The sequence below is a fragment of the Nostoc cycadae WK-1 genome (assembly GCF_002897135.1).
GTDB lineage: Bacteria > Cyanobacteriota > Cyanobacteriia > Cyanobacteriales > Nostocaceae > Nostoc_B.
In genome coordinates this window covers 242,261-299,931 of sequence record NZ_DF978425.1, presented here as the reverse complement: position 1 = coordinate 299,931, position 57,671 = coordinate 242,261, and the positions used below count along the sequence as shown (strand labels likewise).

Sequence of the window (57,671 nt, the reverse complement as noted above, 5' to 3'; positions counted from 1 at the left end):
GGCATTAATTTCAACAAGAATTTAGATATAACTGTAGTCGCATAGACTAGGACATCCTGAAAGCTTGAATAACAGGAGTAGTAATATTTTACTTCCTGCCTTCTGCCTCCTGCCTTCTGCCTTCTGCCTCCTGCCTCCTGCGATAAAATAAATTGCTGAAACTTAGGTCGCTATATGAGTGAATGGTATAAAGAAGACCTCGCCTTTATCCATGATGATGGTTTTCGGGATTATGCGCTCAAATCAGCCCCAGGTATTTTAGAAATTTTACGGCAAAACAAAATTAACTCAGGTTTAGTTGTGGACTTGGGTTGTGGTAGTGGATTATGGGCAAACGAACTCGTCAAGTCTAATTATCAGGTATTAGGCGTTGATATTTCCGAGGCGATGATTGCGATCGCTCAAAACAGAGTTCCCCAAGCCAAATTTTATGTTGGTTCAGTATTTAAAATTGCCATTCCCCCATGTCACGCTGTTACTTCCATTAGTGAATGTTTGAGTTACTTGTTTGACGCTGACAACAACCGCCAAAACCTGATTCAGCTTTTTCGACGCATATATCAAGCATTAACGCCTGGTGGTGTGTTTATCTTCGATATTGTGGAAGCAGGACAAATTGCAATCGGAAATAAAACTAAAAATTTTACTGAAGGTAAAAATTGGCTGGTATTAGTTGAAAAAGAAGAACTGCGATCGCAAAACATTTTAACCCGCCGCATCATCACTTTCCGCCAAGTCGGAGAATATTACAGACGAGATGAAGAAATACATTATGTGCAATTATACCGAGCCACCCAAATAGCCACAGACTTACGAAAAATTGGCTTTCGCGTGCAAACAACTCGTAATTATGGCAGTTACTATTTACCCAAAGGTAATGCTGCATTTATCGCCCGTAAACCCTTTCCTGATTAAAGGGATAATATCTACTACAAAAACTGTTGTAATATGACTTATAAATTTGTTGACACTCTCACAGAAAAGCAAATTTCTGAACTAGTACAGTTATATAAAAATGAATTCTGGAGCAAACAGCGTACATATCAAGATGTTGCCAAAATGCTCAAAGCTTCAAATATTGTTTTAGGTTTGATAGATAATAATGAACAGTTAATTGGGTTTACTCGCGTTCTCACAGACTTTGTGTATCGAGCAACTATTTACGATGTCATAATTAAACCAGACTATAGAAAACAGGGGCTTGGTGTAAAGTTACTAGATGCAATTGTCAATCATCCTCAATTAAATCAAGTCGAGCATATCGCCCTTTACTGTTTACCAGAAATGATACCATTTTATCAGCGTTGGGGCTTTACCCCAGAAGTTGGCAATCTTAAATTGATGTATCGATATCACCAATCACATAAGGATAAACTACATGATTATTAATCCAGATAATATTCCCAGCCGCACAACTTCAATTTACCCAGAAAAATTCCAACATATCGTTGCTGGGAGAGTTAAAAAAGCGTTAGGAAATGCCGCCGGATTAAAAAATTATGGGGTAAATTTAGTCACCCTAGCACCAGGAAGTTGCTCGGCTTTAAGACATTGGCATACTCGGCAAGACGAGTTTATTTATATCATTGAAGGTGAAGCAACCCTAGTCACCAACGCCGGAGAGCAAATTCTCACACCAGGAATGATGGCGGGTTTTCCCGCTGGCGAAGAAAACGGACATCACCTAGTAAATCGCTCTGAGACAATAGTAATTTATTTAGAAGTTGGGGATAGAACACCGGATGATGAAGGTTACTATCCAGACGATGATTTAATTGCCAAAGCAGGTGTAAATGGTGAGCGAATTTTTACGCGAAAAGATGGAACTCTGTATTAGATTTGAGGTTACTTATAATATGCGATCGCATCCAAATTACCACAACATTTTAGCTAAATCATCAGGTAATTCTCATGGTTTACAGTGATTTCAGCTTAACTAAGTTTAAAAAAGATTTCCAGATTAATATTCATGAAAAAATGATTTGTTCATGAATATTTTACCTATACAAATAAGTGATATATTAATAAATACTTTAGAAGAAACAACAGAGTTAGCATTAGCTATTAATACAGAAAAAGCTCGCTCAGAAATGATTATTACCCCTATTTTATTAGAGGTAAGACGTAGTGCTGATTGCCAGATAAGTTTATTTTCTGGCACAGATTTTAATGTTGATACTGACAAAGGTCTGAATGGTTATTGTGATTTTGTCATCAGCCGTTCTAAAGAACAGTTAACAATTAATGCACCTGTAATTATTATTGTTGAAGCCAAGAATGAAAACATTAAAAATGGATTAGGTCAATGTATGGCAGCCATGTTAGCGGCTCAGATATTTAATGAACGAGAAGGCAATAATATTAAAACCATTTATGGAGCAGTTACAACAGGAGATATTTGGAAATTTTTGCAGCTAGAAGGTACAAATTTATTTGTTGATTTATATAACTACTATATTAAAGAATTAAATAAGATTTTAGGGATTTTAATTCAAGGAATTCAATGTTAAAAGCAAGCGATCGCCTCTAGTTATAATTTAACGACAGATCTACCAGTTAGTTTAATACTGAGATGAAAAGCGATCGCTTCACCAGTTATTTCCTACCTGTTGTGTGATCAGCATCACACAAAAACCAGATCTACATCATTGAGTCTTAAGTAAGTCTGACATAGCCTTTGGGGTAACTATAACCTATACTTACTGTAAGTATAAGTTTAGATTATTATGTGGCGGAGTGGGGGAGAGGATAATGCTAGAGAAACTCTTACTTGCAACTATTTTAACCTTGGTCTTACGTTTAATTGCAGAGATAGGTTGGTCTACTCCCAGCAATACAAGCCAAAAAATTGATTTTTATCAGCCAGGAGAATTTGCTGTTATGCAAATTCATTAACTAATCTAGGCATCTACTGAGGGCAAACTGCTCAAACTCTTCATATCATAGGCTGAAGTATAAATTTATAGCCTAATTTTGAGTTTTGAGCAGCAAATATTGCAAAACCGAGTATGAAAAGCCCAACTTTAGCCACCATCATATTTATAGCCACTATCAGTTTAAGCTCAACTGCCCAAGCAGCTAATTCAGAACATCTAAGACAGTTATTAGCAACCAAACAATGTCAGAACTGCGATTTGACTGGTGCAGGGTTAGTATTGGCTGATTTATCTGGGGCAAATTTGAGTGGTGCGAATCTCACCGGTGCAAATCTCAGTCGTGCTAATTTAACGGGTGCTGATTTACGTGGTGCAAACTTAGCTGGTGCAGGATTATTTGGCGCTAACTTAACAGAGGCGAAATTCAACGGGGCGAATCTTGCCGGTGCAGATTTAAGAAACACTTATTTAGGTAATGCAGAATTTACCAAGGCTTACCTACAAGGAGTTAACTTTCAAGGTGCTATTGGTATCCCATTACAAATTGCTACCCCAGAAGAGTTTTATGCTTGGGGTATAGCAGAAGGGCAGAAAGGCAATCACCAACAAGCAATTAGTTACTTTAATCAAGCGATCGCCGCTAAACCAGAATACGCAGGCGCATACTTGGCTCGTGGTATTGCTAAATACCAATTATTTGACCGTCAAGGTGCGTTTGAAGATGCCCAAATAGCTGACAAGCTGTTTACTAACCAACAAAACGGCACTGGAACCCAAACAGCCCAGGCTTTTATCAAAGAACTGCAAACACCTTACAAAGAAAATGTCACTACAGGCAAAGCTAGTTTCTTTGATTTTGTCAGTGGTCTTGGCTCAGTTCTGCTTCAGTTCTTACCCTTCTAATTTATCAACTAATAACCAATTACCAGAGTGATTTCGCCTTCCCCACACAGTAATCAATTGTTCATGTACAGTAACTTGTAGCTGTTCATCTATGTGCGATCGCAAAGTTACTAGTTGCCAAGTTTGTCCTTGTTCAGCAGTTGGTTCAGTAATTAAAAGTTTGTAATTTTGCTGATCTATGCGTTGGAAAATACCTGTAAAACATTCACAATTTTGGGTTGATACTTGCTCAACCAATGATATTTTAGGGCAATAACCACTTACAGGATAATCTTCAGGATGATTTAAATAATCTAGTTGCGTCGATAACCATTGTGAATGATTGGGAGAAAAATCTAGATTAAATAAAGGTGCGATCGCCGCAGGTGCTTGTTTATCCTGCAATAATGCTTCTTGTAAAGCCCTAACTGGTAAATCTCGCGGCTGTAAACCCAACTCAACACACATAGCAGCAGCCATCCCTGCGGCTTGACCGATACCCATCACCACAGGTTGCAATCTTGTTGCACCATTAGCTATATGGGATACAGATATATTTTTTTCACAAACCAATAGACCATCTGTAGTAGCAGGAACTAAACAACGGTAAGGAATAGTGAACGGTGTTCCCGTCCAGCGTCCCCCCCAGCGAATTGATTTTGGTTGTAACGGTAAATCGAAGCCTGGATAATGATGGTCGTTGGCGTAGTTCCCAATAGCAACTGCATCTGGAAACAAAGATGCAACTCTACCTTCGGCTACAGGTAAAATATCCTGTTCTCGAATTGTGGTGAGTCCTACCAAGCGGCGACTTTCTCGGTAATAGGGATGTAATGCAAAAGCTGTGTCATTCCAAGGGAAAACCTTCTTTGCTAAACCATAGCGACAACCTAACTGATTTTGGATGAAATGAGCGAAATTCTGGCTATGCCAGCGACATTCTTGGAGAAACTCAGCTTTAGATATTTCCGACTCTACCAAACGCCCGACACCTTCACCGTAGTCATTCCCGTTGATTGGCCAGTTAATCATAAAGCGATCGCCCGGCAAGCGTCCATAATTCAAAAATTTCTCTGCACCATAGTTTTCCCAAGCACCAACAAACAGCGCAGAATCATAACTAGGCGCAGCTGGAATTTCGGGTGCAACGCTATCACCAAAATCTTGCATAATTACTACCCAAGTTGGTGACTGTACTGGATATTTTTCAGTGATGGCATTATAACTAGTTAACGCGCTGGGTTCTCTCCATTCAGACTGCAACTCCCAACCCCAACGGTAAGGTATTTCCGCCAACGCCAATAAATCACCCAATTCTGTACCGTCGAGAATTACCTTGGCTTGAACAGTAAAATCCGCAAACCGCACCCCAGTAATACAATTTTCCTGTTGTAAAACTTCTAACGGTACGTATCCAGAAATCCATTGCAGATTTGCCAACTCCTTCACCCAATCAGCAAAAATTTCCGCACCCACACCAGGATCATAACTAAAAAAACTTACCCAACTATTATCTAATCCTCCCGGTTGGCGTTGTCGTAATTCTTGTAAAAACGCTCCCCATAACCCCGTTTGCCAAGCAACTAATTCATTCCCATCTGGTGCAGATACTCCAGCGGAAGTCAGCATTCCTCCCAACCAAGCAAACTCACTCACCAAAAGCGTTTTTACTCCCCTTCTGGCTGCTTGAATGGCCGCAGCAGTTCCACCAGTTCCCCCGCCCACAACTAAGATATCAGTTGTATATATTTGATGAGTCATAGTTTATATTTGTATCTTGTTATAATTATTTTTTGCTACAAAGGTGAAAAGAGCAATAAAATAAATGCTGAACAACATAGATGTAAATAAAATTATTATTAATTTATCTCTAATTTTTCAACCAGTTTTCTAACTGTAAATTAGGAATATTAATAAAATCTTTGATGTTATTAGTTACGAGAATATCATTACGAGAACGAGCAACATCAGCAATCAAAGCATCTACTTCGCCAGTTGGTTTCGCGATTGTTTTGAGTTCGCTGTGAATTTTACCAAATTCACAAGCTGCGTCTATATCGAATGGTTCTATTAGTAATAATTCAAGAAACTGCTGCAAATTTTCTTGATTTTTGGCTAATTGTTGAGAATAATAAACACCTTTATAAAGTTCTGCAACTATAATTGTGGATAGATAACATTGACTAAAGTAGAGATTAAATTTCCTCACGGCTTGGGTATCTGCTTTGAGCAATACAATGCAAATGTTAGTGTCTAACAGATACATTAGCCTTTATCCTGATTATCAATTGAGTCTAGGCTTCTACCTTGGTAGACATGACGTTGCTGGTCAATTTCTGCAAATATTTCTGTTAAGTCTGGTTGATTTTTCCACGCCCCAAATAATTTATTTAATTTAGCTAATTTCTCTTCTTCTGTTAAATCTAATTGTGGTTTAGCTATTAGCTTTTCAACATTCTGTAATTGACGTAAACGTTTTTGCTTCCACTCGCGCAGTGCTTCACGAATTACCTCACTGCTACTAGCATATTCCCCTGACTCTACAGCATTACGAACCAAAGCTGCCATTTCTGGAGTCAGAGCAACACTGATTTTTTCGACGTTAGGCATAGCAATACGTCCTTTTCGCTCTATAGTAGCAATTTTTCCTACCGTCTTGCATACTTGCAGCGATGTCTCTCAACAAGTCCTTCCGTCTACGCATCAGAGCAAGAAATCGTCAAGGCAAAGCTAAAATAGTAATTTACGTTTAAATTGGTCGAACTTTTAATCTTATGACTTCTGCTACTCCAGTCAAAACTGAGTACGAAGCGATTATTGGTCTAGAAACCCATTGTCAGCTAAGTACGAATACAAAAATTTTCTCTAGTAGCTCTACAGCGTTCGGTGCTGATCCAAATACTAACATTGACCCCGTGTGTATGGGATTACCTGGGGTTTTACCCGTACTCAACGAAAAAGTTCTAGAGTATGCAGTGAAAGCAGGTTTAGCATTGAATTGCCAAATCGCTAAATATAGCAAATTTGACCGTAAACAGTATTTTTACCCTGATTTACCGAAAAATTACCAAATTTCTCAATATGACTTACCCATTGCTGAACATGGTTGGTTAGAAATTGAGTTGGTAGATGCTGAAGGAAATCCTGTTCGTAAACGCATTGGTATTACCCGCCTGCACATGGAAGAAGATGCAGGTAAGTTAGTTCATGCGGGAAGCGATCGCCTTTCTGGTTCCAGCTATTCTTTAGTAGACTATAACCGTGCAGGTGTACCGTTAGTCGAAATTGTCTCGGAACCCGATATTCGTTCTGGACAAGAAGCTGCGGAATACGCCCAAGAGTTACGCCGAATTATGCGTTATCTCGGTGTGAGTGACGGGAATATGCAGGAAGGATCGTTGCGTTGCGATGTTAACATCTCTGTGCGCCCCGTCGGACAAGAAAAATTTGGCACGAAGGTAGAAATTAAAAATATGAACTCCTTCAACGCCATTCAACGGGCGATTGAATACGAAATTGAACGCCAAATCGCCGCAGTTGAAGCCGGAGAACGCATCATTCAAGAAACCCGGTTGTGGGAAGAAGGCGCACAACGCACAATTAGTATGCGGACTAAAGAAGGTTCTAGTGATTATCGCTACTTCCCCGAACCAGATTTAGCACCCATTGAAGTATCTGATACTCAACTAGAGAACTGGCGTAGCGAACTACCAGAACTCCCCGCCCAAAAGCGTCATCGTTATGAAACCCAATTGGGACTGTCAGCTTATGATGCGCGAGTCTTGACAGAAGAGCGCTACGTATCAGAATATTTTGAAGCAGCGATCGCATCTGGGGCAAATCCCAAAGCAGCCGCAAACTGGATTACTCAGGATATCGCCGCATATCTCAACAAGCAAAAACTCAATATTGCTGATATTGCTTTAACCCCTGCTAACCTGGCTGAAGTCATTACCCGCATTGAAACTGGCAAAATTAGCAACGCTCAAGCTAAAGAAAAATTGCCAGATTTACTCCAAGGTGTGACCCCCGAAAAAGCTTTTGCAGGTCAAGAACTCATCACCGACCCCAGTGTTCTAGAACCAATTGTCGATGAAGTGATTGCAGCGAACCCCAAAGAACTAGAAAAATACCGTAATGGTAACACCAATCTCAAAGGCTTCTTTGTCGGGCAAGTGCTGAAAAAGACTAGCAAACGTGCTGATCCGAAGTTAACTAACGAACTGGTGGATAAAAAGCTGAATGCTTAATTTGATTGACAGTAAATTCTTGACAATCAGATATTTTTACCAGTTTTCGTTCAGTAGTATCTTCACAGTATATTTACTAAAATCACATCTTACTAAGTAATAACCCTCACAAATAAAAGGCTATTATTTGCTTAGTAGATGCACCCTAATGATTCGGAGAGTTGCCCCAGCTTCTCTCCTTATTTTTTAGCTAAGAAGTTATGTTTCTATCACATTTGCAATCTTGATTTGGTAAGCAAAATAGTTGACTTAGCAAATTTATTTGCTCAAGCAAGTAATTCAACCTATCAAAGCAATCAAAAGTGATTAAAGGTAACCATAAATGTCAATGTGCATTTTTAGATGTGACACAGACTAGTAACCAAATTTACCATTTTCATTTAAAATTTTATGTCTAAGTAGTCTACGGATAAATTCTTAATAATATTTATACAAAAAAACAAATAATGGGTGATACTCCTCATGGCAAAAATGATATGCTGTGTTAAGTAGATGCACCCTGATGATCTGGAGAGCTGCTCAAGTGGCTCTCCTTTTTCAATAGATGTAGGCAGTAGGGAATGCACAAATGACAATTGACTATTGACTGTGGACTATTGGTATAATCGCCAGTCAAGCCGCTAATTTTGTGGGGGAACGTAAAAATGGCAGACTGGCAAGAAATTACTGGTGGTGTGACTGCTCCTAAAGGATATCGAGCCGCAGGAATCACCGCAGGATTAAAACCATCGGGATTGCCAGATTTAGCTTTGATAGTCTCTGATGTAGAGGCGATCGCATCTGGTGTATTTACCACTTCTCAAGTTAAAGCCGCCTGTGTAGATTATTGCCGTCAAATTTTACAAGCCAAACCTAGCGCTCGTGCCATTCTTTGCAACGCCGGACAAGCCAACGCCGCCACAGGTAGTCAAGGTATACATGATGCTAATGAAAGTGCGGAGTTGTTAGCCAAAGAATTGAATATTTCTCCAGAATTGATTTTGTTAGCTTCTACTGGTGTAATTGGTCAACGCATCAAGATGGATGCCTTACGCAGCGGTATTCCTAAATTAGTAGCAGCACTTTCCGAAACAGGTTCAGATGCTGCTGCTGGCGCAATTATCACCACAGATTTAGTACCAAAATCTATAGCGCTAGAAACAACTATAAGCGATCGCCCAGTCCGGATTGGTGGTATTGCCAAAGGTTCCGGGATGATTCACCCCAACATGGCAACTATGCTGGCATTTGTCACCTGTGATGCAGCCGTTTCCCCCCACCTTTGGCAACAAATGTTGAATAGAGCCGCAGATAAAAGCTTTAATTCCATTACTGTAGATGGTGATACTAGCACCAACGACAGCTTAATTGCCTTGGCAAATGGTCAATCTCGCACCCCAGCAATTACCGAGATGGGTGCAGAAGCCGAAAAATTAGAGGCGATGTTAACAGCAGTATGCCAGCATTTAGCCAAAGCGATCGCACGGGATGGTGAAGGTGCAACCTGCCTCATTGAAGTGCAAGTTACAGGAACTCATGATGACCTCGCCGCACGACAAATCGCCAAAACCATTGCAGGTTCATCCTTAGTTAAATCTGCAATCTTTGGTCGTGACCCCAACTGGGGACGCATCGCCGCCGCCGCCGGACGCGCAGGTGTACCCTTTGAACAAGATAATTTGCAAATTAAATTAGGCGATTTCTTACTGTTAGAAAATGGTCAACCTCTGCAATTTGACCGCGCCGCCGCCAGCACATATTTAAAACAAGCAGCCACCGATTATCCCGTTGCTGATGTAGTGGCTACTAATAATAGTAATGATTTATCAGGCGAGCGTAGTAATATCAAAACTCAACGATTAGATACTCCCGTAATTATTGCCGTCAGTGTTGGTAATGGTCATGGTACAGGTAAAGCTTGGGGTTGTGATTTAAGTTACGACTACGTGAAAATTAACGCCGAGTACACAACTTAGGTAAACCAGCAGATATTGGTGGTAAGCATTTGCAGAATTTTATTAGTGAGATAGGTTCAGTGTGCTGCATAGCTTGATTGCGATGAGGATTATTAAATAATGGGCAAGAGTTTAAGCGATAAGATTAAAGAACTTCCGTTAGAGCGTCAAAAGAAAATTGAGGCACGCGCTCAAGAGTTTATAGCTCAAGAAATATACAGAAACAGAACAAGACAAAGGATGTAAATAATTAGAAAACTGGGGGTTTTCTCAAAGCAAGAAGTAGCAGTTCTTAGAAGAAATAAAGGACAGGTATTAGAGGATGTTTGAAAAGTATGTTTATTAACATCAAAGTCTAAAAAACCTAACCCCCCTAGCCCCCATTCCCTCGTAGGGAATGGGGGTTTAAAAGCCTCTTCCCGAAACGGAGAGAGGAATGGAAGAGGGGTTTGTAGTATACTTTAAGACTTTTCAAACAACCTCTTAGTTTAATACTTAAGAATAAAGAAATATGCGATCGCACTTCTGCATCGTTGTACGACTAGGCGCGATCGCATTTATTCTAAAACTCTATATTATGTCTGGCTAAATGCTTATAATTTTGGCACTTTTTATTAAATCATCGATGAATCTTGACCCTGCATTATCAACCCGTCAGATCCTACTCCTTAATACTAATCACATCCGATAAAGTATTTAATAAATCTGTCGCAGTATAGGGCTTAGACAGGAATTTGTTGGCACCAAAGGCAATAGCCTTCTGTTCATTAGAGGGTAAGCCACTGACAGCAATAATCTTAACTTTGGGGTTGAGAGTTCGCAGGGTGCGGATGGCTGTTAATCCGTCCATATTGGGCATGAATATATCTAACAAAATGGCGCTGATTTCTGGCTGATGTTCCACGTAGAAAGCGATCGCCTCAATGCCATCGTTAGCCACAAGGGTTTTGTAGTTATAATCTGTTAGGGTTTCCTGAGTAGTTTGTCGAACAACCGCTTCATCATCTACAACTAAAATTAACTCACCCTTACCTCTAGGTAAATCAGTCTCATTTGTTGTCTCGATTACTATTCCTTCTCCTCTGGGCAAAAACACCTGGAATTGTGTTCCTTTATCTACCTGACTTGATACTTCCAAAAAACCACCACAGTTTTTGACGATACCTAAAACCGTTGATAACCCTAGCCCTGTACCTTTCCCAACTTCTTTAGTAGTAAAAAAGGGATCAAATATGCGCTCTAAAATTTCTGGAGGAATTCCTGTGCCTGTATCTGAGACTGTCACTAAGATGTAGCCTCCTGCTTTCGCCTCCGGGCGCATTCGGGAGTATGTTTCGTCAATTACCCGATTTTCGGCAGTGATAGTGAGCATACCACCATTAGGCATAGCATCACGGGCATTGACTGCCAAATTCATGAACACCTGTTCGAGTTGGGTGGGATCTCCTTGCACCATCCACAAAGTTTTTGTGGGAATGTTCTTGACAATTTCAATGGACTTAGGAAATGTTTGTTGGATGACTTTGGCTAATTCTTGGAGCAAATGTCCAGGTTGCAATAGAATTGTTTTCCCTTCTGTACCACGGGCAAAGGTGAGAATTTGTTTAACTAAGTCAGCCCCATGCTTCGAGCTAGTTTCTAGTGTTTTGAATAGTTGTTGTGTCTGTGCATCCACATTTTTGCATCTGCTAGGCAGCAACTGGGAAATCATCATAATAGGTGCAAAAACATTGTTCAAGTCGTGAGCAATGCCACTGGCTAAAGTTCCCAAACTTTCTAGGCGTTGAGCGCGGTAAAATTGTTGCTCTAGTTGCTTTTTGTCAGTGATGTCGGTGTTGACTGATAAGATAGATTGGCTTTGTCCAAATTGATTGTGTACCAGTGTCCACCGACTCGCAACGATAATTTTTCTGCCAGTTTTGGTGGTTTTTTCTAACTCCCCTTGCCAAAAACCTTGTTCGAGAGTGGTTTTTACACCTGCTGCCATTTGAGACAAGGATTCTACGTGGAAAAGTTCATAGGTTAATTTCCCCACACTTTCCTCTGCTGTCCAACCGTACAAATTTTCCGCACCTCGACTCCAGAACAGAATGCGGTTTTCTAAATCGCGGACAAAAATGGCATCGGTAGCAATATCAATTAAAGCTGCTTGTTCACGGATTTTTTGTTGTGCCTGTTTGCGCTCAGTAATATTGCGGCTGATGGTTGCTAAACCAATTAGCTGGTCGTTCATGTCTTTGACAGAAAAAACGCTGTAAATCATCCATAATGCTTCTTCCGTCTTGAAATGACGGAAACGAATTTCTACTTCCGCCCGTCCCTCATGCAAAACACGCGGAAAAAATTCATTGATGATAAAGTCCTGATCTTCGGGAAAGAAAAATTCCCTGACTGGAGTTTCCTTGTATTGCTGTAAGTCTTCTAACCCGACTATTTGCTTGCCCGCTTCATTGACATAAAACGGCACAAAATTCATATCACACATACCGATAAATTCTGTGCTGTTATCGGCTAGAGAAACAAATTTACGGATTTCAAGTTCCGATTGTTTACGCTCAGTGATATCTATATTCACCCCAATCATCTGGAGTGGCTGATTGGTGGTGTTATCGTATAATATTTGACCTTTGCATACTGACCAACCAACTGTGCCATCTGGGTAAATAAACCGGAATTCAAGATTATGGGGTACTTGCTGGTCAATCGCTCGCAAAACGGATTGATGCAACAATTCGCGGTCTTCAGGGTAGACAATGAGATTTATAAAATTTTCATAGCTGACATCAAAGGTATCAGGAGTTACACCAAATAAAGTAAACAAACTCTCAGACCAGATAACCTGATTGGTTTTGAAATTCCATTCCCAAGTGCCAATGTTACCAATACTCAGTGCCAGTTGTAACCGTTGCTCACTTTCTCTCAGAGTTTCCTCAGTCTGTTGACGATCGCGCAACATAGCTTGGCGATCGCTCACATCCCGCAGTATTGAAAGATGACGATGGGATATAAAATTGGCAACTGCCGCAAATTCAGTTTCTCGCACTGTGCCATCGGGACGATGTAATTTAAACTCACCAAACATTTGTCCTTGTTCACAGAACTGTTGCCAAGCTTGGGTAAAATCAAATCCGGGTTCGGCAAAATCCGCAATTGTAGAACCTAAAAGTTCTTCCCTAGATATACCAAACAAGTCACAGGCTGCCGGATTGACATTTACATACCGTCCCTCGTCATCCGCAATGGCGATCGCATCAAGAGCATGATCAAACAGGGCTTGCCACTGATATTCCCGCTGCTGGAGTCTGGCTTCGATCTGTTTGCGCTCCTCAATTTCCTGTTGTAAACGTGCATTTGTTACTACCAGTTCGGCTGTTCGTTCCGCTACCCGCAACTCTAACTCTTGTTGAGTTTGGCGTAGTGATTTCTCGGCTTGGCGGCGTTGTCTTACTTCCTGTTCTAACTGCTGGTTGGTTTGTCTGAGTTGAAATGTTTGCTCCTCAACTTTGGCTTGTAAAACTTGAATAACCCTGACTATTTCTAAAGGATCAAGCACTTGTAGGAGATTGGTTTGTGTCACTAGTCCTTGCAGTTGTCCTTGTTCACCCACTACGGCTAACCGCCGCACCTGTCGCTCTTGCATCAACTGGTGAACAGTCCACAAAGATTCAGTGGGACTGATACTTAATACAGGGGTACTCATCATGGCTTGTGCCTGGGTTCGGGCGATATCTAGTCCCTGTAACTGAACTTGAATAATATCTTTCTCAGTGATCATGCCCACTGGAATCAGCGTTGTCTCTTGTGGGGCGATAATTACCACACAACTAATCTGGCGATCGCTCATTATCTGGGATAATTCCAAGACAGATGTAGTTGGTAGCGCATGAATAACTTCCGTTACCATTACCTCTGTTACATATCGCAGTTTCAGCAGGTGAACTGGTTGGATCACCAGACGAATTCTGTCTTGAGTAATCAAACCTACCAATTGCCCTTGCTTATCTACTACCGGCAAATGGCGAATACAATGCTGGCGCATGAATGATAAAGCTGTGAGGGCATTTTGATCACAAGTCAGCGTCAGGCTCATCACTGGCTGCGTCATCACCTCTAAAATTTTTATCCTGGATAAATCTACCCCCTCCCCAGTCAACCGGACTACATCCCGTAAAGTTAATATACCTACTAATTTTTTTTCTTTAACTACTAAAACACAACTACTAAAACCAGATGCAGATTTTACTTTACTATTGCTTACCGGATTCATTAAAGCGATCGCATCAATGAGTAGAGTATCTGGTAATACAGTTAAAGGAAAATATTCAATTACTTGCTCTAAATTCGGCAAATTTAAAGGATAAAGTGATTGCATTAGTTCAGTTTGTCAGTTAAAGCAATAAAGAATTTATTTCAACAGTCTTAACAGCACGAAAATAGCTTGAACAATCATGAAGCTTCAAAACCGATGGTAAACTTTAGCTTTCTTGTCAAATCAAAGTTCTATGTACTTAGATAATCTTTTGTAATACTAATAACTTTTTTTGTTGAATATCCTCGGTTAATTATATAAGTATTTTTACAACTAATGACTATCTTACCTTGAAGTTTCTATTCACATTTGGCCTTTATTAATCAAATATCTATTAAACGATAGCATTGCGATAAATTAATCAATTTAATTTTCATTTGGACTGGATTATCAGCTAAATCAGCAAATTCTACAAACCCACATAACTCTTTTCTTAACAAACTGCACTTCTATGGTTTTATTATGTAAACTATTTACACTCATCGCTGGCGAGAGGTTAAATTTTATTGAAAATTACAAAAGGCATACTAAAAACTATTGAATTAGCGGAAATGCTAATTATTGCTAATGAAATTAGTGCAAAAGATGCGATCGCTTTAGAAAATTTTGACGAACTAGAAGACTCAATTCAATGCAACGCATTTCTGTAGTCGGAACCAGTGGTTCAGGAAAGACAACATTGGCGCGGCAAATATCCCAACGCCTCGCCATCCCACACATAGAACTAGACTATCTGCACTGGGAACCTAATTGGGTAGAAGTACCAAACGATGTGATGCGCGATCGCGTTTCCCAATCTTTAGCCGGCGATCGCTGGGTGGTAGATGGTAATTACAGCATAGTACGCGATATTGTTTGGCCCAGAGCAGATACAGTTGTTTGGCTAGACTACTCTTGGCTAGTGGTGATGCGTCGAATATTATGGCGAACACTGTCGCGGGTAGTCACACAACAGGAAGTCTGCAATGGTAATTATGAAACCTGGCAAAAGTCTTTCTTAAGTCGGGATTCTATTTTGTTATGGGCAATTCAAACTTACGGTAAAAATCGCCAAAAGTATCAGGCTTTACTTCAAGAATCTGATTGTACTCATCTGAACTTCATACGTTTGACATCGCCCGCAGTTACCAAAGATTGGTTATTGTCGTTGTGAGAAACATAGATAAACTACGGCTTATCTATCAAGATATAGATGTATTGATAAATTTTTTGATGATAAAATTTTATGTGTAGTTAATACTTCTAGGGATAGATGAGTAACCAAACTCGACACTCAGGCTACAATTGGGTGCAATCTCACAATCCTGCAAAGCTAGATTTGAAACTGCAACAAGAGTTCCAAAAAGAGCCAACTTTCTATTATTTCGCGTATGGCTCGTGTATGTGTCCCGTAGATTTAAAGCGATCGCTTGGGGAAAATACTCACCCCTACGTCATCGGCCCTGGAGTATTAAAAGGATATAGGCTGGGATTTTATCTCTATTCGCCCAGCCGTAAATGTGGTGTTTTGGATGTAGTCAAAGACCCAAAAGCCAGTGTGAAAGGTGTACTTTATCAGCTACCCTGGAGACTAAGTGAATATTTAGATAAACGTGAAGGTGTTTCTCAAGGGCTATATCAACACGAAGCTGTAGAGATTCACAGCCACAATTCCATATATAAAGATGTGCGTACCTATGTAGTTGTAAGCAAATTATCAGAAGAAGCCGCACCTAACGACTGGTATTTTAACGTAGTCTTGCGAGGTGCGGTTACTTGCGGTTTGCCAGAAGAATATTGCTGGCATTTGTTTAACCACATGTATAACTTGCAACAGCAACATCAAGCACAACTAATCAGGCGATCGGCATAGAAAAAGATCATAAACTTTGTAAAAATACTGATAACTATTAATCACTTCCCATCGATTCGACATACAGCTGAATGGCTGTGATATTATGGGAGACTGCTGCATATATTTAGAAAAATTAGAAATTAATCGATCATGGCTCTGACGCAACAGCGCAAACAAGAAATAATTACCAATTTCCAAGTTCACGAAACCGATACAGGTTCCGCTGATGTGCAAATTGCAATGCTGACCGAGCGAATTAATCGCCTCAGCGAACACCTCCAAGCTAATAAAAAAGACCATTCTTCCCGCCGTGGCTTATTAAAGCTCATTGGACATCGTAAGCGCCTGCTTGCTTATCTCCAACAAGAAAATCGGGAAAAATATCAAGCTTTGATTGCTCGTCTGGGTATTCGTGGATAGGGACTACCGCTTATGTCTGCTGAAGAATCTGAACGCAGTCGTTTGCCTTTTGAACCGAACAAAAAACGCCAAAAACCTGTAAAAGTTCAAAAAACTCCCATCAAGTCCAATACCTTAGAAACGTCAGCCAGCCAGAAGCCGCCATTTTCCAAAGAAGAGATGGCTATTCCCCAAGTGGTGAGCCAGCGGATGATTCGGCGAGTAGCTTTTTTTTGTGGTGTCCCCACAGCTTTGGGGATTACTACATTAATAGTTAGCTATCTACTGGCTACCCAAACCCAAATTAAGTTAGCACCTATTGCCGTTTTGCTGGTAAATATGGGGTTATTTGGTTTAGGGGTATTAGGCATTACTTACGGCGTTCTTTCTGCCTCTTGGGATGAAGAACGACCAGGAGGTTTAATCGGACTCAGCGAATTTACCACTAATTGGGGTCGGATGGTAGCGGTTTGGCGCGAAACTCGGCAAAAGAACGTCTGATAATTAGCGCTCAGGTATTCAGATGACTCCGATATTGGGTAATTTGACAGTAAATGTTGAAGTTAAAGTTATATAACTTCAACATTGCTAATTAAAAAAAATATACCATCTAATTAAACCCAATATTTTGTAGCTCTATGACTGAGCGCTTGATTTTTTTATACTTATAAATGTTAATATCTCATCATTAAAAATTACGCTAAATACTGAGAAGTACGACAATATAGTTAGGCTTATTTGTTTGATATTTCACTCAACTAATCAGGTAATTTAAAATGATCGTAGTCATGAAGATTGGTTCCCCAGAAGCGGAAATCAACCGCATTGACGAGGAACTAACAAGCTGGGGACTGACACCAGAAAAAATTATTGGTAAACACAAAGTCGTAATTGGTTTAGTAGGTGATACTGCCGATTTAGATCCCCTGCAAATTCAAGAAGTTAGCCCGTGGATTGAGCAAGTATTACGGGTAGAGCAACCTTATAAACGCGCCAGCCGTCAATTCCGTCATGGCGAAGCTTCGGAAGTATTGGTCAATACCCCTGATGGCGCAGTCTTATTTGGCGAACAACATCCTTTAGTAGTTGTGGCTGGCCCTTGCTCTGTAGAAAATGAAGAAATGATTGTGGAAACAGCACAGCGAGTCAAAGCCGCAGGTGCTAAATTTTTGCGTGGTGGTGCATACAAACCCCGAACTTCACCTTATGCCTTTCAAGGACATGGTGAAAGTGCTTTGGATTTACTGGCTAAGGCGCGGGAAGTCAGCGGGTTGGGAGTGATTACAGAAGTAATGGATGCGGCAGAACTCGATAAAATTGCCGCAGTTGCTGATGTTATCCAAGTAGGGGCGAGAAATATGCAGAATTTCTCCCTGCTGAAAAAAGTCGGCGCACAACAAAAGCCAGTGCTGCTGAAGCGGGGAATGTCATCCACTATTGAAGAGTGGTTAATGGCGGCTGAATATATTTTGGCAGGGGGAAACCCAAATGTGATTTTGTGTGAACGAGGAATTCGCACATTTGACCGCCAGTATACTCGCAACACACTAGATTTATCAGTAGTGCCAGTATTGCGAAAACTCACACACCTGCCAATTATGATTGATCCGAGTCATGGTGTCGGCTGGGCAGAATTCGTACCAGCTATGGCGATGGCTGCGATCGCAGCTGGCACTGATTCTCTGATGATTGAGGTGCATCCCAACCCCAAAAAAGCCCTCTCAGATGGGCCACAATCTTTAACACCAGAGCGTTTTGACCGCTTAATGCAAGAATTGGCTGTTGTTGGCAAAGCTGTAGGACGCTGGCCACAACCAGCAGTAGCTTTGGCTTGAAGCAGAATTTAGGAGTCAGTATTGTAGGGTGGACAGGATCATGTCCATCCTACTAATTTGGAAGGTTTTTGTATCGCTGGATAGAGTTATGCAACATATTTGACATGGTATCGTGCCAACAGTAAAAATTGCGATCGCTTATTTTTCTAAGACACAGAAATTACGTAGAAAAATTTTCTGTTGAGATTGGGTGTCTGGTGATTAAAAATAGCAATGTTTTTCTCACCTAAACCCCTTGTCCACAAAGTTTTTTGATCACGGCGTTAGTTGTAAAAATTTCAGATTTTAGATTTTGGTGCAGAATTTATGTGTAGATAGCCAAACGAAATCATAATGCGCTCTTGGTTAAATAGCACACTTCGCATTCGCCTAGTATTTCTTGTCCTTTTAGCTGTTGTTCCAGCACTAGGATTAATTCTGCACACAGCTTCCGAACAACGGCGTACCGCTATAACAGAGGCGCGAGAACAAACACTACGGCTGGCGAGATTAGCAGCTAATAACCAACAGCAGATAGTTGAAAGCAGTCGTCAACTGCTGATGATATTGGCACAGATACCCGTTGTGCGTCAGGGCAATTCAGTAGAGTGTAATCAATTATTAGCTGATATCCTTAAACAACATTCAGCTTATGCTAACTTTGCGGTACTTGATGCTCAAGGCAATATCACTTGTAGCGGGATTCCCTACTCTGGCTCAGTGAATGCAAAAGACCGCAGTTATTTTCAACGTGCTTTACAAACGCGGAAATTTGCCGTTGGAGAATATCAAATCGGTCGTAGTACTAAAAAAGCTACTCTGAATTTTGCTTATCCCATTTTAGACAAGACAGGGCGAGTGCAAACATTGGTTGTGGCTGCACTGAATTTAGATCAGTTAAATCAGTTGGCGGCGCAAGTCAAAATGCCTAAAGACTCAGTACTGAGTGTGGTTGACCAAACAGGAAAACTTTTAGTCCGCTATCCCCATCCAGAAACTTGGGTAGGCAAATCTATATCGCCAGATGCTCTGAGTAGCATTAAAAATGCTCAGGGTGAGGGTATTAATGAGGTGAAGAGCCTCGATGGAATACCAAGAATCTTCGCCTTTGTGCCTTTGGGAAATGATCCACTCAATCCCGATGTATATATCAGGATTGGGATTCCGAAGTTGGCAGTTCTGGCTGATGCTAATCAATTATTAGTGAGAAATTTAATTAGTTTAGGTGCAGTAACTTTTTTAGCGATCGCCGCTGCTTGGGTAGGCGGAGATGTTTTTTTTATCCGACAGATAAAATCATTGGTGGAAACAGCCAAGACCTTGGGTAGTGGGCAACTCAACACACGTACTGGACTTTTTTATCTATCGGGAGAACTGGGCGAACTAGCGCAAGCAATTGACGAAATGGCCGCAGCACTCCAAACACGGGAAATGGCGATCGCATCTTTGAGCCAAAATGTGCAAGAACAAGCCAATATCTTAAATGCGATTCTCTCGGCTTCGGTAGATCATATTTTTATTTTTGATCGGCATGGTCGTTATCAATATGTCAGTGCTGATGGTGCTGCGGTTTTTGGCAGGAAACCAGAAGAAATGCTAGGTAAGACTTGGCAAGAACTTGGTTTTACCCCAGAAATTTTAGTCACGATGGGTCAGGTAGATGAGCAAAGGGAAAAAGTCATCGCCACAGGCCAACCTATCAGGATAGAAATAGAGTATCAATCCGCTGATGGGGCGCATTGTTACGAATATATTTTGGCACCCCTAGATAATCCTGAGCAAGCGATCGCAGGCGTAATTGCCATATCCCGTGATATTAGCGAACGCCAACGCACTGAGGAAGCACTACGACAAAGCGAACAACGCCTCCGCATGGCACAAAGAGCCGGAAAAATAGGCACTTGGGAGTGGAATTTACTTACTGGTGAGGTATCTTGGTCAGAAGGAATCTGGGATATCTTGGGATTAGAAGTGGGTACAGAAGAACCTGGGTTGAAACTTTGGGCTGATTTTATCCATCCTGACGATCGCCCACAGATCATGGCAGGAGTAGAAAAAGTCTTAGCTGAAGGTAGGGAATATTACAGCGAATTCCGCATTATCCGCAGAGATAACACAGTGATTTGGTTAGCATCAAAAGGGCAAATTGTCCGCGATGTAGATGGACAAGCTGAACGGTTTTTAGGGGTCAACATTGATATTAGTGAGCGCAAGCAAGCCGAAGAAGTGCAACGGGAAAGTGAAGAACGCTTTCAGGCATTCATGGCACATAGTCCGGCGGCGGCTTGGATTACAGATGTAGAAGGTACAATTATTTACCTTAGCCCAACTTATGTACAAACGTTTGGGCTGCTCACTCAAGATGCGATCGGCAAATCTATATTTGAACTGTTTGAGTATGAGATTGCCATACAATTCTTAGACAACATCCAAACAGTGGCTCAAACTAATCAGGTTCTAGAAACAATTGAAATAGCACCTCTTTTAGATGGCACAATAGGCGATTTCCTCGTTTATAAATTCCCCATAGCACATTTATCTAGGCAAACTCTGGTTGGAGGAGTAGCAATTGATGTGACAGCACGCAGGCGAGCCGAAGCAGAACGGGAAGAATTATTGCTACGGGAACAAGCAGCCAGAGAAGTCGCCGAAACTGCCAACCGCATTAAAGATGAATTTTTGGCGGTGTTGTCTCATGAATTACGAACCCCGTTAAATCCCATTCTCGGCTGGATCAAATTGCTGCGGACTCGCCAATTAGATGACGATAAAAAAGCGATCGCATTAGAAACCATCGAACGCAATGCTAAATTACAAACTCAACTAATCGGCGATTTATTAGATATTTCCCGCATTTTGCAAGGCAAACTAACGCTGACAATTTCTTCAGTTGATTTAGCTACAACCATTGCAGCTGCCAAAGAAACAGTCGCTTTAGCCGCGGAAGCTAAATCAATAGAGATTCATACTGAGATAGCACCAGATGTTCAACCGTTTCTTGGTGATGCGAGTCGTTTACAACAAGTGGTGTGGAATTTGCTGACGAATGCGGTGAAGTTTACCTCAAATGGCGGTCAGATCAATATCAAGCTTGAATCTACGCCTAACTATACCCAGATTCAAGTCAGCGATACAGGTAAAGGAATTACACCAGAGTTTTTACCTTACGTTTTTGAAAGTTTCCGTCAAGCTGATAGTGCCACAACCCGGAAATTTGGCGGACTAGGATTAGGATTAGCAATTGTACGTCACATTGTCGAAATGCACGGTGGTACAGTTTACGCCGACAGTCTCGGAGAAGACCAAGGAGCTACTTTTACAGTCCAGTTACCACGGATAACTACAGTTATACAACCCGACCAAAATTACAGTTTAGCCAAAAAATCCTTAAATTTGCGCGGCGTAAGGGTGCTGACTGTTGAAGATGAACAAGATACGCGAGAACTACTAATGTTTACAATTGTACAGTATGGCGCGGAAGTGAAAGCAGCTGCATCTGCTCATGAAGCATTAGCGATTTTCCGACAATTTCAGCCAGATATTTTAGTATGTGATATTGCTATGCCAGAGATGGACGGCTACGCACTCATCCGTCAGGTCAGAACTTGGCCAAAAGAACAAGGCGGACAGATACCTGCGATCGCTCTCAGTGCTTATGCTGGAGAATCTGATCAAAAACAAGCTCTAGCGGCAGGTTTTCAACGGCATTTATCCAAACCCGTAGATCTGGAACAATTAGTAGAAGCGATCGCTAGTCTATGCAATTTTAGATTGTAGATTGAGAATTGCTTTGAGCGTTTAGGTTCGCCAAGCCATTTTTCTCCATCATTCTTTACTCTCGACTCCCTAAATTAACGTGAATTCGATGGCATTAAAAACCCCTCTCCAAACCTCTCACGCCAGTCGCCTCAAGTCGGGAACCCCTTTCGGCAGTTGCTTCAAGTCGGCAAAGCCGCCCAACGCACTGCCTCACCACGGCGCTGGCTCCCCGACGAGGGGAGAGGCTTAAAAGTCCAATTATTTCGTACTAAGTTATAGATTTTTAGCCTCTTCCCTTGTAGGGAAGGGGTTGGGGTTAGGTCTCATCGAACTCACATTAAATTAATTGTTTTGCCACGCGATCAAGATTTTTGCGAATTTCTAAGGTGGCGACACCAGTTATCATCCCTTCATCCTCAGACGAATATTGCGCTGCAAACTTCTTAACTGCGGCTACAGTTCTTGGCCCATAAAAGGGATGATCTTTGGGTAAGTCTGCTTTGACGACGACATCCAACTCATATTGGAGAATTTTGATCACTTCTTCCGCTTTCGCCATTGTTTTTGGCCCAACTACCCCATCTACCTGTAGTCCATAATCTGCCTGAAAGTTTTTGATTGCTTGTACAGTTTTAATGGTTGTTAACTGCGAATTATCTTTACTAACCGGAAACCCATTCCCCATCGCAGCAAAATCTTGAGCTAGATATCCTAATCCAAATAAAATCGACCGGAATTGAGCATTGGTGTAGGTAATCATATTTACTAAAGCTCCAAACTTAGGCTGCAAGATTTTTAGTACTGAGTAATTGGGTTTTATCCATTAACATTAGCTACACCAACCATTGATGAGATTCCTAATTGAACAAATCATCATTGGGTTGCAGCTGAGTTTCAAACCGAGAATAAACCAGTTCTGTTGTATACCAGGAAGAAAACCAGTATAAATCTTGAATGACTTTACTAGCAAGACTTTCATCTGTCGGTTCAAACTGCACTAATGCTAAATTATTTTTTCCTACTACTTCTTTTCCATCTTGAAACCACTTGGATCGCCAAAACATTAAAAATTGTAGCGATCGCCACTTAGCCTTTTCTGGTCGATTCCACGGTGCGATAAAACTTAATATATCGATTGCTAAGTCAGCAGGTTGCGTTTTTTGTCGGGGAAGCAACTCTAGCGCACAACGCCAATCAGGATGAGGTGAATGTTGGCGTTGCCATTGTTTAGCAGAAACTTCCCTCATATCAACTGGATTTCTCCAACCCAACCAATACCGCACTGTTTCAGGTAACAGCCAATTTTTCAATTTTGTATGAATTAAGCGTGTTAGAAATTCTTCATTTTTCAACGCACTACATGTTAACTGCACCAATACAGATGAGGCAGGCGAATTAACATGTTGATGAGATAAACGCACCACAGAACTATAATGAATATCTCCCGACAAGACAATAACTTGTTGACGTTGAGCAAATAATGTGCTGAGAAATTGCGCCAATGCTTCTGTATGAATGTTCCACGCATCACCTACATCTGTAGAAAAAACTTTTTCATTTTGTAAATGCCAATGATGAACCCAATCAATTACTTTCAATCCAAATACATTGGTAGGTGCAATCACAAATGTGGCTGGAATATTGGTTTTTGCTTGTAAAGGTATCAGCAGTTGTTGTTTTAACGCTTGGGGTGATAACAATCTGGGCGGGGCGATGGGTTTTTGGTCGGCTGGATAACCCCGCCAAGTCCGGGTATCGAGAACAATCACTTCATGAATCGGACTGCGAATTGTGTAATGCCAATCCAAGGCTTGGGGATGTCTGGCTAGAACTAATACTGAACCATCTTGGGCAAAGGTTGGCAAGCCTGTGAGAGAATCTTGATCTGGGATGCCAACATAATGGGCGATCGCTTGATCTGCATAATTATCTGTACCGTGGGAAGCTGACCAAATTTCTGCCGCCGCCAACAGTTTTTCACCTGGTTGACCAAAGGCAAATTGCTCAGGTGTATTTCCCCAAGCTTGAAATACACTGTAAGCTAATAAAGCATTCTGTACTACCCGCCGTCCTAAAGGTTTTCCTAGAACTCGCAAACACCAAGCTTGATTGAGGTTCCAGTCATCGCTAACATCGTGGTCATCAAAAATCGTGTATGTGGGAATATTCGCCAAAGCACGGCGGACTTTTCCCAAGGTGTACATAAATTGCTGTAAATCTTTGACTTCTTGATTCCAGTTTTTGATACCTTGGCGATTGTTGGTTACTGCTTTTCCTGGCGGAAATTTCCGCGGCCAGCATACAGGCGACCAAGTTAATAAATAAGCCGCGTAATATTCTCCCAAACTGAGCAGGTGACTGTTAACCTTACTATATTTGTTATGTAATCCGGCAGTAAAACCAGCTTGTTCAGTAGCAACTTCCGCCCGTTGTCTGGTGGGTAATTGCTTGGGAGTACAATAAGTTGGGCTGACTGGTAACTTTTCTTCCCAGCCTAATAAAATATCACCCAAATGAGTCGCCACCCATAACGAAGGATCGGCAACATCATCGCCATAAATTTGGTCGCCAGTGAGAAATAATTGATGAGGGCGGCGTTGGGGTTGACTTGCTGTATTGGCAATTAAACTATCGAGAATTGGTAACGCATCCAACCCATGACCGTGGGGTTTACGACAAGAAGCGTGGACAATTTTTAAATCTTGCAGACGACTGGGAGATAGAGCAAACGTTGGTTTTTGATGGTCAAAATAACTAATGCTATCTGCGGCAAAATTCTGAGAACTTAATGCTTGTGATAGAGTTTGCTGTTCTGCACCACAGACGAATTGTAAGTCATAGGCATAGATGCGATCGCTCACCAAATGATTGACAACTTCACACCGCGCCGTCACGGCTACGATATGCAAATATTCACCCAAAGCAACTGTAGCGCGTTGCCCCTCTAGCAAACAATTGCCTAATGTTGCGCCATTGTTGGTTGTTTCATAAACCTTCAGTTGCACCTGACAAGACTGCTTTAAGGCTATCCATACCGTCACTGAGTTTGATTCGGTATGTTGCAGCATCGGCCCTGCCAAAATTAGCGGCAGTTCTGCTATAAACTCGCTTCCAAAGGGGTTTTGCATGAGTAACTTTTATCGGCGTTGATCTGCGGACATCGGCGGTTAATTTATTCCCCTCTTTTTTGCTGTGGCTCTGGGACAGGCAATCCCAAATTGAGAAATGATTGTGATAGATGGATTACTCAAATCCAAAATGGTGTCAGCTGCCTATCCCAAAAGAATTATAATCAACTCTTGGCAATACCTTCTTCACGGGCTGCCCTTTGTACAGCCGCCGCCACAGCCGGAGCGACACGCGCATCAAACACAGAAGGAATAATATGTTCTGGATTTAAATCGGCTGGGTTGACTAAAGAAGCGATCGCACTAGCAGCTTCTAAATACATGGTGGTAGTAATTTCTTTAGCGCGACAATCTAAAGCCCCGCGAAACACTCCCGGAAAAGCCAACACATTATTGATTTGATTTGGGTAATCACTGCGTCCAGTCGCCATGATCGCTACGGTTTTGCTAACCAATTCTGGCTGAATTTCGGGAATTGGATTGGCCATTGCAAACACAATTGGGTCTTTAGCCATTGCTTGCACCATTTCTGGGGTTAATACTCCTGGGGCGCTGACACCAATGAACACATCTGCGCCTTGCATTGCACCAGCTAACGTACCTTGAGCTTTCACCGCAAATTCTTGTTTTTCTTCTGTCAAGTCTGCGCGACTGGTGGAAAGAATACCTTTGGAGTCACACATCAAAATTGTTTGCGCTCCAGCTTTCCGCAGTAACCGCGCGATCGCCACACCCGCAGCACCAGCACCGTTAATTACAATGCGGATATCTGCCATTGATTTGTGTACTAATTTCAGAGAATTGTATAACGCAGCTAAAGTCACAATTGCTGTACCATGTTGGTCATCATGGAAGACCGGAATATCTAATTCCTGACGCAATCTTTGTTCAATTTCAAAGCAGCGGGGTGCAGCAATATCTTCTAAATTCACACCACCAAACACAGGTGCAATGTGCTTGACAGCCTGAACAATCTCATCGGTATTTTGCGTAGCCAGACAGATTGGAAAAGCATCTATGCCGGCAAATTCTTTGAATAGCATCGCTTTACCTTCCATCACAGGTAAAGCCGCCGCTGGGCCGAGATTGCCCAACCCCAAAACAGCGCTACCATCTGTAACAATGGCGACAGTGTTTTGTTTAATTGTCAGATTGTAGACTTCCTCTGGTTTTTGGGCGATCGCTTTACAAATCCTGCCTACCCCTGGAGTATAAGCCATTGCTAAATCAGAAACACTCTTCAAGGCAATGCGGCTGGCAATGCTAATTTTGCCCCCACGGTGTAAGTTAAATGTGCGATCGTAAACATCTAGCAATTTGATGTTTGGTAGTTCTTTGATCACTTGGACAATTGTCTCAGCGTGTTCGGTACTAGCAGCATCAACAGTAATATCACGGGTGGACTCTTGACGGGTTTGCTCAATTAAATCTATCTGACCCAGATTACCACCACTGGTGGCGATCGCCTGTGTCACCGATGCCAACATCCCCACACGGTTGGGAATCTGCAACCGTAGGGTCAAGCTAAAACTAGAGTTAGGAGTCAGGTCTGCCATTGTGATTTTGCAATAGTAAATTTTAGATCTTATATTGAATCGCTGAGTAAAAATCTAGACTAAAACTAAAATCTTTTCAGCACAAATTATCAAATAAACTAAAAAGCGATCGCATTGATGGTTTGTCAGTGCGATCGCTTTAGGTTTGGTTCCGCAAGCTTGGTCTATGAGTAAAGAATCCCCACGCCTCTATTTAGGCTGGGTATTATCACAATAAAAAAGATACTTTGAGTTAAAGTATCTTTAAAATTAATCACTGAGTATCAGAGCAATAATAAAGGGTCTTAAAATTGGCAATTTTCAGATTATTATTTAGTAAATATGTCTTTATAATAACAAGGTAATCTCCGCTAAATGAGAACAAATTAGTAATTCTTTACATTAAATAGAGCTATAGAGAACCACTGGCCGCAGAAATAAAGCAAGTTTTCTGCCTACTCTGGGGCAAAATGGCTAATAAATTAACATTTATATACATCACTGTCTAGATGTCATGCTAGAAAATTGAGGATTTTGTGAGGAAGTTTATTTACAGTGGTAACTGGATAATAAACTCTGTTCCTTGCCCAGATACAGAATTCACCTCAATACTTCCACCATGTTTTTCAATGATAATTTGACGAGCGATCGCTAATCCCAAACCAGTTCCTTTACCTACTGGTTTAGTTGTAAATAGGTGATCAAAAATTTTCTGCTTAACTTCAGGAGTCATCCCAATTCCATTATCTTTAATATAAATTAATACACTTTTATGCTCCTCATTAAGTTTGGTAGTGAGCATAATGCGATTGGGATGAGCTTTTATCTCATCTATATTGCGTCCTATATTTGACTCTTCTAAAGCATCAATAGCATTGGCTATTAAATTCATAAATACTTGGCTAAGTTGACCAGGAAAACACCGCACTAATGGAATGTCGTCATAGTTTTTGACAACTTCAATTGCGGGACGAGCTTGTGAAGCCTTGAGGCGGTGTTTGAGAATTAAAATTGTACTATCAAAAATTTCATGAAGATTACAAATACTTGGTTTTTGAGTATCGCCTCTGGAGAATGTACGCAAACTGAGGCTGACATCATAAATCCGATTGATTCCCTCTTGCATCGAAGCAATTAGTTTAGGCAAGTCTTCCCGCACATATTCTACATCTATATCGCGCAAAGTTTTTGTTATTTCTGGTGCAGGTTGAGGATAGTAATTTTCATACAAGTCAATTACTTTTAATAAATCTTGGATATATTCACTTGCAGGTTTTAAATTACCAATAATAAAGCCGATGGGATTATTAATTTCATGCGCTATACCTGAAACTAAATTGCCCAAAGTAGACATTTTTTCACTCTGTACTAATTGCAACTGCATTTCTGTGAGGTCAGACAGAGAAGATTCTAATTGTTTGGCGTAGTTTTGAGCTTGCTGATATAGCCGAGAGTTCTCTAAAGAAATAGCTGCTTGAGATGTAATTAAATTCAAAACCTTGATATTTTCTTTCGTGAATGCACTGGCAATGAGTTTATTTTCTAGGTACAAAATCCCAATAAATTTCCCTTGATAGAAGATAGGGTTACATAATATTGAAATTGGTTTGTGCTGTTGGATATAAAGATTTGATTGATAATTAGGCTCCGAAAGAGCATCATTTATCACTAAAACTTCTTGCGTTCTAGCAACGTATTCAACTATAGGTACTGGAATATCTCTACTTGCTTTTACCGGAATTGATGGCAGAATAATCGAATTGCTATCTATACTATTGACGGCTTCTAGGAATAATTCATTATCTTTAAGTAAAATCAGACAACCCTTTTGAGCAGCAGCGTTTTCGAGAATTATCTGCAAAAGTTTCTCTAGGAGTTTATCTAGCACTATTTCGCTACTAATTGCTTGTGAAGCTTTCAGTATTGTCCCTAAATCTAAAATACCATCGTTGTTACTTGTCGTTCCTGAATAGTTGATTTTTGTTGTAGCGATCGTTCGGGTAACATCGATTCCTGATTGTTTCCAATTTACACTACGAATAATTAAATTATTATAGTGTTCATCTAAGTATTGAACTTTCGCTATCGCTCCCCAATGAATATAACCATAATAAGCTTCAGTTATGTACATTTTGGCAATTTTTTCTTTACCAAAATCTATATAACATTTAGCTGCTAATTCATTAGCTAAAGCTTCTTCGGCGACATAACCATGCTTCTTTGCTCCTGCAATAGCCCGATCATATAAGTCTGTGGCTACTTGAAATTTACCTAATACTCTAGCTTTTTCTGCTTCTACTAGCTCATATTTATGCTGGAAGTTACATGGTGCTTGTATAGCCCATTTTTTCATTTTATTTTGATTAGCTGTTACCTGTTTTAAATATTGCTTTTTTTGTAAAGGTAACGCCTGATTACACAGTGCTGCCAGAGCTAAAGAATGATAGAAATTATTAGCAGTATAAATTAGTAATCCTACGTTATCAGCATGAGTTTTTTCAGCTAATACGGCATTTTCAACTGCTAGTGCATATTCACCAAATAAATAACATACTATGGTTTTACATCCATAATAAAATCCTTTAAACGAGTAATTTTTTAATAACTCTGCTGCCATTGTAATTTCATCAAAAGCCTCACCAATTAAAACAGCTTTTTGTGATGTCTTTGCTTGCAAATTTAAAGCTACTTGTCTGAACATGCTTGTAGCTACCCCTAGAGATTGCAACTTTAATTTCTGCATTAAATCAACATAGCCAGATATTTTCTGATCTACAGATTCCAAATTTTCTCCCGAAAGTAAAGCATGATAGCCCGCAATTACAGCACAATAACCAGCATTTTCGATATTACCTAATTCTAAGCCACTCTGCATCCCTTCTAAGAGTGGTGAGATTGTTTCTTTTAAATGTTCTTTATAAAAGCTAATCGTGCCATTGTTGACAAAGTAAACAGTAGCTTTGATTGAGTTATCATTCATATTTGCCAGTAAATCTACTGCCAGCTTTCCTAATTTATATCCTGTTTCAACTTGGTTAAATTTATCAGTCAAAATAGTTCCATAAGCTGCATAACCATAAGCTGAAACAGGTGATTTACCGTATTTAATAGATAATCTCACCATCGCCAATACAGATAACACAAACAGAAAAGAGCCTGCCTGACTAGCCGCTGGCACAATTTGCAATAAAATTTGCATCGCTGCTAGTTTATAAGGATCAGACATATCAGGTAACAAAGCTAACTTTTCTATTGGTTTACCTATTAATCCTATTTTTGTCTCTGTTAAGGCTGATAAAACATGTAATTGTGTAGGGTTATTTGGTAATATTACTCCTAATTCACTCAAGGCTTTTACACCAATTTCTAATACTTCTGGCATCTGATTTTGTGCCATATAAGTTAGCATTTTTACTTCATATAGTTTTACCTTGTCTAGAATATTATTGGCTCGATTTATAGCAATATGCCCTAAATGATTAGACTGTTCAAAATTACCATTTAAATACTCTATCTCTGTGGTTTCAGTATATAAGTTCAATGTTAGTTCATAATATTTTTGCCAACTATCTGCTGTTAACAGCTTTAAGCCTATATTCAAATATCTTGCAGCCGCCTCATACGCAGTAGCCGCTTTTGCTTTTTTACCAGCGAGCAAATTCAGTTTGGCTAGTTCATATTTTTGTAATTGTTGAGTTAATAAATCCCAGCCAACATTCAGCTGATTAACAATATCTAAAATATTTTCTGACAATAATTCAGCAGGTGTCTGTTCTAGTAACAAACGACCTATTTGTAAATGAGTTCCTTGTTTTTGATTTTCAGGAATTAATGAATAAGCAGCTTGTTGAATGCGATCGTGTAAAAACTTATAACTAATCTGCTTGGAATCAAAAGTTAATTTAGCAGATTCCTCCTGTTCAAAAACTAAGGGTATGCGATAAGCATCACTTAAAGGTAAAATTAATCCACATTGCAAGGCAGCGTACAGATCACTTGCCGTAGTTGCAGGTGATTTACCGCTAACAATAGATAGAATATCTAGGGAAAATCTATTACCAATACAAGCAGCTAATTTCAATATTTCTTGTGTAGCGATCGGCAGGTTTTTAATTCTACTAGCAATTAATTCTACGATGCGTTTATCAATAATTCCAATTGTTTGAATTTTGTCTATATCCCACTGCCATAAACCAGTGTGAAAGTCAAAATTAAATAAATTATCTTGATGTAATGCAAGTAATAACTGTGTTAAAAAAAATGGATTACCTGCTGTCTTATTGTAAAGTAAATCTACTAATGGTTTGATTTTATCTGAATTTTCATTCAGTGTATCAGCAATTAATTGATGATAATTATCAACAGATAGAGCTTGTAAGACAATATCCAAAACAAGATTATGGCTTTTATTAATTTCTTCTATTGTTTGAATTAAAGGATGTGTAATTGTAACTTCATTATTTCGATAAGCACCTATTAAAAGTAAATATTTAGTTTTCTGGTCAGTAATGAGTAATTGTATTAACTTGAGGGTAGCTGAATCACTCCATTGCAAGTCATCTAAAAAGATTACCAAAGGGTGATCTTTTGTGGCAAATACGCGGATAAAGTCTGTAAAAACACGATTAAAGCGATTTTGTGATTCTGCTGCACTGAGTTGAGCTACTTCTGGTTGTTTGCCAATGACCAATTCTACTTCTGGAATTACATCAATAATGACTTTTCCATAAGACTTAACAGCTGCTAAGATTTTACCCCGCCATATTTCAAACTTAGTATCATCTTCTGTAAGCAATTGCCTCATTAATGAACTAAAAGCCTGAATTAATGAGGCATAGGGAACATTCCGTTGAAATTGGTCAAATTTCCCACTAATAAAGAAGCCTTTGGCACGAGTGATCGGTTTATTTACCTCATTCACTACAGAAGATTTACCAATTCCTGAATAGCCAGAAACTAAAATAAGTTCACGCTTGCCTTGACTAACTCGCTCAAAAGCTTCTAAAAGAGAATTAACTTTACTTTCTCTGCCATAAAGCTTTTGGGGAATTAGCAATTGACTTAAAATATCTAACCGACCAGGTGTGAAATTACAGATTTCTCCTGTTGTTTCTAACTGTTCTTGACATATTTCTAAATCTACCAACAATCCTTTAGCTGTTTGATAGCGGTCTTCAGCATTTTTTGCCATCAGTTTCTTTACCATAAACGAGATAGCACTAGGAATTTCTGGATTTAATAATTCAATTTCTGTAGGTTCTTTAGCAATATGAGAGTAAACTAACTCCAGGGGGTCATGACTTTGAAAGGGTAATTGCTTGGTAAGCATTTCATAGAAAGTCACCCCAAGAGAATAAAAATCACTCCGATAGTCAAGGTTGCGGTTCATTCTCCCGGTTTGTTCCGGGGACATATAAATAAGAGTGCCTTCTAGTTGATTGGGGTTAGCTAGTTGGGGTATTTCTTTATCTAAACGGGAGGCAATACTAAAATCAGTCAGTTTGACAAGCCCAGTTTCTGGGTTAATGATGATGTTGGCAGGTTTAATATCTTTATGAATAATATGGCAATCATGTACTGAGACTAGAGCTTTTGCTAATTGAATGGCAATGCTCATAAAACTTTTTAAATCTTGTCTGCTTTGACTTAGCAGTTGTTTCAAAGAGTAGCCATGAATATCTTCAAATACGATCGCTAGGCGATTTTTGTGGGTTTCCAGTCTTAAAACCTTGACAACACCTGCTAAATTGAGGTTTTCTGTAATTTTGTATTCATGTCTCAGACGGGCGATCGCATCTATGGAAGGATAATCCGCTTTCAGAATTTTCAGAATGATCGATTGTTTGTCATATTCTGACCTAGCACGATAAATAATCGTGTCATCTCCTTCATGGAGCATTTCGTTTAATTCATACCCTGATATTAAATCAACTGTCAGCATTGTTATTCCCTTTGTGAATAAACAAAAAATAGTTAAAAAAATTAACTATTTTTTTATTGAGTTACAAGTTAAAGATTTTGATATTCTAGTAAGACTATTTATGAAATTGAAATATCTAGATTCCCGACTGCTGATAAAAATCGGGAATCTATTTTTAGGCTAATAGTTTAGTGATGCAGTATGTTGGAGTTGTCTGGTCGAAAAATGTTTATCAAAGTTGGGTAGGTATTGTCTAATCAGATTTTTATCTATTGTTGGACACTTAATATTAGTATCCTTGATCGCCTGAAGGACGTTTTTAGTTTGGAAGTCAGGAGTGCGATGATGTACCTCTAAAATAGTACTGCGGTCTTGATAGACTTTCTCTTGGAAGAAAGAAATTAATGGATGTAAGGGATTAGTTGTTGACAAAGTAGATAAAGCATTCAACCAGTTTTTTGGAGAAATCTTTTGTAGAGGATAGCCTAACTCTTTCAAGTATTCAAATATTTCTAGATGGCTTAATTCTTTTTCAGGCGGTACCAGAATATTGTACTGACCACCTGTATATTTTGTATCCAAGGAAAGATGAGCGATCGCCTCAGCAACATAGTCTACAGGTGTTGGCACCCAACGTTTTTCAGGAAAATCGGGATACATACCCATCTGAATGCAACCACTGACGAAGCGATAGAACATATCATTGAGGTTCGCAACTTGGGTTTGTCTGTGTCCAGAAATAAAACCAGGACGGTAAATAGAAACGGCTAATCCTTTTGCTTGGGCTGAGTGCAACATCCTTTCCGCAACCCATTTTGACCGTACATATCCATACTCTACAGATATAATTCCTTCACACAGATCAATATCAAATTCCTCTGCAACTTCATTTATACCTAGCAAAGATGTGATTGAGCCATAAACAGCTAAGGTAGATAGGTAATGCAAAGTTTTATGACGACGATGTGCTGCTAAAGTCAGGATATTTGCAGTACCATCAACATTGGATTTTTTGATCAGCGAGTAAGGTTTGATGTAGTTAGTATCAGCAGCTACATGATAAATTTGATCAACTTCCTCACCCAGTTGGTCAAATAATCGGGTCGGCAGTTGCAACTGTGGTTGCTCAATATCGCCATTAATGACACTTACCTGCGCCAGTTTTGCCGTTGGTAGTTGATATTGAATAAAGGTTGCTCGCAGCCTCTCAACTGCATCTGTCTGGTTTTCTGCCCGAATCAGGCAATAAATTTTCTTATAACTACCTTTTGTCAGTAGTTCATCAAGCAAGTGTGCGCCGAGAAAACCTGTTGTACCTGTAATTAATGCACAGTCATATTTAGCTTGTGGTGGTTCTTGCCAAAGAGATGTGTTTAAATCTGGAGAAAGTACAGCTTCTGTTTGTAAGTCAATGTATCTATCATTAGCAGCACTTTCACTTTTGAGTTTAAACTGCTCTAATAATCTGGCTACATCTGATGGTGTCGGATACTCATAAATTAAGCGAGAAGGAATAGCGACACCAAAATCGCGTTCGAGTCCATATAAGACATGAGCTATACACAGGGAGCTGCCACCCATTTCAAAGAAATTAGTGTGAGGTTTGCAAGTACCAGTAGGCAATTCTAAAGCTTCATCAAAAACTACCGCAATTTTGATAGAGTTATCCATCGTATCAGCAACAAAAGATGGTGTTTGAGGCAGTTCTGGTAAAGCATTTCGGTCTACTTTACTACGATTAGGTAGCAAAGGTAATTCGTCCATGAACACAAAACGCGTAGGCACCATATAATCTGGTAATTGTTCAGCCGCAAAGCGTTGTAGGTGCTTTTCTGTTAAAAAATGCCCAGCTTTGGGAACGATGTATGCAACGAGCATTGATACACCATAATTTTCTGGCACATCACTACTTTCTATACGTACACTTCTAATTGCTTTAACGGCATTTGTCTGTACTCCAGGATGTTGGGCAAGTATCATTTCAATTGCTTCTATTTCTATACGCTTGCCCCGAATTTTCACCTGATGATCAGATCTACCAGCATAGTGTAACAGGCCTGGCTGATGCGGATCTTCGTAAACGATATCACCAGTTTTATAGATTTTGCCTGCACCAAAAGGGTTGTCTAGAAAACGAGAACTTGTAATTTCTGGTTTGTCTAGATAGCCTTTAGCTACTCCCATACCACCTACATATAGCTCACCCTTTTCACCACTATGACAAAGTTGGAGTTCTTCATTGAGAATGTATAGCTGTACATTTGGTAGTGCATAGCCAATAGGCAGACTCATTTCTTGTTGCTTGAATTCGTACATTGTGCAACAAACTGTGATTTCTGTTGGCCCATAAGCATTGAAAAAGCGTGTATGAGGCGAAACCCAGGCTTTTGCAAGTGAGACAGAGCAAGCTTCACCACCTACTACTACCATTCGTAAATCAGTTAAATAATTACGAAAAGATGTGAGGGTTGCCAGTACAGAAGGTGGTAGCATCACCCATTGCACCCTATATTTTGTGAGGAAATTTGCCAAGAGTTGCCCAGGAAGCATTTGCTCTCTTGCACCTAGTACTAAAGTTGCACCACCACATAAGGCTGTGAAGATTTCCCAGACGGCGGCATCAAAACTGATAGAAGCAAACTGAAGTAAACGCAAGCCTGGTTTGATATTAAAAGTGTGACAACTAGCTTCTGCAAGATTGAGCAACCCTTGATGGGTAAGCATTACGCCTTTAGGAACGCCTGTAGAACCAGATGTGTAGATAATGTAAGCTAATTGGTCAGGCTCTACGGAAGGTAACGAAGAGGATGTAGTTAAAGGTTGCCAGACTGTAGGAGTGTCTAAAAAACACATTTGTCCGTCCAAACCACTCTGCCGCATTGCTGGCTCAATATCAAAGGCAAACTTTTGCTGTGTCAGAATCGTGGTTAATTTAGCATCAGCAATCATGTAACTAAGTCGCTGACGGGGTAAATCAGGATCAAGAGGAACAAACGCTGCACCTGCTTTTAAAATGGCGCAGATTGCAATCACCATTTCAAAAGAAGGTTCGATACACAATCCTACTAAATTGTTTGGTTTTAGTGAACCTTGTGCTGTTAAGTATTGAGATAACTGTTCTGTCCTTTGTTGCAATTCACCATACGTAAACTGCTGATCTTCGATAATCACAGCTAGTTCATCATGATATTTCTGAAAAACGAAATCGATGAGAGAAACTACTGTTGTATGAATTTGAGAATTTTGATTATTCATTATAATTACAGATACGTATTTGCTCAAAAAATGCGAAATTAGATGATGGAGATAGATAGCACTGATAAAACTGAAAGTTCAAAGTGGAAGCTTGTAAAACTGAGAATTATAAGATTAGCAATTTCCTATATTTAAATTGATAATTTGGTTATCTGGCAATCCTAAAAGAATTACAAAAATAATTGTTTGATTAGCTAACTGCATACTTCAAATCAGAAGCTATCGGCTATCTTGCAGGGTCAAAAAGCTATTTTTATTTCAATAAGCTCTTGAGTGCAAGGCAGAGTATGTTCAAAGCAGAGAAGTTCTACAAAGTATTGTAAATCTGTAGAAACTACAATTTTTTCTAAAAATTACTAACTCTAGATTTAGATGTTGTTTCAGCAATTTAACGCAAGTAGTTTTCAATCTAGCTTGTAAAATTATCATCTAAAATTTCGAAGATAAAAATCTGAAGCTAGAAAATCATCTTGACATAGCTTTTCTTAAATATCTAGATGTTAATTCAAATCTTTAACTTTATAAAATCACTATAATCAATACCTATGCAAAGATATTTAAGTATGTAATGGGAAAGTAATTTCATATTGATTGTTCACTAAATAAAGGGTTTAATCAATATTTAATCAGTAATTTATTTTGTCTAAATAATTTATCGGAAAACAAATATTATAATTTTAAAATTACTAGTAATTATACGTAAGTACCATAAAAATTAGCTTCTTACACAAATCAGGTATTCAAGTTTATATTCAGCAATTTGCTAAACTTGCCAAATTTTGATTGTTTTATCAGAACTACCACTAACTAAAAATTTACCATCAGGACTCAGAGCGAGAGAATTTACAGTTCCTGAATGTCCGGTGAGTGTGTAGAGGATTTCATTTGTCGCAATCCGCCAAATATTAATTGTGCGATCGCCACTACCACTAAATAAACGTTGTCCATCAGTACTCAGAGTGATGGATTTGACTGCATCTGAGTGTCCGTGGAGAGTCTGCAAAAGTTTACCTGTTAGCAAATGCCAAATCTTAATCGTTGTATCAGTACTACCGCTAAATAGCAGTTGTCCATCAGAACTAATGGCGATTGATTTTACGTCGCCTGTATGACCTGTGAGTGTGCGTAGGGGATCACCTGTGCGCGGGTTCCACAGTCTAATTTTACTATCGGAACTACCACTGGCTAAAATGCTACCATCAGGACTAATGGCGACAGCATGAACAGCTGAAGAATGCCAAAGTGTACAAATGCGATCGCCTTTATGTAAATTCCAAATTTTAATTTTATTACTACCACTAGCGAGAATCTGCCCATCAGGACTAATATCGACAACGTTGACTGGTTTTTGATGACCTAATAGGGTGTGGATTAACTGACCAGTGCTTAAATGCCAAACTGTGACATTACTTTTGGGATGTTGACAACTTCCCACCGCCAGAAAATTCCCATCAGAACTAATCGCCACCGATGAAACTTCGCCTAAATTCCCGGTGAGAGTTCTAATCTGTTTTCCGGTTTGCAAATTCCAGATATTAATTGTTTGATCTGCACAGCCACTCACGACAGTCTCCCCATCAGGACTAATAGCCACAGATGCAACTTTACCGGAATGACCTGTTAAGGTGTGGATGAGTTCGGGAGATTCGAGGGTGCGTTTGTGTTTGAGGGTGGCGATCGCCTGTAAGATTTTTTCTGTGGATGCAATACTTTGGCGATCGCTCACTGCCATAAAATATTCTTTGAGTTTATCAAAATATTCCTCATCTTCTATTTTGATGACAGATAGCATTGCTTCTAGAGGATGAGGAAATTCCTGAGTTTTAACTTGACGCAATTCTAACCAGGTGTTGATGGAATAATCTACTTGTTCTTGCGCCCAAGAGCGATCGGGTAAATGTGATAAACTCTGCGCTAATTGTAAAGCTAACTCTGGAACCCAATATCTACGCTCTTTTTCCAGAGCTTGATAAACTTGTTGATACCCTGTGGCATATACCTGGAGTATATTATCTTCTGACATTGCCTGTACTGCGGGCAAATCTAGCCTATCTTTGAGAAAACTAGGTAACAACTCTGGTAATAATGGTGGTACATCATGATGAACCAAGTGATAAGCATCTGCTACCCAAGCTGCTACTAAACAATGACAGGTAATTAATACTTGACAAAACTTAGCAATATCTTGCTGATTTATTTGGTATTTCCAAGACAGTTTAGTAATATCAATCCCTTTAGCTTGCCATTTTTCTGCCTTTTCTAAAATTGCCAAATTATGTACATTATCACCGCCTAACTGATTAATTTCCTCTAAGTCTTCACCTAAATTGATTAATTCATCTCTAATTTTTTTCCACTCTAAAGCCCGATTTTTAGCAAACTCTTGTAAAATCTCTTTGTATGGTAGCCGAGAGATAGTTTTATAAAAATAATTCTCTTGACCTAAGCCCCAATAAGCAATCCGAAAATTTAAATAATCACCATCATGGTCTGATTCTAAAATTAAAATTGGCTCTGTTTTTAACAGACTAAATAAAGCCTTAATACTCGATTCACTATGAAAACGTTTACTATCCCAAGCACCTGCTAAAAATTCTGTTGGTCTGGTAGGGTGATGCAGAGAATAATTAGTATTAATAAATTCACGCAAACCCTCAGCTAAAATTCTTTCTAATTCCGAAATTTCTTCAGGATTGCTGTCAAATTGGTCAAACTTAATTTGTGGAGGCGCGAGAAAAATTTTCAGAGGGGTATTTGTGTGAGTGTTCCGAGTTTCTAAAATTTGCGAAGGATATAATCTTAAAGGCCAGCTATCCAAAACTTTATTGACTTCTGGTAACTGAAGAGATGTATCTCTTTCCTGTTGTGCAATTTGTAATTGTGTTTCTCGTTGATAAACGGCTAATCTCTGTTGTAAGAGTTTTTCTTGGTGAAATTCATCTTCGGAACTTTTGCTATTAGTGGTAATATTTACAAATTCAATAATTTCTTCGATAACTTGCGGTAATTGATAATTTGTTGTATTTATACCTTCTGATGTTCTCTTTTGTACAAGATTGACAACTACAGGTGCAAACTCTAGTACAAGTTGGATGAGTAACCTTAACCCTTGTTCCATAAAGGGATGCCTGTTAGATTAATAAAATAAATTGTGGAGAAGAAATACTTTTAACTACAGCAGTTTGTTATTAAGTCATGCTGATATTCATCACTTAAAATAAATGCCATAAGCCATAGTACTACTTAGCGGGATCAGATTTGCCCATAAATTTAATCTCTAGTGTTAATGGTGATGCCGCCATATTAACTGCGTTATAACTAATTGCCGAACATCATAGTAAAATTGAAGAGAAATTTTTTCTAGCGATCGCAGCCCTAATCAAATTTTAAAATAGTCAGAAAATTAAGTAAACTAATTGATGTCCCAACATAGAAATTTCGAGTAAATTAAAGATTTATGCTATGGTTCAAAGCTATCACCATATTAATCTGCTAAATAAGGCTTAAAATCATAAAATCTGCTTATTAAAGCATATAACTAAATTCTACACATACTTTACTGAGCATTTTCTACTATATGAAGGTTTGACTAGAAAATGCTCAGTCTTACCTAACACAATTAAAATCTAATTCCTAATTGTCCATTAAAGCCTCTGACAGAATTATAACCTGCACCGACAAAGACGTGTTTTGTAGCACCTACCTGAACACCACCAGAAACAGCAACACCTCTATCTTGAGAATATAATCCGACTCCTACATAAGGAGAAATAACTGGTAAATTGATAAACTTTAGCACATCTACTCCCGTAGCACCGTCAGGGCCATTTCCCACTTCCACACCTAAATTTAAGGCTCTAGCTCCCACCGCATAAGTTGTATCGCCATCTTTGCTCCCAACAGATACCCAAGGTTGTGGTACTAATTGAGCAGATGCTTGGCTAGGCGCAAACAAAGCGAACAAACCAATGGATGTAATGAGTGTTTTAGTAATAATTGCTTTTTTCATCCTTTCCTCCTAATATTAACCAGCCAAGATGATTAATTGTGACGCATTTGCTAAAGTTAAGTGCCTGAATTAAGCGAGATAAGTTGGCGCTCAAAGATAGTAACTTGGAGTGAATTTGCCAGTGAGAATATTATTATTGATGGCAACTTATTATGATTAGACAAAAACATGAAATATCTATAAGAATCATCTTTGATTGTTGAGAAAACAAAGTGAATTTCTACCTGACTTATTTGGTGTTATTGATGATGTAGGGACTGGTACTAAGCGCAGCCGAAGTAGCTTATCGAAGTGTTCTCTATTCCCTACCTAAACAAATAATTTCATTAATTACAGTCAATTTAGATAAAACTGAACGGTATTTTCACATAAGCTAGTTTTTTATACTGACTTACTGACTCCAAAAGGACTCTCTGATTTGATGAAATGAATCGTTGAAAGTAATTAAGTAAATTTATTTCGGGTGAATTTTTCATATAAACTTTTTTAAATTACGTAGAATTATTTAAATTATTTAGAAAATAAATTACATTATCATCTGCGATTCAAATTCAAAATAATAGTAGATAAACTCAGGTAAGCAGATTATAGCAGTATTAGAATGTAGCCAATAACATCAGTAATTTAAATCTGGCCTATTCTTTGTTCACATCGCTCTTGGGATTGTACAACCAAGAACAGTTTAGTAATAGATGCTATCGCTCAATCACTTGGGAAAAACTCACGCAACTTTGACAAGCAATAGTAAAAGCTAATTTTACTATCGCTTGTGATAGTTGCGTAGATCTTAATTTTATGAGTAATGCTCTCAATCCCGCTGTTTCGCTAACATACAACCAACTCAGCAATTTTTCTGATTTAAAAAACTTTTGGAATTTATTTGACACTGTTTTTGGGACAGAATACAACCATACAGTTGCAGCTACTTTACATTCCCAATGGCAATCTGGAGACTTTAGTCAATTTCCAAAAATCGAAATTATTAGTAATAGCATTTTTGAAGATACTCATACAGGTTATGCCAGTGGTAGCAATAAAATTTGTCTGTCTGATAGCTTTATTGCCACAGCTACACCAACAGCAATCAAAGCTGTTTTATTAAAAGAAATCGGCAATTTTGTTCATAGTCTGATTCAACCAATTGACAGCCCTGGAGATAAAGGGACAATTTTTGCTGATTTAGTGCTGAACAATAGTTCAACAAACCTAGCACCTACATCTATACTGCAACCAACTTTGATTCAGGCTATTCAAAGCAACAATGCACATGCTCAAAGGTGTAGTTGCTCGTCTTGTATGCTGGCTCCAGTAAATTTAAATCTAGTCAACCCTCAACCGTCACAGTTAGCTTCAACTATATCAGCTACTTTAGATCTATCTAAGACTTTCTCCCTTAATAGTTTAGCAGGCGCTAACCAGACAATTTATTTAGATTTCAACGGGCATACCACCTCTGGGACTTACTGGAATACAGATTTTACAAGTGGCGCTAACATCGTTACTCCGTCCTTTGACTTTGATGGCAATACAGCATCCTTTAGTTCGGCGGAACTTGAAAGAATCCAGTATATTTGGCAGCGTGTTGCTGAGGATTTCAGCCCGTTTAATGTTAACGTTACCACCCAAGCTCCAACAGATATTAATGACTTGATTAAGAGCAGTTCTACTGATACTCGCTGGGGTGTCCGTGTTGTGATTGGTGGTAGTAGTTATGATTGGTTTGGTAATGGAGCCGGGGGAGTCGCTTACCTGGATTCATTTAACGATAATACTGATACTCCTGCTTATATATTTAGTAACAACCTACAAAATAGCGAAAAATATACGGCTGAAGCTATTTCCCATGAAGTAGGTCATACTTTAGGGCTTGAACATGATGGACGAATTAGCCCAGCAGAAGAATACTACAATGGACACGGTAGCGGAGTTACTGGCTGGGCAGGAATTATGGGGTCTGGGTACTACCAAAACTTAACCCAGTGGAGTAAAGGTGAGTACGCTTCTGCTAATAATACTGAAGATGATTTGCAAATTATTACCACTTACAATGGTTTTGGCTACCGCAGTGATGATGTCGGTAATACAATCGCCGCAGCAAAGTCTCTAACAATTTCTGGTACATCTGTAACTGGTAGTGGCATTATTGAGCGCAACACAGATGTGGATTTCTATAGTTTTGTCACAGGTGCTGGGGCGATTAACTTAACAGTCGATCCCTTTAGTCGCGGCCCTAACCTAGATATATTGGCAAAGCTATACAATTCTGCGGGGACTTTAATTGCATCATCTAATCCCACTGATCTATTATCTGCGGCGATCGCCACAACTGTCGCGGCAGGAACTTATTATTTAGCAATTGATGGTGTTGGTAAAGGAGATCCGCTTTCTACTGGCTACACAGATTACGGCAGTTTGGGACAGTATTTTATCAGTGGCACTATTGTCAGTAGTCCCATTAATCCCACCGTCAGTTTTGCTTTATCATCTACTAGTGTCAACGAAGATGGCAGCAGCAATTTAGTTTACACCTTTACTAGAAGCAGCAGTACTGCCAATGCCTTAACGGTTAACTATAGTGTTGGTGGTACAGCTAGTTTTGATAACGACTACCGTCAATTAGGTGCTGCGAGTTTCACGGCTACAACCGGCACAATTACCTTCGCTGCTGGTGCAAATACCGCAACGCTCACCATTGACCCCAACGCAGACACCACTTTTGAAAGTAATGAAACTGTAGCTTTAACTCTAGCTGCTGGTAGTGATTACATAATTGGCACAACCACACCCGTCACCGCAACCATTGTTAATGATGATTTGCAACCTAAAATAAACCTCAGTGCTAACCAGACTATTGTTGAAGGCAATGCTCAAAACGTGACTTATAGCGTTACGCTTTCTAACGCTAGTAGTCAAACTATCACCGTGCAATATGCTACTGCTAATGCTTCAGCCACAGCAGGCTCCGACTATACCGCCACCACAGGAATTTTGACTTTTAACCCAGGTGTGACTAGTCAAGTAATCAATATCCCAATTCTCAATAATTCTCTGAATGAAGCAGATGAGACTTTTGTTTTAAAGCTGACATCTCCTACCAATGCCAGTCTGGGTACAACCACCAGCGTTACGACAACTATTACTGATACTCTTGTTACCTCTGTTACGACAACCCTACCAGCGAACGTTGAAAACCTTACCCTCACAGGAACAGCCGCAATCAACGGCACAGGAAATGCAGGTAATAATATTCTCAAAGGGAATACTGGTAATAATACCCTTACAGGTGGAGATGGAAATGATACCTACTCGTTTACCGCTACTACTCTTTTAGGCACTGATAGGATTGTGGAAACGACCACAGGCGGAATTGATACGATTGACTTTCGCGGTACTACTATTTCCAGCAATGTAAATTTAGGTATTACTACAACACAAACAGTTAATAGCAATCTCAAACTCACTCTTTCTGCCAACAACGTCATTGAAAATGCCACTGGTGGTACAGGCAATGACCGTCTTACTGGTAATGCACTAAATAACTTTCTCACTGGAGGTAATGGTAATGACCAACTGCAAGGGTTAGCAGGAGATGATACTCTTTGGGGCGGTCTAGGTGATGATATGCTCACAGGAGGAGTTGGTAAGGATAAATATTTGTTCCAAGCTGAAGGTGTTTTCACTGCCAGCTTAGGTGTTGACTATATCAGCCAGTTTGAAGCCTTACAAGATAAGATTGTGCTGAGTAAAAATACTTTCAAGGCTGTTATTAATAGTGCAGGACAGACTTTAACTGACTTTGCAGTTGTTACTGATGATGAGTTGGTCAATGCTAGTAATGCGCGGATAGTTTATAGCCAAAGTACTGGCAGCTTATTCTATAACCAGGATGGTAATGTTTTGGGTACAGGAACGGTGTTTGAGTTTGCCCGTTTAGGCAATAGTGATATTACTCTCACTAGTAGCGATTTTAGTTTGATTGCCTAGATGTAGAGCATTAGTTACACGATTTTGGAAATTACCGACTGCATCTATAGAAATCATAATTTGATTGTTGAAAAAACTTAGATATTTGTAAGGTGGGCATTCACTACTATATTCTGGGTTGATATAGGTTTTGCTGAAAATGCCCACCCTACTCATACTTGTTGTTTTGGCAAAGGGATTGATCTGTGGTTTGATTTGAAAGATATCAACTTTGCATGATATCTATTCAAGTTCAACAACTCTTATGATGACGAAAGTTGCACCTGCTGTTGTAGTATTGGGTCAAAATAGTGTAGCAATAGCCCGCACAATAATCAGCGTTCTGCCAGAAGCAACTTTATATGGTTTAGCAGGACGCACTTCTGGGGTTGATGTGAGTTTCACAAATTTTGGGGAAACGTTGCGTGAATTGTTTGCTACAGGAACACCGTTGATTGGTATTTGTGCTGCGGGTATTTTGATTAGAACCTTAGCACCCTTGATTTGTGATAAGCGTCAGGAACCACCAGTGTTAGCTGTGGCAGAAGATGGCAGTGCTGTAGTTCCGCTGTTGGGTGGGTTGAGTGGAGTGAATGATTTAGCACGCCGCATTGCTGAGGTGCTGGATGTGAAAGCAGCGATTACAACTACAGGTGATATCCGTTTTCGGACAGCGTTGTTGTCGCCTCCTTCTGGCTATCATTTAGCCAACCCAGATGATGCTAAAACTTTTATTTCCGATTTGTTAGCGGGAGCGCAGGTAAAATTGGAGGGAACTGCACTTTGGTTGAGTAATAGTCAGTTACCCATTGATACTCAGGGAGAATTGACAATTCAAGTTACAGAACGTTTAGTACACTCTACCGCTAATTGTCTGGTTTACCATCCCAAAACTATAGCGATCGCCATTACTCATCCTTCTGTTAATTTAACTACAGTACAGCAAATACTCGCAGATGCTGAACTTGCACCTGCCTCTGTAGCTGGAATATTTGCCCCTATTAGTATTGCCGCTAATCCGTCAATTCATGCTATAGCTAATGCTTTTGGTGTTGTTAGTCGCTTTTTTACCCAAGGTGATAGCGCTGCACAAGCGATCGCTTTGGCGGCAGCAGGTTCATCTGGTAAACTAATTGCCACTGCATCTACTGAAATATCACTAGCGATCGCACCCGAACCAATAGACCCCAACATCATTGGTCAAGCACGTGGTAAATTAGCCATAATTGGTACTGGGCCAGGTTCTGCATCTTGGATGTCTCCAGAAGTCAAGGAAATTCTCAAAGCTGCAACTGACCTTGTAGGTTACAAAACATACCTCGATTTAGTTGGTGCTTTGGCTGATGGCAAACAACGTCATGAATCTGATAACCGCGAAGAAATCGCACGGGCGACAATGGCGCTGGATTTAGCCGCCACAGGTAAGTATGTAGCGGTAGTCTCTTCTGGTGATCCAGGGATATATGCAATGGCGGCAGCGGTGTTTGAAGTCCTTGACCGCCATCCTCAACCAGAATGGGACAGTATCGAAATTTACGTTGCGCCGGGAATCTCCGCTATGCAAGCAGCAGCAGCGGCCGTTGGCGCGCCTTTGGGACATGACTTCTGCGCGATTTCACTGTCAGATATTTTGAAACCTTGGTCAATTATTGAACAACGAATTGCGGTGGCAGCGGCAGCAGATTTTGCGATCGCATTTTACAACCCTGTTTCAAAAGACCGTACTTGGCAACTTGCAGCCACTAGAGACATATTACTGCGGTATCGTTCACCAGAAACTCCCGTAGTATTAGGTAGAAATCTCGGCAGACCAGGACAAACAGTTAAGGTGATTACTCTTGACCAGTTAACACCAGATGTAGCAGATATGCGAACGGTAATTATTGTTGGTTCTAGCCAGACTAAAACTCTTCAACGTAGTGATGGTAGTATCTCAGTCTATACTCCGCGTCGATATGCGAAGTAATCAATAAATTAATTTTTGATGTTTGTAGACAGAGAAAAATCAGAAATGCTTTAATTGCGAGATGCTGATAATGGGATCTCGCAATTTGGTAATTGCAGCCGAGGTAAAGGTAATTTTAGACAAAAAGTTTTTCTACTCGTTTGACAAATTTAGCTGTTAAAATTCCTGGGCGCTTTTTTTTCTTGATATCATCAAAGCGATCGTCTTTAAGTAATTGACCATATATATCATGATTGCCAATTTCGTAACGACGTACACTGATTACATCAAATACATCTAAGAAGTCGTCTGTTGTCTGCCAACTCAGAGAAATAGGTTCGTGCGGGCGGGGTGGATGATTGACTTCTACTATCATCAGAAATAAACCACCAGGTTTGACAACTCGCTTAATCTCTGATGCCGTTGCTTGATAGTCGGCTACATGATCTAAAGAATTAAAGCTGCAAACTACATCAAAGTATTCATCGGCAAAGGGAATTTTTTCTGAGGGTGCAGCCACATAACTCATCTTATGTTTGTCTGCTCCTAGCTTTAAATACTCATCAGCTAAAGGATCTAAACCAATCCGCTCAGATGCTGAATCAGCCCATTCTAGACTGCCACGAGGCCCACAACCAATGTCAAGAACTCGCTTACTCACATAAAAACTGGGTTCTAAATCAAAGTAGGTAGTGTAAAAATATGAGTAATGTTCGTTTCCAAGTTGCCCTTCTTTTTCTAAGGTAGCCTGCCAATAAGACAGTTCTCTGTAGTCTTTATATTTTTCAGGATAGAAAATTGCAAAGGGAATATCTGCTATCTTTTGAATTAATCTTTTACTTTTCCTAACCAAGAGATTATTACTATTCATAATGTTTATTTCCTCAAATAATTATGAATGGTTTCAAGCCTTTTCAGTTTTGAGTCTCTAGCTGGAGATTATAGATTTAGAAAAAGTTTGGCAATGTCAAAATTATAAATTAAGGAAATTTATAATTGACTGAAAATTTTGAAATCTAAATTATTTGTGCTGTGTTCTTACGGAGAAGATTAACATGGGTTGAATCTGGAATTAAACCATCAGTGAAAAACTTTACATAACTTATAATATTTCGTGAAAAATTGCCAATATTCAGAAGAGTTTATATCTCAATATTGATGGATCATCCAGCAAAAACATCAAAAATACAAACATAAATTCAATTTGCAATTACAACATATTGCTGGTTAATGAAGTATGGTAACAACGGCTCTAGAAATTCGCTGCAATCCTTTTACCTAAAGTAATAAAAGGTTTTTCTATCCAGTTGTAAAGATAGTGTGCAGCAATAGTTATTAAAGGTAGAGAAACTACAAAAATGCTTAATAAATACCATCCTTTATCGATGTTATAAAAATACTGTGTCATCAAGTACAATAGGCTATAAATCACAACCATATGTATCAGATAAATAGAATAAGATATCCTTCCAAAGTAAAGAATAATTTTGTTATTTAGAATCTTAGATACTAAGGAGAATATCCCATTTTCCTGAGAGTTTCGATTTATTAAAGCACTCAGAAAAACTATTGTCCAAACTATTAAATCTGGTTTTCCAGTAAATACAGTTACTAATATCACACTACAAACTAGAATTAAACCTTTTTGTTTTTTCGGCAAACTTAGAGGAGATTTCCAAATATAAAAAGAAATAATACCCACTAAAAAGAAAGGTATTTGAGTAAATAAAAAAGCTGAACCAACTTTAGCAAATAAGTAAAGTAATGCAGAAAATAAAATTAGATAAATTCCCCAGGTATTTTTTTTACTGACTATATAAAATAAAAAAGGTGCAACTAAATAAAATTGCCATTCTAGAGAAATACTCCAAGCTTGACCAATAAAAGTAAAACTACTACTAGGCAACATACTATCGGGAATAACTCCATGTAACATGGTTATATGTGCGATTAAATGCTGCCAAAAGTAATCTAGGGAGTCTTGAAAAATTTGTAGACGAATTAAGTTTTTCTCCGCTTTCCAAGGTAGATTTTGTAACGCCTGTACAGATATATCAGTTAGTAAAATTGAAAACACCAAACAAACAAAATAAGCAGGGAAAATTCTCAAAAATCTTCGTGTTATAAACTGCTTATAATTTTCTCTACCAGAATTCAAAAGAGAAAAAATAAAAAAACCACTCATAATTATAAAAACATTGACTGCTTGGGAAGCATTCAAAATAAATTTGAATGAGCCTAAATCTTCATCTGTAATCCCAAAGAATAATAAAATGTGTGAAAAAACGACCCACCAACATAAGATTCCACGTAATCCTTCAAACTCCGCAATATGCGATTTAGCTTGGTTTGTAGCTATTTTAGTATTTGATAACATTACGCATGATTTTTAAATTTTGAAGTATTATATTGATATGAATCTGAAAAAGTCAAGTATATATTATTATCTTATTTATCTCTACTTTTATGACAATTTACAGCTATTCCTTCATTGGTGAGTGTAGAAGGAAAGGATTAATAGTTCATACAAAAGGGGCATCATTTAAATAGTATCAGTCCAGCAGGTTGTATTAGCGAAGCGTAAACTACAGTCTAGTAACCGTAGCAGGCTTACAACATCCTTAACTACGAATACGAAAACCCTGTTGCCCATTGATTGAATCAAACAGGACATCGTATTTATCAAAAAATCCAATGCCACTATTCACAAATATGGGATATTCAGCTTTTGGAGAAATATTAATATTCCATAGATTAAATCCGTCACGGTTGCCCGGTACTAGACTGTAGTCCAAAATTTTAGGGATAGCTACCTTCACAGCATTTTCCCCACGTAAGCTTCCTGGCTTGAGTTTCCCTGCTAGGGAAGCTGATTTAAATTCTACAAAACTATTTCTGGCTCTAGTGTCAGTGACCATTCTGGTATTACAGTTATTTTTGATAGAACTGCCAGAGATAGTTAAACAAACTCCGATGAGTCGAGAGTCCCATCTATTACCAGGTATCCCATCTATTGCTGGTTGCTGTTTCAGAGAAGTCATCTTAAAACCTTCTCGATTCTTAGCTGTTAAACCAAGCGTGAGGCTACCGTTATTGTTACTACCACCATTACCTGTGACGATTAATCCGTTACTTAGATTTCCTGGAAGTTTTCTTAATGGGTTATAAGGCAGTGTCCGTTCAGAGTAGTTGACCCCGATAATCCCAGAGAATGGTGTATTAGTTTTGGCAGAGCAATTTGGTTTTTGAGGAGTACATTTGCGGCTAGTAACGACCTGCACGGGAATAGGTTCTTCCGTGGCGATTAAACCTATGCTCATGGTGGTATAAACTAATTCTCCCTCTAAGATAGTCCCATCACTCAAGACTTCTTTGACAATTTGCCCTGTTTTGCGGACGGGAACATTGCCTAAAAATTCCTTGGGAACTCTTAAACCTGCTGACCCTGTATCTAATAAAACACGTTTTGGGCGATCGCCTGCCACAGAAACCTCTAAAAAATAGCCGCGTCCTGGTTGACTGACAGAACCCTTTGTATATAAAGGAACTGTTAGCGTATCAAAAGTAGGCTTGCGCCGTGTAAATTGGGAGGTATCCCGCAAAACAGGGTTAGAAAATACTGCTAAAAATCCAGCCTGTCGCTGCGCCACAGGTTCTGGTGCATAATCCCAAAGACTTTCGTAATAGAAAAACACCGCACCTAAACCACGTTGTTGAGCCGCCTGTACTTGAGACTGAATTTGTGGCAAAGAAACTGGGCGATTTCGCAACCCTGCCATAATTCCTATCCCAGTAGGTATATATTGTTGTGTTTCTATAATTTCTGGGCGGGTAATTTGACTAGTAAAAGCTTCTAAATCATTGCGGTAAACTTGCATAACAAGCTCATCTACAATACCCAACCTTACCCAGTTCAGCCAGTCTTGGAGTTGAAATTTATACGCAAAGTCATAGTAATTAGGCGAAACCGAGATAATGGCATTAGGCTTTATCTGCTTCACCGCTTGATTGAGTTTCAACATGAAAGCTGTGATTTTATCTGCCCGCCATTGCACCCATGCTTGAGCTTGAGGGTTAGTTGGAGGCGGATTTCCGGTTTCGTCTGTATATAGTTTAATTGTGTAACTGTCGTAACCAAAATCCACAGGTAAGCTTGTATGGTCATCAAATTGAATCCCATCAGCGTTATATTTGGTAATAATTTCGACTACAAGGTCAGTAATAAATTTCTGTACTTCCGGGTGAAAAGGATTAAACCAAGCTACTTCACCCGCAGCTGTAATTGAGGTTTGTGTACCATCCTGCTTTTGTGTCAGCCAATTCGGATGAGCCGACGCTAGTTCTGAAGTCAAAGGAACCATGAAACCAAATTCAAACCAAGGTATAGCTAGTAACCCTTGGCGACGGCTTTGGGTAATAATGTCAGCAATTACATCTTGTCCTTCTGCACCCTTGAAGAAAAAGGGAATACCCAACTGTTGTGCTACCGCACTGGGATATTTTGTGTAACCATCATTCCAAACTACGGGATAGACTGTGTTAAAGTTCAACCGCCGTAATTGCGCCATAGTTTCCTGTACTTTGGCTTGATACTTCATAATGTCGAAGTCATTATTAGTCAGCCAAACCCCGCGAATTTCTTGACGGGGTGACGAAGATATCTGAGCATTTGCAGGACTGAAATTGTTTAGCAGCACTACTGCGGTAAATGAGACTGCAAACAGAATCGGTAGAAAACGCTGAATTGACCGCCAACTTATCTGGATGAAAGGAGATTGCCTCAATGTAATTAACGTGATGTGCGACTTATTTTTGAAACCCCTCTCCAAACCTCTCCCCGCAACGGAGAGAGGCTGTGATTTTTGCTCTCTTTCCCTTGTAGGGAAGGGTTTGGGGGTTAAATTTGAGAAAAAGTTGCACACGGCGTTGATTAATAATTTATTAACTACACAAGTTTTAATTCGTAAGCCTTTATAACGAAAATAAGTAAACATTAGTAAGTAATTATATGGAATATACAAGGTTTATTTATAACATTTGATATGCTGCACCAGTTAAACTAACGCACATTTAGTTGATTGAGGCAAATGACGCAGTTAACAGTTGAATAGTGCCAATTAATAGACTTGTCCGTATTTTGTGTATCTATGCAGAAACAGGGAAACACAATTTGCGGGATAATTACTGAATGTTTACGCCTGCAACGCTTCCTAATCTGTAAATAAAGGTCTTGCTTGTTGTGTTGATTGCAACTTGGCTTCTAAAGTTATCCAATCTTCGTGTTCAATCAAATTAATAAATTCATTGATATTTTGGCGATATTGTTGCAATGAACCTAACAATGCTTGGCGATTATAGCGTGCCATCATTACGCCTAATTCAGGATTTCCACCACCGACACGGCTAGTATCTCGAAAGCCAGAACTAGCTAAATTTTGAGCTAATTGTAAAACTGCTAGGTCATTTTCGCCCGTACAAGCAGTAATTAACGCCGCACTCACCATCACAGGTAAATGAGAAATCCAACTCACAGCACGGTCGTGTTGTTCTGGTTGACAATGGTAGATTTTAGCTTTCAGCGATCGCACAACTTCTTCTAAAATAGCGATCGCATCTTTGGGTGTATTTGCATCTGGTGTAAGTACATAAGGTCTGTCAACAAATAAATTTTTTTGCGCCGCTTCTATCCCACTATCTGCTGTTCCTGCCATTGGATGACCACCCACAAACCTTTCCCAAAGTGGAGAAATTGCCTGGACTATTGGTGCTTTCACTGAACCAACATCAGTAATAATCGTAGCAGCAGAAAGATGTGTAATTAACTGTTCAACTTGGGGAACAATAAGGGCGATAGGCGTACAAACAAAAATAATGTCTGCGGCTGCTAACAAACTCATATCTACAGAGGCTTCATCGACACTACCAAGGGCTACTGCTGTTTGACAGGTAGATTCACGGCGACTTACTCCTAAGACATGATGACCTTGCGATCGCAAATCATAACCCAAAGAACCGCCTATTAATCCCAAACCTAAAATACCAATATTCATAATTGATTTTGTCAGCGTATTTTTCACTTAATATTCTGCATACTTTATCAACTAAAGGATTTTTCCGGAATAAATTGTTTATCTTGCCTGTCTCGGTTTAATTCTTTTGACTTTTGACTTTTAACTTTTAACTTATATTTATGGGTAGCATCAATGACTGTAGAGGAATTACTCGAACAATACACAGCAGGGATTACAAATTTTAGCGGTATCGAACTTTGCGAAGCGAACCTGAGTGGTGCCAAACTCAGCGGAATAAATTTCAGCGAAGCTAATTTGAGTGTAGTGAATTTGAGTGGAGCAAATCTCAGCGATGCCAATTTGAGCCATGCTAAGTTGAATGTCGCTCGTCTGAGTGGTGTCAATTTTGTCGGTGCAATCATGAATCATGCCAGTCTGAATGTGGCAAACTTGATTCGTGCTGACCTCAGCCGCGCTCAATTGCGAAGTGCTTCTTTAGTACGTGCGGAGTTAATTCGGGCAGAACTAAGCCGTGCTGACTTATTTGAAGCTAACCTCAGTAATGCCGATTTACGCGAAGCTACACTCCGCAAAGCAAATCTTCGTCGCGCTAATTTGAGCGAGGCTAGTCTCAAAGGGAGTTCTTTGGCTGGTGCAAATTTAGAAATGGCAAACTTAAACGCAGCTGATTTGCATCGAACAGACCTCAGCGGCGCGAACTTACGCGATGCTGAATTTAAACAGACAAATCTCACCCATGCTAATCTTAGCGGTGCAGATTTAAGCGGGGCGAATCTTCGTTGGGCTGATTTAAGTGGTGCAAATCTCAGTTGGGCTGATTTAAGCGGCGCAAAATTGAGTGGTGCGAACTTGATGGGGGCCAACTTAAGCAATGCTAACTTAACTAATACAAGTTTTGTTCATGCAAATTTAACTGAGGCAACATTAATTAAAGCAGAATGGATTGGTGCAGACTTAACAGGTGCAACCTTAACCGGAGCTAAACTGCATTCCGCCTCACGATTTGGGCTAAAAACCGAAGGAATGATTTGTGAATGGGTTGATCTTAGTCCAAAAGGCGATCGCTCAATCATCCAAAAATTTGAAGCCGACGACCCAGGCGACTTTTTTAACGAAACACCGCCAACCATTCGCATTATCGTCGATGCCACCCTCGAACCAGAAGCAAATTTTGCCCTTGCTGGCGCTTATTTCCACATCGCCCAAGAATATCGCATCATCAAACAACCTCCTAGTATGGAAATTGGTCGTCGCCGGACTGTCTTTACATTCCGGGTAGATAGCGATGAAGCTTTATTACCTACAGCTTGTCTGGCCATTCTCCCTTTTAGGGATGCCACTAGTACACACAAAAGCATTTACCAAGTGATAGAAATACTTAATCAAGAAAATGTACCCGAATTAGACATAAAAATATCCCATCGGGTGAAGCAATTGACCACCCTCATCGAACAAGCTATTAGTCAGGCTCAGACTATTCGGCAAATGAAAAAAAATCTCGAATTAGCAGCGAAAATAAATTTCTTTAGAGCGCCTACGCAAACCATCTTGACTAATTCCAGCGCCCAGACATTGACAGTATACAATAATCCCTACTTTGGTAAAAAATTTATTAATCCCTCGCAACTGGATGCGACATTTTTAGCAGATAAATCCAGTGAAATTTCCACAATTGCATCACTTTCGTTAAATATAGTTGTAGATTTTCTCAAAAGCTTTCACTATATCAATGAATAAGAAAATCTCTATGTTCCCAGAAACAGATTTTTGGAGGTAGCAAATGCGTGATACCTTTAATAGAATGGTTGGTCGGACTCGCTATGTAGTCTGTCGGTTGTTTATTCACTTAGGTGGGTCGGATATCGCCCCAATTTTAGGTGTATTAAATCATTCTGCAAGAGAAGCAATTGATGCTGATGGCGACTTGCAAGTTTTAGGAGAGGTATTAGTCGAACTTAGTGAAACTCTGCTGCGCTACGATGAATATTGGACTTCTGCTGCCAACGAAGGCGATGTATTTTGGAGCGAAGGCGAAGCAGGCGATTACGTTAACGAGTTATTTACTAACTCCGCCGAAAGATATGGTGCTGATATTGATTGGGACTCTCCCTCTGGTTTTGATGAACCCTTTTCGATTCCAGTTACACGTAACGTTGTAGTGATGATTACCGTAGCTTTTGAAGGTGAAGTCCCGGAGTTAGAAACAGACCTGGCAAATATTCAAGCACTCAAAGAAGGTTTAAGAGCCTTGATAAATTTGCAATACAAAAACAAATTCCGGGCGATTCAAGTACATTTTTCGCCAGCACAGTTAGGCGATGAATTGAGCAACGATGATTTGTTGCAATATTACCCAGAATTGATACCTTTGTAGATTGTTGGGTTGTCCGCACACCAACCATTTTCAGAAGTTGTTAAGCTCGGAGATAAGACAATACTGCAATGATCATGACCATATTACGTAAATTTACAGTTGTTGTTTTAGCCTTGAGTTTGTGCATAACAACTGTTGCTTGCGGGGGCGGAGAGCAAACTACTCCCACAGGCCGCAATGTTAGCCAAACTTCTACTGCCACCAGATTGAGTGATGGACAGTATCAAGTACAACAAGCTACCTATGACGATAGTACAGGGGAATACACGCTATTTTTACTAAATAGTACACCCCCAACCTTTACAACCGAAAATGTGCAAATGGCACGGCTGACCGACGAAGAAATCAAAGCGGGTAAAAAATCTTACCTGAAAGTAGAAAACGGACAGCCAGCTTTATATCTCACAGAAGACTTCAAAATTGAGTACGTCCACAACGTTACGCAAACTCAAAATAATCCTCAAACTGGACAACAAGAAACAGTTGTCGTCAGGAGAGAAAACAGCTTTTGGTCTCCCTTTGCTGGTTCTTTAGCTGGAAGTATCGCAGGTCAAGCAATTGGTAGTCTGTTATTTAGACCTCAATACTACGTACCACCTGTTTATCAACCAGGCGGAGTTCTAACTGGTTTTGGTGGTTACGGTTCTACCTATGATCAAGCTGTTAGCAGTTACCGCAGCCGCTATAATGCACCCCCCGCCGCTGTAAGAAATCGTACAGCTTTCCGCACTACAGGCAATATTAGAAGGACATATCCTAGTGGTTCTAATGTCCGCACTACAACTCCATCAAGAACTACCAACCGTCCTAGCGGGTCTGGTTTTGGTAGCAGTGAACTAAGACCATCTGGAAGATCTAGCACTACCAGACGTAATTCCGGTAGTAGTTTTGGCAGTGGCGGTCGGAGTCGAACTCCTAGCCGCAGCGGTGGTTTTGGTAGCAGACGGCGTTAATCAATTCAGTTAATGTCAAATTTGTGTAGGTTGCGTTGTAGCTTGCTTCTTGAAGGATAAGCAGTGAAACCCAATCTACGCATTTTTTCTATGATTTTTGGGTAATTACAAACTTAAAAACTACACCAAACTCCCTGGAAAAATTTGGTTTGGGGTGAGATTCAATTCGGAAAAGTTGGAGAAATAATGAGTTTTCCGAAGGAGTTGCCGCAGGCATAGCTATCCCGAAACTTACTAATCTGAGGGGCGATCGCCAAAAAATTTGATTTTCCTAGCCGTGGTATCAAAGTTATCGCTAGATGTGCGATCGCCCCAACCTAAAGATTGAATTTATCCAGGTTCTGCCTCCACGTTAAAAATTCCGAAATATTTTCTGTGTTCAACGCCAGCTTGAGTATAATTACATAAATTGACGAAAGTAAGAGGTGTCGAGAGATTTTGGCGGGGAGCGATGCTAAAAGTTCAATAATTTCTCACCACCAAACAACTTCATCGTTAGCTGGCTCCCCTGCTTATTGGAGATGACATATAGGCTATGCTTTTGCTTTCTGCCTGGAAATTGAAGTTGACTCCGTTGGCAATAGTACTTTCCCTGGCTGTATCAGGGGTATCCATACTACTATTCCCCATAGCTATTAATCAGTCTAAAGCCGCAGAAACAACTCCAGCACTCACTGGAGTAAAACTGGGTGCATCAAAACGCTTTGCCTTAGTTGTCGGTATCGACGACTATCCTGAAGACCCTCTAAGTTTGCCAGTAAGTGACGCAAAACTGGTCAAGCAAGAGCTAGAGTCCGTTGGTTTTGAGGTAACATTGGTGATCAATCCGACCATAGGAACTTTGACAGAAGCTAGAGATGCGTTCATTAGAAAGATAGATAGCTCTGGTGATAACGTCACAGCCTTATTTTACTTTGCTGGACATGGGGTGCAGTTTGACGGACATAACTACCTGATTCCAGCTAAATCTAAGCTTCTTTCTGTGCCAAGTAAAGCCGCCTACATTGATCAAGCGATGGATGCACAGCTTGGTATTCTGAACTACCTCAGTGAGTCAAAGGCTTCACAAGTAATCTTCGTCCTGGATGCCTGTCGCAATAATCCTTTCAATCCTGGGCATCGAGGTAGTAGAGGGCCTGCCGGACTAGCAAAGATGAATGTCAACCCTGATGGCCCCGACACTTTTATTTTGTTTGCGGCTTCACCAGGTCAAGTTGCTTTTGATGGAGATCCTGGTGCGTCTAACAGCCCTTTTACTCAAGCCTTTGCCAAGGCAATTTCTCAACCAGGATCTTCATTACCAACTGTATACGAGCAAGTCAACGACCAAGTGAGGAAAACCACGGATGGGAGACAGCGTCCCTATCAGGAAGGAGTGCTGTTTAACTTTAAGTTCCGTGAAGCTTTGGTAGCTCCGACAGTAGCCACTGGACAAACTCGGTTGTTGGAAACAGGATTGGAAAGAAATCAGTACGATATTGTTAAGGATGGCTACAAACTGCTCAGGCAGACCTTAGCTAAAAAATCAATCAACGATATCCAAAAAGCTGCCGAGGGCGGAGACGCAGAAGCTCAGTACTTACTGGGAGTTGCCTACAACGCTGGCGAGGGAGTTGCTGCTGACTCAGAACGTACAGCCTATTGGTTAAAACGGGCAGCAACCCGCGGTTTTAGTCGCGCCCAATTGGCTTATGGACTGCGACTTTATTGGGGTTGGGGAGAGACGGAACCCAATAAGAAAGAAGGATTTGACTGGTGGTTAGTAGCTGCTGAAAATGGTAACGCATCGGCTATGTTGGCAATTGGTGAAACCTATCTCTATGGGAGAGAAGGAGTTTCTGGTCAAGACTTAGCTCAGGCAGAAAAATATTTCAATCAAGCGCTATCACTTGGAGCATTAGAGGCTGAAACCTATTTCGGTCGTCTTTATACAGAGAGGGCAAAAAAAGCTCAAATAGCAGGAGACAGCAAGACCTTTGCACAAGCCAGTGAAAAAAGACTAGCTTACTTTCAGCAGGCTGCTCAAAAAGGCTCCTCCGATGCCATGTATTGGTTAGCTCAGATGTATCGTTATGGTGATTATGCCAAACTTGATTTGCCCAAGGCAATTGAGTGGTACAAAAAGTCCATCTCTGCTGGCGATAGTGATGCCGCTGTGGAGCTTGCAAAGCTATATGCTGATGAAAGTGCAACAGGATTAGGGAAACCACAGCCTGAGGAAGCAGCCAAATATTTCCGCATAGCTATGAACCTGGGTTCCAAAACGGCTGGGATAGAATTGGCTGACCTAATTAGAAACGGTAAGGTTAAGGTTACTCCCAAGACTTCTCAAGAAGCAATCCAGCTTTATGAGCAGGCTGTTGTTGGCGGTTATTTAAGAGCGGCGGCTCATCTGTCAGATATTTATCTGAAGGGAGAATTGGTAGCAAAAGACAGGAAAAAAGCTGAACAGTATGGGCTAAAAGCTCTGGAACTAGTAGTCCACCAAGGCAATTTTGCT

36 protein-coding genes and 1 pseudogene (1 of these 37 cut by a window edge) are annotated in these 57,671 nt (G+C 39.9%); 22 read left to right on the top strand and 15 right to left on the bottom strand.

From position 1 onward, the window contains the following. The 7 genes and pseudogenes from hisC to NCWK1_RS09290 all read left to right on the top strand — a co-directional run. Positions 1-25 carry the 3' portion of a histidinol-phosphate transaminase gene (hisC, locus tag NCWK1_RS09315; protein ID WP_103124514.1) on the top strand. It extends 1,037 nt beyond the left edge of the window, so the window shows 25 of its 1,062 coding nt (coding positions 1,038-1,062); its start codon lies off the left edge, out of view; the stop codon is at positions 23-25. 149 nt (positions 26-174) lie between these two features. Further along, on the top strand, positions 175-915 hold the full coding sequence (locus NCWK1_RS09310; protein ID WP_096579767.1) for a class I SAM-dependent methyltransferase: 741 nt from the start codon (positions 175-177) through the stop codon (positions 913-915). Positions 916-948: 33 nt separating this feature from the next. After that, positions 949-1,389, top strand: coding sequence for a GNAT family N-acetyltransferase (locus tag NCWK1_RS09305; protein WP_103124513.1), 441 nt, complete (start codon positions 949-951; stop codon positions 1,387-1,389). After that, a complete protein-coding gene (locus NCWK1_RS09300) occupies positions 1,379-1,837 on the top strand; it encodes a cupin domain-containing protein (protein WP_096579762.1) in 459 nt (152 codons plus the stop codon). Before NCWK1_RS09305 ends, NCWK1_RS09300 begins: the two co-directional genes overlap by 11 nt. A 74-nt stretch (positions 1,838-1,911) precedes the next feature. Next, positions 1,912-2,510 (top strand): annotated as a pseudogene (locus tag NCWK1_RS09295) (hypothetical protein). 241 nt (positions 2,511-2,751) lie between these two features. Beyond that, the gene (locus NCWK1_RS29480) at positions 2,752-2,895 is read left to right on the top strand and encodes a hypothetical protein (RefSeq protein WP_187308095.1); all 144 of its coding nucleotides are present in this window, start codon (positions 2,752-2,754) and stop codon (positions 2,893-2,895) included. Between the two features lie 113 nt (positions 2,896-3,008). Beyond that, on the top strand, positions 3,009-3,779 hold the full coding sequence (locus NCWK1_RS09290) for a pentapeptide repeat-containing protein (protein WP_103124512.1): 771 nt from the start codon (positions 3,009-3,011) through the stop codon (positions 3,777-3,779). Here the strand turns inward: NCWK1_RS09290 and NCWK1_RS09285 are convergent. The 3 genes from NCWK1_RS09285 to NCWK1_RS09275 all read right to left on the bottom strand — a co-directional run bounded on the left by NCWK1_RS09285 (position 3,768) and on the right by NCWK1_RS09275 (position 6,368). Further along, positions 3,768-5,519, bottom strand: a complete 1,752-nt coding sequence (locus tag NCWK1_RS09285) for an FAD-dependent oxidoreductase (RefSeq protein WP_103124511.1) — start codon at positions 5,517-5,519, stop codon at positions 3,768-3,770. The genes NCWK1_RS09290 and NCWK1_RS09285 overlap by 12 nt on opposite strands. Positions 5,520-5,628: 109 nt before the next feature. After that, positions 5,629-6,024 carry a type II toxin-antitoxin system VapC family toxin gene (locus tag NCWK1_RS09280; protein WP_103124510.1) on the bottom strand — a complete coding sequence of 132 codons (396 nt, stop codon included), beginning with the start codon at positions 6,022-6,024 and terminating at the stop codon, positions 5,629-5,631. Beyond that, positions 6,024-6,368, bottom strand: coding sequence for a ribbon-helix-helix domain-containing protein (locus tag NCWK1_RS09275; RefSeq protein ID WP_103124509.1), 345 nt, complete (start codon positions 6,366-6,368; stop codon positions 6,024-6,026). The genes NCWK1_RS09280 and NCWK1_RS09275 overlap by 1 nt, the downstream gene beginning before the upstream one ends. 164 nt (positions 6,369-6,532) lie before the next feature. Here NCWK1_RS09275 and gatB point away from each other — a divergent pair, with 164 nt between their 5' ends. Together gatB and argJ are read left to right on the top strand one after the other, a co-directional pair. Continuing rightward, a complete protein-coding gene (gene gatB, locus NCWK1_RS09270) occupies positions 6,533-8,008 on the top strand; it encodes an Asp-tRNA(Asn)/Glu-tRNA(Gln) amidotransferase subunit GatB (protein WP_103124508.1) in 1,476 nt (491 codons plus the stop codon). 644 nt (positions 8,009-8,652) lie between these two features. After that, complete coding sequence (argJ, locus tag NCWK1_RS09265; protein WP_103124507.1) at positions 8,653-9,963, top strand: bifunctional ornithine acetyltransferase/N-acetylglutamate synthase; 1,311 nt, start codon at positions 8,653-8,655, stop codon at positions 9,961-9,963. A 640-nt stretch (positions 9,964-10,603) separates the two neighbouring features. Here the strand turns inward: argJ and NCWK1_RS09260 are convergent. After that, the gene (locus NCWK1_RS09260; protein WP_103124506.1) at positions 10,604-14,314 is read right to left on the bottom strand and encodes a PAS domain S-box protein; all 3,711 of its coding nucleotides are present in this window, start codon (positions 14,312-14,314) and stop codon (positions 10,604-10,606) included. A gap of 443 nt (positions 14,315-14,757) precedes the next feature. On the opposite strand from NCWK1_RS09260, the gene NCWK1_RS29475 reads away from it, so the two are divergent. From NCWK1_RS29475 to NCWK1_RS09230, 7 genes are all read left to right on the top strand, one after another. Continuing rightward, positions 14,758-14,901, top strand: a complete 144-nt coding sequence (locus tag NCWK1_RS29475) for a hypothetical protein (RefSeq protein WP_187308094.1) — start codon at positions 14,758-14,760, stop codon at positions 14,899-14,901. Further along, entirely contained in the window at positions 14,883-15,404 is a 522-nt protein-coding gene (locus NCWK1_RS09255; protein ID WP_103124505.1) for a P-loop NTPase family protein, read from the top strand. The genes NCWK1_RS29475 and NCWK1_RS09255 overlap by 19 nt, the downstream gene beginning before the upstream one ends. Before the next feature lie 99 nt (positions 15,405-15,503). After that, complete coding sequence (locus NCWK1_RS09250) at positions 15,504-16,103, top strand: gamma-glutamylcyclotransferase family protein (RefSeq protein ID WP_103124504.1); 600 nt, start codon at positions 15,504-15,506, stop codon at positions 16,101-16,103. A 132-nt stretch (positions 16,104-16,235) separates the two neighbouring features. Beyond that, positions 16,236-16,505, top strand: a complete 270-nt coding sequence (gene rpsO / locus NCWK1_RS09245) for a 30S ribosomal protein S15 (RefSeq protein ID WP_096579741.1) — start codon at positions 16,236-16,238, stop codon at positions 16,503-16,505. 12 nt (positions 16,506-16,517) lie between these two features. Further along, complete coding sequence (locus tag NCWK1_RS09240; protein ID WP_096579740.1) at positions 16,518-16,985, top strand: PAM68 family protein; 468 nt, start codon at positions 16,518-16,520, stop codon at positions 16,983-16,985. A 275-nt stretch (positions 16,986-17,260) separates the two neighbouring features. Further along, positions 17,261-18,319: a 3-deoxy-7-phosphoheptulonate synthase gene (gene aroF / locus NCWK1_RS09235; protein WP_103124503.1), complete on the top strand. Its 1,059-nt coding sequence runs from the start codon at positions 17,261-17,263 to the stop codon at positions 18,317-18,319. A gap of 333 nt (positions 18,320-18,652) precedes the next feature. Then, positions 18,653-22,075, top strand: a complete 3,423-nt coding sequence (locus NCWK1_RS09230) for a PAS domain S-box protein (RefSeq protein ID WP_103124502.1) — start codon at positions 18,653-18,655, stop codon at positions 22,073-22,075. 319 nt (positions 22,076-22,394) lie between these two features. Here NCWK1_RS09230 and NCWK1_RS09225 read toward each other — a convergent pair whose 3' ends face one another. From NCWK1_RS09225 to NCWK1_RS09195, 7 genes are all read right to left on the bottom strand, one after another. Next, positions 22,395-22,817 (bottom strand): peptidoglycan-binding protein, encoded by a 423-nt coding sequence (locus tag NCWK1_RS09225; protein WP_103124501.1) that lies wholly within the window; start codon positions 22,815-22,817, stop codon positions 22,395-22,397. Between the two features lie 97 nt (positions 22,818-22,914). Beyond that, entirely contained in the window at positions 22,915-25,185 is a 2,271-nt protein-coding gene (locus NCWK1_RS09220) for an alkaline phosphatase D family protein (protein ID WP_103124500.1), read from the bottom strand. Positions 25,186-25,349: 164 nt separating this feature from the next. Next, on the bottom strand, positions 25,350-26,741 hold the full coding sequence (locus NCWK1_RS09215) for a malic enzyme-like NAD(P)-binding protein (RefSeq protein WP_096579730.1): 1,392 nt from the start codon (positions 26,739-26,741) through the stop codon (positions 25,350-25,352). A 529-nt stretch (positions 26,742-27,270) separates the two neighbouring features. Next, positions 27,271-32,661 carry a trifunctional serine/threonine-protein kinase/ATP-binding protein/sensor histidine kinase gene (locus NCWK1_RS09210; RefSeq protein WP_103124499.1) on the bottom strand — a complete coding sequence of 1,797 codons (5,391 nt, stop codon included), beginning with the start codon at positions 32,659-32,661 and terminating at the stop codon, positions 27,271-27,273. A gap of 159 nt (positions 32,662-32,820) precedes the next feature. After that, the gene (locus NCWK1_RS09205; protein ID WP_103124498.1) at positions 32,821-35,895 is read right to left on the bottom strand and encodes a non-ribosomal peptide synthetase; all 3,075 of its coding nucleotides are present in this window, start codon (positions 35,893-35,895) and stop codon (positions 32,821-32,823) included. Positions 35,896-36,658: 763 nt separating this feature from the next. After that, positions 36,659-39,013: a WD40 repeat domain-containing protein gene (locus NCWK1_RS09200; RefSeq protein WP_103124497.1), complete on the bottom strand. Its 2,355-nt coding sequence runs from the start codon at positions 39,011-39,013 to the stop codon at positions 36,659-36,661. Between the two features lie 501 nt (positions 39,014-39,514). Continuing rightward, on the bottom strand, positions 39,515-39,904 hold the full coding sequence (locus NCWK1_RS09195) for a hypothetical protein (protein ID WP_103124496.1): 390 nt from the start codon (positions 39,902-39,904) through the stop codon (positions 39,515-39,517). A gap of 795 nt (positions 39,905-40,699) precedes the next feature. Between NCWK1_RS09195 and NCWK1_RS29915 the strand changes: the two genes are divergently transcribed. Together NCWK1_RS29915 and cobJ are read left to right on the top strand one after the other, a co-directional pair. Then, a complete protein-coding gene (locus NCWK1_RS29915; RefSeq protein WP_222838778.1) occupies positions 40,700-43,888 on the top strand; it encodes a Calx-beta domain-containing protein in 3,189 nt (1,062 codons plus the stop codon). A gap of 244 nt (positions 43,889-44,132) precedes the next feature. Beyond that, positions 44,133-45,833 (top strand): precorrin-3B C(17)-methyltransferase, encoded by a 1,701-nt coding sequence (cobJ, locus tag NCWK1_RS09180; RefSeq protein WP_103124495.1) that lies wholly within the window; start codon positions 44,133-44,135, stop codon positions 45,831-45,833. A gap of 115 nt (positions 45,834-45,948) precedes the next feature. Here the strand turns inward: cobJ and NCWK1_RS09175 are convergent, their stop codons facing one another. The 4 genes from NCWK1_RS09175 to NCWK1_RS09160 form a co-directional block, all read right to left on the bottom strand. Further along, positions 45,949-46,683 carry a class I SAM-dependent methyltransferase gene (locus tag NCWK1_RS09175; protein WP_103124494.1) on the bottom strand — a complete coding sequence of 245 codons (735 nt, stop codon included), beginning with the start codon at positions 46,681-46,683 and terminating at the stop codon, positions 45,949-45,951. 381 nt (positions 46,684-47,064) lie between these two features. Then, positions 47,065-48,189 carry an acyltransferase family protein gene (locus tag NCWK1_RS09170; protein ID WP_103124493.1) on the bottom strand — a complete coding sequence of 375 codons (1,125 nt, stop codon included), beginning with the start codon at positions 48,187-48,189 and terminating at the stop codon, positions 47,065-47,067. A gap of 244 nt (positions 48,190-48,433) precedes the next feature. Beyond that, the gene (locus NCWK1_RS09165; protein ID WP_245894863.1) at positions 48,434-50,806 is read right to left on the bottom strand and encodes a glycoside hydrolase family 10-like protein; all 2,373 of its coding nucleotides are present in this window, start codon (positions 50,804-50,806) and stop codon (positions 48,434-48,436) included. Positions 50,807-51,022: 216 nt separating this feature from the next. Continuing rightward, a complete protein-coding gene (locus tag NCWK1_RS09160; RefSeq protein WP_103124492.1) occupies positions 51,023-51,862 on the bottom strand; it encodes a prephenate/arogenate dehydrogenase in 840 nt (279 codons plus the stop codon). Positions 51,863-52,015: 153 nt separating this feature from the next. On the opposite strand from NCWK1_RS09160, the gene NCWK1_RS09155 reads away from it, so the two are divergent. The 4 genes from NCWK1_RS09155 to NCWK1_RS29470 form a co-directional block, all read left to right on the top strand. Further along, complete coding sequence (locus NCWK1_RS09155) at positions 52,016-53,581, top strand: pentapeptide repeat-containing protein (protein WP_103124491.1); 1,566 nt, start codon at positions 52,016-52,018, stop codon at positions 53,579-53,581. Between the two features lie 43 nt (positions 53,582-53,624). Continuing rightward, positions 53,625-54,218 (top strand): DUF1517 domain-containing protein, encoded by a 594-nt coding sequence (locus tag NCWK1_RS09150; protein ID WP_103124490.1) that lies wholly within the window; start codon positions 53,625-53,627, stop codon positions 54,216-54,218. 68 nt (positions 54,219-54,286) lie between these two features. Next, positions 54,287-55,171: a hypothetical protein gene (locus NCWK1_RS09145; protein ID WP_096579706.1), complete on the top strand. Its 885-nt coding sequence runs from the start codon at positions 54,287-54,289 to the stop codon at positions 55,169-55,171. A 535-nt stretch (positions 55,172-55,706) separates the two neighbouring features. After that, the coding region (locus NCWK1_RS29470; RefSeq protein WP_187308093.1) for a caspase family protein at positions 55,707-57,671 on the top strand (1,965 nt) is incomplete at its 3' end.

What these genes read in the sequence shown, in the direction of transcription:
- NCWK1_RS09310 (WP_096579767.1), top strand. Translation starts at nt 175, where the DNA reads ATGAGTGAATGGTATAAAGAAGACCTCGCCTTTATCCATGATGATGGT.
- NCWK1_RS09305 (WP_103124513.1), top strand. Translation starts at nt 949, where the DNA reads ATGACTTATAAATTTGTTGACACTCTCACAGAAAAGCAAATTTCTGAA.
- NCWK1_RS09300 (WP_096579762.1), top strand. Translation starts at nt 1,379, where the DNA reads ATGATTATTAATCCAGATAATATTCCCAGCCGCACAACTTCAATTTAC.
- NCWK1_RS29480 (WP_187308095.1), top strand. Translation starts at nt 2,752, where the DNA reads ATGCTAGAGAAACTCTTACTTGCAACTATTTTAACCTTGGTCTTACGT.
- NCWK1_RS09290 (WP_103124512.1), top strand. Translation starts at nt 3,009, where the DNA reads ATGAAAAGCCCAACTTTAGCCACCATCATATTTATAGCCACTATCAGT.
- NCWK1_RS09285 (WP_103124511.1), bottom strand. Translation starts at nt 5,519, where the DNA reads ATGACTCATCAAATATATACAACTGATATCTTAGTTGTGGGCGGGGGA.
- NCWK1_RS09280 (WP_103124510.1), bottom strand. Translation starts at nt 6,024, where the DNA reads ATGTATCTGTTAGACACTAACATTTGCATTGTATTGCTCAAAGCAGAT.
- NCWK1_RS09275 (WP_103124509.1), bottom strand. Translation starts at nt 6,368, where the DNA reads ATGCCTAACGTCGAAAAAATCAGTGTTGCTCTGACTCCAGAAATGGCA.
- gatB (WP_103124508.1), top strand. Translation starts at nt 6,533, where the DNA reads ATGACTTCTGCTACTCCAGTCAAAACTGAGTACGAAGCGATTATTGGT.
- argJ (WP_103124507.1), top strand. Translation starts at nt 8,653, where the DNA reads ATGGCAGACTGGCAAGAAATTACTGGTGGTGTGACTGCTCCTAAAGGA.
- NCWK1_RS09260 (WP_103124506.1), bottom strand. Translation starts at nt 14,314, where the DNA reads ATGCAATCACTTTATCCTTTAAATTTGCCGAATTTAGAGCAAGTAATT.
- NCWK1_RS09255 (WP_103124505.1), top strand. Translation starts at nt 14,883, where the DNA reads ATGCAACGCATTTCTGTAGTCGGAACCAGTGGTTCAGGAAAGACAACA.
- NCWK1_RS09250 (WP_103124504.1), top strand. Translation starts at nt 15,504, where the DNA reads ATGAGTAACCAAACTCGACACTCAGGCTACAATTGGGTGCAATCTCAC.
- rpsO (WP_096579741.1), top strand. Translation starts at nt 16,236, where the DNA reads ATGGCTCTGACGCAACAGCGCAAACAAGAAATAATTACCAATTTCCAA.
- NCWK1_RS09240 (WP_096579740.1), top strand. Translation starts at nt 16,518, where the DNA reads ATGTCTGCTGAAGAATCTGAACGCAGTCGTTTGCCTTTTGAACCGAAC.
- aroF (WP_103124503.1), top strand. Translation starts at nt 17,261, where the DNA reads ATGATCGTAGTCATGAAGATTGGTTCCCCAGAAGCGGAAATCAACCGC.
- NCWK1_RS09230 (WP_103124502.1), top strand. Translation starts at nt 18,653, where the DNA reads ATGCGCTCTTGGTTAAATAGCACACTTCGCATTCGCCTAGTATTTCTT.
- NCWK1_RS09225 (WP_103124501.1), bottom strand. Translation starts at nt 22,817, where the DNA reads ATGATTACCTACACCAATGCTCAATTCCGGTCGATTTTATTTGGATTA.
- NCWK1_RS09220 (WP_103124500.1), bottom strand. Translation starts at nt 25,185, where the DNA reads ATGCAAAACCCCTTTGGAAGCGAGTTTATAGCAGAACTGCCGCTAATT.
- NCWK1_RS09215 (WP_096579730.1), bottom strand. Translation starts at nt 26,741, where the DNA reads ATGGCAGACCTGACTCCTAACTCTAGTTTTAGCTTGACCCTACGGTTG.
- NCWK1_RS09210 (WP_103124499.1), bottom strand. Translation starts at nt 32,661, where the DNA reads ATGCTGACAGTTGATTTAATATCAGGGTATGAATTAAACGAAATGCTC.
- NCWK1_RS09205 (WP_103124498.1), bottom strand. Translation starts at nt 35,895, where the DNA reads ATGAATAATCAAAATTCTCAAATTCATACAACAGTAGTTTCTCTCATC.
- NCWK1_RS09200 (WP_103124497.1), bottom strand. Translation starts at nt 39,013, where the DNA reads ATGGAACAAGGGTTAAGGTTACTCATCCAACTTGTACTAGAGTTTGCA.
- NCWK1_RS09195 (WP_103124496.1), bottom strand. Translation starts at nt 39,904, where the DNA reads ATGAAAAAAGCAATTATTACTAAAACACTCATTACATCCATTGGTTTG.
- NCWK1_RS29915 (WP_222838778.1), top strand. Translation starts at nt 40,700, where the DNA reads ATGAGTAATGCTCTCAATCCCGCTGTTTCGCTAACATACAACCAACTC.
- cobJ (WP_103124495.1), top strand. Translation starts at nt 44,133, where the DNA reads ATGATGACGAAAGTTGCACCTGCTGTTGTAGTATTGGGTCAAAATAGT.
- NCWK1_RS09175 (WP_103124494.1), bottom strand. Translation starts at nt 46,683, where the DNA reads ATGAATAGTAATAATCTCTTGGTTAGGAAAAGTAAAAGATTAATTCAA.
- NCWK1_RS09170 (WP_103124493.1), bottom strand. Translation starts at nt 48,189, where the DNA reads ATGTTATCAAATACTAAAATAGCTACAAACCAAGCTAAATCGCATATT.
- NCWK1_RS09165 (WP_245894863.1), bottom strand. Translation starts at nt 50,806, where the DNA reads ATGTTTACTTATTTTCGTTATAAAGGCTTACGAATTAAAACTTGTGTA.
- NCWK1_RS09160 (WP_103124492.1), bottom strand. Translation starts at nt 51,862, where the DNA reads ATGAATATTGGTATTTTAGGTTTGGGATTAATAGGCGGTTCTTTGGGT.
- NCWK1_RS09155 (WP_103124491.1), top strand. Translation starts at nt 52,016, where the DNA reads ATGACTGTAGAGGAATTACTCGAACAATACACAGCAGGGATTACAAAT.
- NCWK1_RS09150 (WP_103124490.1), top strand. Translation starts at nt 53,625, where the DNA reads ATGCGTGATACCTTTAATAGAATGGTTGGTCGGACTCGCTATGTAGTC.
- NCWK1_RS09145 (WP_096579706.1), top strand. Translation starts at nt 54,287, where the DNA reads ATGATCATGACCATATTACGTAAATTTACAGTTGTTGTTTTAGCCTTG.